We start from the raw sequence: 57,671 nt of genomic DNA, 5'->3' as shown, positions 1-57,671 counted from the left end.
TGTAGTAGTTCTTCTTTTAGTTCTAGTACTTCATTCATTCTATTCCCTGTCCCCTTTTTACGTTTTTTTATTGCCTTATCCCCCGTTTTTTACTTTCTAAAGTTAATTTAATTATACGAGAATTATAACTATAAATAAAAGGCTATACATATAATTTTGATTATGTATTACTTTCGCTCTTGAAATATAACTTCTGGATTTGCTAAATCACTATTCCGAAATACAACATCCGCATAACTTTTTGGGTTATGCTCATTTATATACATCTTACAAGCCGCGTGATACCTGTTTAAAAACATCTTCTCTGCTTCTTCATAACTGCCAAAAGCTTCAGTTTCCCGCTTAGCACCACGTTTTCTCGCAATCTCAAAATTTGTATCTACAAAGATTTTGTAATCAAATAAATGCGCAACGTCTTTTTTCAATAGAAACGTTCCATCTACTATTAATATCATATTTTGCGTGGCCAATAGCGGCTCATTATGTACAGGCATATCCGTTATTAAGTTATGAGAAATCGTTTCATACTGTAAATTTCCGTTAGGTCCTAAAGGCATTAATAATCTTTCTTTGAAAGCTATATAATCGTGTGCATCTTCATAATACCCTCTTGCAGATTCTTTTCCTTTTGCATAGCGAATCACTCTTGGATTATGAAAATCATCAATGCTGGCGCGTGTTACTGGTAATCCTCGTTTTTTTATTTCTTCCGCTAGTTCGTTTGCAAATGTTGTTTTTCCTGAGGCTGTAATACCGCTTACTCCAACTCTTATTGGATGGGTTAAATTTAGCTTTACAATATGATCTGCAATTTCTTTGATTCTTTGTTTTCGGTTCATGATATCTCCCTTTATAATTAGTTGACATAATATAATTATAGATAATAATTCATGTCACTATTTGTCAGTAAATTGATATCCTTTCTCGAATCGCTGATATCTCGAAAAAATCATTGATATATTTTAAGTTATGATAGATATATTTGAAAAATCGTTGATATATTATTAGCTTACTTTGCCTTAAACCCTCGATATAAAGCAGTCCGTAATTCTTGTTTGTATTCTTCAATTTCTGGCATTTCGAGTTCTTCTGCTAGTCTGATAGCTAATTCAATATCATACGGTACTCGTACAAGTTGAATAGAAAAGCTCGCTGCTTCTTTTTCATTGTAAGTCCCTTCAAATATTAAATAGGAAGCTTGCGTTATTTCAAGTGGGTTTCCTACGCTACCGGCATTACATAACGTTTTCCCTCTGAAATTTTGAACGAACGCTTGGTGAACGTCACCGTAACAAACGACATCTGGTTTTCTTTCCCCTTCTATATTTTCCGTCAGATCACTATTTTCGAACATACTAATACGTTCTTCTCTTGAAGCGTGTGGTTGAATTCTTTCATATAAACTTCTCGGTGAAGCGTGAAACATACGAATGAATTTCCCACTCATATAAAACTCGATTGAAAATGGTAAGTTTCTTAAATAGTCATTTTGTTCTTCCGATAATTGTTTTTGATGCCATTTCAATGCTTCAAATTCAGTCGGCTTTGTAATAAAATCATCCCAGTTTCCCATTACGACTACTTCACATTCTTTACGAATGATTTCAATTGCTTCACTGGAATGAGGTCCTTTTCCTACTAAATCTCCAAGGCAAATAATGCGCTCGATTCCTCTTAATTTAATATCATTCAACACGGATTCTAATGCTTGAATATTACCGTGAATATCTGAAATTACTGCTATTTTATCCATATAAATTACTCCTTTATTTATTAAATTCACTTGATTGATACCATTTTGGAATATAAGATGAAAAATGATTATGATCTTCTAAAATTCCATTTAATCTTTCCTTCATATCATCTAATAAATATGGTGTGCTTCGGTTTGTCCATACGATATCAGCCGGGAATATCATTGCTGCATATAATGAGTACAGTTTCCAAAAATGTAGATCAGGTTCTCCTCCGCAATAACCGTGAACTTGTCCAATCGCGAATGGTTTGCTTATATTCGTTGTAAATAGTGCTACTTTATGAAAATCATGAATAGGATCACCAATATCGAATCTAGCAAAATCAATGACAGCCCGAAACTCATTTTGGTCAATCATTATATTAGCCGGATGAAAATCGTCATGTAAAAATACGATGGGACGATTTTTTAATAAATCTTTATGATTTCCTACAAAATCTATCACTGTATTTAAATGAAAAAAGTCTACTTCATATTCTTTCAACGCTTCTAAGTATCTCTCATATTTACTCCATATAGACATTTCCCATGAATTACTTTTATCTTCTTTTTCAACTAAATGAATCTTTTTTAGTACTTCTCCAGCCTTTTTTCCAGCCCTATACTGCTCTTCTGTAGACAACGTTCTTAATATATCTTCACCATCTAATCCATCAATCCATTCAAAAACTTGTACACATTTATTGAATTTAGTAAGACTAATAAAATGAATTAATTTTGGCATAGGAATATGTAAAGAATCTAGCTGCTGCATATATTCATATTCTTCCTGCTTCCGTTCAAAATATGATGAATCGCATACTTTAATAAAATACGAGGCCCCACTCTCTAATTCAATTTTATATTTCTCATCGAATGAAAAGCCTTTTGAAATAACAGTCGCTTTTAACATGCGAGGCCATTCTAGTATTCTCTCTATCTCTCTAAGCATTTCTTCCACAACGTTCACCTCTATCAATATATGTACAAACTCCCTAACACTTCATGCTCTCGTTTATTTCCACCTTTAAACTCTACTGCAAATGGATATTCACCATTCTTATTCAAATGTTCTAACACTAGCCCTTCTCCAATCGGTTCACAAAACTGCACATGAATATCTCCAAATACTACACTTTGACACTCGGCATTCCATTTTTCATTTTTCACAACTGAGCTTGTAGATAGCTCCATTACTTCTTTCCATTTCCGTACTGTTTCTCGAACATTTTTTACTGCGTAATGAATCGTTTCAATTTGTTGCACTTTGTTTTTATGTTCAGTAATCGTCCCACTGTTACGTAAATCGTTTCTTCTTTCTTCGTCCGTTTCATTCCACTGTATAAAGAAAGGTAATTTCGGTCCGTTCTCTTCTTGCTTAACGAATAACATTTTCCATTCTAAAAGTCGGCCATCTTTTCTCATACGTTTCCCTTCAAATGGCCCTATCGTATGTAAGCCGTACTTATTAAAGTTAACTGCTAGCTCCTCAATTGCATCTGTTCGGATCGCGATTTGTAGCATTCCTTCTCCATTTTGTAGTTTCACCACTGTTTCTTGTACTAATGGATTTTCTGCTTCTTTCGCTTTTTCTTCATGTTGAACTGCTAAAAATTCTATATATGATAAATCAAAATAACTTAAACTATTCCAAGTACCCCAATTCGTATGCTCTCCGCCTAATACAGTATGAAATCCAAGTTCCTGCATTTGTTTTGCCGCTTCCTCCGGTGTACCATGAACTGTGTGAACGAGATGATCAAATCGTAACATGTCTTTCTCCCCTTTCTCTCCATCCTTTTATTGTATATTTTATTTTTCTTTCATTCAATTCAAAAACTTTAAAACCTAGTTGATTTATACGATTAATATGTATTATAATGAAACAAATTTAATTATTGCTGATTGGAAAAACCAAAGGCACTTTTCTCATACGGGAAAAGTGTCTTTTTCATTTATTATTACAGGGGGATTATTTATGCAGAAATTAATTGTCTTTGCTATTATTGGATTTTTCGCTCAATTGATCGATGGAGCACTCGGAATGGCGTATGGGGTAACGTCTACTTCACTATTATTAATGTTTGGTATTGCACCGGCTGTAGCTTCCGCATCGGTTCATTTAGCTGAAGTCGTTACAACTGCAGCTTCTGGCGCATCTCATATCAAATTTGGAAACGTTGATAAATATACAGTTTCCAGGCTTACATTACCTGGGGCAATCGGCGCATTTATTGGGGCATGTTTTTTAAGTAATTTGCCTGGAGATGTAATCAAACCGTACATTTCCGTATTTTTATTTACTTTAGGGGTTTATATTTTATTACGATTCATCATTCAAAAACAAATTGTCACTTCAAATAAGCGTATGTCTGCCAAACAACTTGTGCCGCTTGGTTTATTCGCTGGATTCGTTGATTCAACTGGTGGCGGTGGTTGGGGGCCGATTACGACACCCGTTCTTCTAGCAAGAGGAAATGAAGCTAGAAAAGTTATTGGATCTGTAGATACGAGTGAATTTCCTGTTTCACTCGCTGCAACAATTGGCTTCTTCATCTCACTTGGCTGGGAACAAGTAAGCTGGGTTTGGGTATTTGCCTTAATGCTCGGCGGTATTGTCGCAGCTCCAATTGCTGCATGGTTAGTCCGCATCGTTCCGCCCCATTTACTTGGCGTATTAGTTGGTGGTCTTATTATCTTCACAAATATTCGTACACTGCTTACTACATTTAAAGTGGATCCAACTATTATTTCACTTTCTTACGTTGCAGTTGGTCTTGTCGTTATTATTTCTATTTTCATTGCTGTTCGAAATCATTCCAATCGTCCTAACGCATCAACGGCTGAGTATCCAAATGATCAGAAGCAAATGCTACCATAACTATAAAAAAATACCGCTCAATTTAGAGCGGTATTTTTTATTTTTCTATTTTCCAATTAATCATCGTTTCTGTAGCATTTACTCTCTTCATATGTAACTTTTCTAAAACACGCATCGAACTATAGTTATCTAGGAGTGTCTCTGCAATTATTGTTTCTACCTCTCCTGTTTTGAAAGCCCAATCGATTAGTTCTTTTACAGCTTCTGTTGCATAGCCCTGATTCCAATATTTCTCAATAAATCCATAGCCAATTTCTACTGTTTGATCCTCGTTTGGTTTCCCTTTAAATCCAATATCACCTAAAACGCTATCATCTTCTTTCCGAAAAACATACCACGCCCCCCATGGTAATAAAGCCTCATCTTGTTTCACATTCTCTACATGCCCTACAATATGCGGACCGCTATTATATCCTTGCTCGTTAGCGACTTGAATCCTCTCTTCTGTACACGGCACTATATAGAGCCTTTTTGTTTCTAATTTCATTTTGATTTCCCCTTTTTGCTTAAACGTTACTCTAATTATAACAAATAATATGACTTTATTATGAATGTCGAATTATATTTTTCTGAATTTTCTTTTTATTTAGAGGGTTTTTCAATATTTTTTGCGAAACATTTGTATAACAATTTTTTCTTTGCTTATTGCTACATAATAGTAGGTTCGGGTGGAGTTTTGCAAGCGTTTCCTATACAATAACCGATATTTTTTGACTTTTCCTAACAAAATATCTTGCAATATATTCAGAAAGTCATTACAATTGCCATATATTAAAAATCTTAGCAATATATAAATCCTCATCAATCCGATGAGGTAGAGGTTGCGACTTTTAATAGTAAAACGGACGAGACACAGAGAATGTCACCGACTCCGTTTGAAAGGAAAAGTTGCCGAAGTTTATATTTCTTCTCTGGAAATATGAGCTGGGGCTGTCTCCGAAAGGAACAGAACTGTCACGTTTACAAAATTACCGTGTAAACGTGGGGTGCTATCTTAACGGAAGGGTATGATGGGGTGGTTATTTGTGAAACGTTCCGCCAAATTCCTTTGGCGGTTTTTTGTATTTTTCTCCCCCGCTCCTTCCTAACCTACAAGAAAAGGAGTGTTGAACATGAATAGCGCAACAAATCAATCTACCTCTAAAACGCAAACTACACAAGGACAAGGTGAATTAAAACGCGGATTAAAATCGCGTCACCTTACGATGATTTCTCTCGGCGGTACAATTGGTACCGGACTATTTCTTGCCAGCGGTGGTGTCATCCATTCAGCTGGTCCTGGCGGCGCATTAATTGCATACGCCGCAATTGGAATTATGGTTTACTTCTTAATGACAAGCTTAGCTGAACTCGCAGCTTACATGCCTGTTACTGGATCTTTTAGTACGTATGCAACAAAATTTGTTGATCCATCACTTGGCTTTGCACTTGGATGGAACTATTGGTATAACTGGGCCATTACAATCGCTGCTGAACTTGCAGCCGTAACATTAATTATGAAATTTTGGTTCCCAGATACCCCTTCTCTTATTTGGAGTGGATTATGTTTAGCTATTATTTTCCTTTTAAACTACTTATCTGTTAAAGGGTTTGGTGAATCTGAATATTGGTTCGCACTTATTAAAGTAGTTACTATTATTATCTTTTTAATTGTCGGCTTCATGATGATTTTCGGAATTATGGGCGGCGAAACTGTTGGCTTCAAAAACTTCACTGTTGCAGATGCTCCATTTAACGGCGGCATCATGGCAATTATCGGTGTGTTTATGGCAGCTGGTTTCTCCTTCCAAGGTACTGAATTGTTAGGAGTTGCTGCTGGTGAAACATCTGATCCAGAGCGTAATATTCCGAAAGCAATTCGTTCTATCTTTTGGCGTATTCTTTTATTCTATATCCTTGCGATTCTCGTTATCGGTTTATTAATTCCTTATACGACTGAAAGCCTTGCTGCAAGTGATGTAACAGTAAGTCCATTTACACTTATTTTCGAAAAAGCGGGCGTTGCCTTTGCTGCTTCTGTTATGAACGCTGTTATTTTAACTGCTGTACTATCTGCTGGTAACTCTGGTATGTATGCATCAACTCGTATGCTTTGGGATTTAGCTCGCCAAGGAAAAGCACCAAAGTTTCTTGGTAAATTAGATAGCCGCGGGGTACCTGTTAACGCATTAATCGTAACATCGATTGTCGGTAGTATCGCTTTCATTGCTTCTTTATTCGGTGACGGTGTTGTATACATTTGGTTATTAAACGCATCTGGAATGTCTGGCTTTATCGCATGGGTTGGAATAGCAATTAGTCATTACCGTTTCCGTAAAGCATATACCGTACAAGGCAAAGATTTAAAAGACTTACCATATAGAGCAAAATGGTTCCCATTCGGTCCAATCTTCGCATTTACACTTTGTATCATCGTAATTTTAGGACAAAACTACGGCGCATTTATGGGTGAATCAATCGATTGGAACGGCGTACTCGTTTCTTACATCGGTTTACCACTCTTCTTAGTACTATGGTTAGGATATAAATTTACGAAAAAAACAAAAGTGATTCCACTTGATAAATGTGAACTAAAATAAAGTGAAACGAGCAAACAAATTTGTTTGCTCGTTTTTTATTGCAAACCTCTTTGCTTCCCTATTACTCCTGTTTTTGCCATAATAGAAGAAATATAATTAAAGGTTGGGATACAATGAACATTCGCATTACTGATGAAGCAAAAGCAGCTATACATAGATTAGAACGTAAAGACAAAAAGATCATTCGCATTAGAGGGACAATGACAAACTCTTGTAGTATTTTCGTTGATGTCGATTTAATTTGGGATACATATAACGCAGATGATGTTGTATATGAAGATGCAGATCTTATCGTACAAATGGATTCATTCACGAAAGACTACACTGGTGATACGGTGAAACTTGATTATAAGACGACAGGTTTTAGTATTACGACTCCGAGTGAGACTTTAGTTTATGGATTGTCGATTAAAAAATAAAAATTGTTTTCATTTGACCACTGAGGTGAAAAAATGGGTAAATATGTTCCGTTAAAATTTTTATTTAACGAAGAATTAGCAGAAAAAATGGCTGATTCTATTTGTAAACACGATCCTACTTTCTCTAAAAGAAACTTTGTATCTTCTGTAACATGTAAAGTTGAAAATTTAGAGTTAAAGCATCGTATTGAAGTAATTGCAGATGAATTACACAATGCTTTACAAAAAGATTTTAATGCAGCCATACATATATTACTGAAAACATTAGGACCAGAAAATACAACAGAAGTAGGCACATTTACATGTATGAAATAACGAAAAGGAATACTGCTGAATATGCCATTCGGCCTTTTCTTCAAACATACCATGAAGACACACTAGACATATTGCAACAGTGGATTTATGACGAAAACAGCCACATTAGAAGATTAGTTTCTGAAGGTACAAGACCAAGGCTTCCTTGGGCTAAAAAAATTGGAGCTCTAAAAGGTGACTTTAAGAACAATTTACAGCTTCTTGAACCTTTAATGAATGACCCTTCTAAATATGTTCAAAAATCTGTAGCCAATCATATGAACGATATTACGAAAGAAGATAAAGAACTCGTTTTTCAGTGGTTACAGCAATTACGTGATAAACAGCATCCTATTAATCCTTGGATTATAAAACATGGACTAAGAACAGTAATAAAAAGTGGTACTTTACCAAAAAATTTTTCTTTTTAAGTATTTTAAACAAAACCGCTTATGCTTCAAAAATGAAGCATAAGCGGTTTTCCTTTTGAATATAGAAATAACAAACATAAAAAGTACTTTAAATTTCTTCTTTATATCATTATTTTACTAACTCTTCTATGTTATTACTTTCCTTAATTTTTTCGGATGATAGCCAGAGTGAATAACTTGTTCCATCCTTGTTCCTTAAATATATGTTAAATTCCTTATTATATAGTTCTTCTTTAAGAATAGTGACTACCTTTCTCAAATCATCTATTACATATGGATCATTTCTATATTTTATCTCACTGTCATTGAAAACTAATGTCAATTCATACTCTAGACAATTGCCGTCTTTCGGGTGTGGACAAGTAATATCCTCAATTTCAAAACGATCATTTTGAATTTCATTTAACCTTACGCCTACTTTTGTTTCAGTTTGAACCAAATATGTCCAATAACCGCTTACTGTGTTTTTCATTGTTAAAAGCAGTTCTTCTTTCGTTATAGCTTTTTGCACATTTTGAAAAGGCAAGCCTATAGATTCACCATTATAATCCTCAATTTCAAGTGTTGTTATCTTTCTATTACTCTTCTGAATGAATTGGATTAGAGCATATAAACGATCTAATTCTTTTGATTCAAATTGACTGTAATCAATCTTGTCACTCGTTTTTAAAGTTAATAATAACTTATCCGTTGGTTTCTCCTCTATATCATCATCCACTATATATTGAAAAACATTTTTATTTTCAGGTTCCACGTAACCTAATTTTTTAATTTCTTCTAGCATTGGTTTAAATTTCTTATATTCCTCATATGTTTTTTTTCCGTATTGATATTCATCACCTTTTATTCTTGAATATAAGAAGCCATCTACCTCTACTCTAAATTGAATATTTTTGTTATTTTTTGCTTGAACAGTATGATATGTATGCCCCATATTCCCTTCGTTTATAGCACCCCAATGTGTTACAATCACATCAATTCCGTGCTTTTTTTTCACATATTTTTTCACCTGATCGTCATCTTTATAATTACACCCACTTAAACATAAGAAACATAACAATAGTAACATTACATTTTTCATTCTTTTCATATAGCACCTTGCCCTCTTTTCGCATAAACAAAATATTCCATATATATAGAATACTAAATCGCTGAATGTTTTCAAAGAATTAAAATATTTTTACACTCGGTATATATATCTATTTCTTTTATTAATGGCTCTAATAAGTTTTAATATTGATAATCGAATATAATAAAAAGAAACCTAAATTTAAGGTTTCCCATTTTTACCAACAATTTAAATTTTAATAGATATTTTTTAGCCAAGTAATAATTCGTAGTACCTGAAACGACTCAAACCAAGTAATGAAAAACAGGACAACAAAGAAAGAGATAAGTGATATGAATTTTAATCTTCCATCTTCACGTCTAGCAATCGCTATAATACTCAGAACCAATCCAATTAAAAAAGAAATATACCCTAATAGGATAATAGGCTCAGAATAGCTATCTATTATCCTATTTAATCCAAATAATAACATTCCAAAAGTCATCAAGGTTATTGAAAATACACTAAATTTTTTCATAATTCAACCTCCAATATAATTTTACTATTTTATGGAGAGAATAATTTTTTTATGCGTATGAATGAACAATTACACTATAAAAGTAGATAACTCAATTTATTTTTTCATTAAACAACTGCCTTCTTTTATACCCTCAAAGGATTTTCACTCAATTAACCCGAATATATAAATAACAATTCTCACAAGGAGTAACTTTATATGAATCTATTCGAGCACGAAACGTAAAACCGTTCCCCTTTCATAAGAGGTCCTCCTTTTTTCTTTTCTCACCATATCATTTACTTACAAAATAGGAGGATACAATTATGAAACGTGATCCATTATTTGTAACTTTATTAGAAAGTGCAAATACACATTTTAGCGGCTGGGATTTTTCTTTCATTTCAGAAACAGGTCGAATGAAGAGCGAGCCTTTATCGTGGTCATACGGCAGTACTGCTTTTCAGCTTATGCAACGTGCAGAATCAATGCTCGATATGGGTACTGGCGGCGGAGAGTTTTTATCTATGTTACAACCGTTCCCGTCAACTATATTCGCTACTGAGGGCTACGCTCCAAATGTGCCAATTGCTCGAAAGAAATTAGAGCCTTTAGGGGTTACCGTTGTAGAAGTGACCGATGATACCGCTTTGCCATTTCAAGATGGTCAATTTAATTTAATTATAAATCAACATGAATCGTATGCTGCTTCTGAGGTAAACAGAATTCTTTCTCCAAGTGGCGTTTTTCTTACACAACAAGTTGGCGGTCTTGATTGCGCGGAACTTAATGAGCAGTTTGGCTCACCACTAAATAGCGAATTTGCAAGTTGGTCTCTCGAAACCGCATGCAGTGAGTTAAAGCAAAATGGATTTACTATCTTAGATGCAAAAGAGGAATTCCCTTTCCAACGCTTTTATGACATTGGCGCTATCGTCTATTATTTAAAAGCGATTCCGTGGCAAATTCCTGATTTTACTGTTGAAAGGTATTGTGAGGAATTATATCGTATACATGAAATCATCTTACAAAAAGGTTATTTTGATGTGAAGCAACATCGTTTTATGATTAAGGCGATTTGTAGCTAACAAAAAGAGGTGGCAAAGCCACCTCTTTTTTGCTCCGTTTACATATGTTCTCTACTCTTTCATAATAAGAAAAGTTATATCATGCATATTACAATTATGACCAATGAATTGTATTTCTGAAACATATAATCACCTCGCATATATGATGAGAGCAAAAACGTGATTTTTCACTTTCCTCTTCTATTGAGAAATGAGTTGTTTTTCATATCGCTTGTTCGCATCATCTTCTGTCAAACATGCAGTTGTGTAATGAATAATATTCCGGTTATCATACGTAAACATATGTTCTAACTTATTTTCTTCTGTTAATACTGTCGGTAAGTATTTTGGTAAATTGCTAACTACTCCTCTATTATCACCATCTAATATCCAATCAATTTCTTTCCATTCTAATAGACCTTCAGCCGTACGTAATGGTGTATTCATTTGCATTCCATCTGGCAAATCAGCAACGAACACATACATTCCTTCACTAGCCTGGGGCTCATCTTTACCTTTAAAACCAACAGTCCCTTTATACGTTACACTTGAAAGTTCTATGCCCGTTTCCTCAAATGTTTCTCTAATTATTCCTTCGTATGGCGTTTCATTATCTTCTATTTTTCCTCCAACACCATTCCACATCCCCATATTCGGCTTTTTATTTCTATTTAATAGCAGTATTTTATCGCTTTTTCTAATAAAGCAAATTGTGTATTTGTACATACGATCATTTCCTTTCATTTTCCACATGAGTTATTTGGCTTATTTTCAAGTATCGACGAGTCTAAACATAAATTTTTCATATCATTTAATCCAAAAGGTTTTTTAAAGAAAATAAAGTGAAACTTTAATAAGTGGGGTTTTGCTCCTCTCCCACTTATTCTATCATTTTCATTTTTGAAAAAGGATAATATACAAATTCCACCTTGCCAATTATGTTATCTTCTTCAATATATCCTAAGCCATTTCGACTATCTCTACTTACTTCGCGGTTATCTCCCATTACAAATAACTTATTTGGCGGAATTTTTGTCTTTTGAAAGTTATAAAACACTTGTGTGTTGTTAAATAAATCTTTGTTTGTATATGGTTCTTCTTGCTTTTTATCGTTCACATATACCTTTCCGTTCGTTATGTTAATTACATCACCAGGAAGCCCTATTACACGTTTCACATAATATTTCGATTCATCCGCTTCCTTTATAATGACAATTTCTCCGTGTTGTAAATTAGAAAGACGTACTACTGCTTTATTTACAAATACGTAGTCTTCTTCATATAAAGTCGGCTGCATCGATTCCCCTTCCACCTTACATAAAGTAAAAGAATGGTAGCCTATGACTATCACCAATATAAATAGTATGTACTTTCCCCAGCCTCTCTTAATCTCCTTTTTCATATCCATTCCCACCTTATAAAGCGCTTTTTAACTCAAAAAATATATCACTGCACAATATATTTCCATGCAGTGATACTATTTTTACTGTGCCTTGTTCGGTTGTTCTACTGGAATTGAATTTGCATTTGATCTATTTGTTTTTAACTCAAAATACGCATCCAAAATTTCTTTACCAATCGCAGAATTAATTCCTGATTTATCATCATTCACCCATGGTACAACAACTGAAAAAGCTACTTCCGGATCAGCATCATATGGTGCATAACCGACAAGAGTTAAATTATAACATTTTTTTCGGTTGTTGTTCTCATCTCTTCCAATATCACTTTCTCCACCATATACTGTCTCAGCTGTTCCTGTTTTTCCCGCTGGTTTATATGGTAGACCTTTAAACGTTCCGGTACCTGTTCCGTCAGCTTCTTGAAAAACTCTTCTAAATCCTTCTTTTACATGATTAATGTACGAAGTGTCCATATCCACTCTATTTAATACAACTGGTTCAATCGACCGAACGACTTTTCCTACATCCTCTGGTCTATTCGGTTGCTCTCTAACTTCTTGTACAATTTGTGGCTTCATTCGGTAACCGCCATTTGCAATGGTTGAAATATATTGTGCAAGCTGAAGCGGCGTATATGTATCATACTGTCCAATCGCGTAATCAAGTAAAAATCCGGGTATGTTATCAGTTCTACCTACTTGACCAATTGATTCATTTGGCAGGTCAATACCAGTCGACACACCTAGGCCAAATTGTCTAAAATAGTAGCGCATTTTATTAAATGTTTCTTGTTTAATATCTAATGGATTGTTTGGGACATAATTAATACCTGCCATTTTTAAAGCCGTATTAAACATATAAACGTTCGATGACACTTGCAAAGCTCTTAAATCATCAATATCCCCAAATTCTTTCCACGATTTCTTCGGCTTAGAACTTCCTTTAAAATACATTGGTGCATCAAAGAAATGTGTATACGGCTTAATCGCTTCTGTTTGATATCCAGTTAATAAAGTAGCACCTTTTACAGTTGACCCTAACTCATAAGAACTTGTCATCGTTCCTAATGCATAATCTTCTATTTGCATACCGCCATCTTTATTTACAATTTTCTTTCCTGCCATTGATAAAATTTGACCGTTTTTCGGATTCATCATTACTACGAACGCACGATCCATCATCGGCTCTGCAGCATGAAAGGCTCGTAAATTCTTTTCAAGGCTTCCCTCTACTCTTTTCTGTAAATCCATATCGACTGTTAACATCAAGTTATTTCCACTTTTTCCTTCAGTCACTTTTTCTGTTCGAACAATCTTCCCTGCTTTATCCATAATATTTTTAGACTGTTCTTTCGTTCCATGTAGTGCATCTTCGTATTGTTTTTCAATGTAACTTTTACCAATACGGTCGTTTCGATTATAATCACGAACTAAATAATAATCTAATTGTTCTCTTGGCAACCCTTCATTTTCATTAGAAACGCTACCTAGTATAGAGCGCAGTATTTTATCATTTGGGTATTCACGTTCCCAATCTACTGTCGTATCTACCCCCGGTAAACTTGCCAACCTTTCACTAACGACAGCATATTCATTTTTACTTACATCTTTTTTAACGATTTGCGGCGTCATTTTATATCCCGCATTCATTTTGCTTTTAATGGCTAGTACTTCTAGGTCTTCTTTTGAAAGTTCACTTAATTCTTCTTGTGTAATTCTTTCCCGGCGCAGTTCTTCTACTTTTTTATCTAACTCTTTTCCTTCTATTTCTTGCTTTCTAAATTTACTCTCATCTTCTTTCGTTACTTTCGCCGCTGCCCGCTTTTCATTTAACTGCATCCAAAAATCCTTTTTATCTGTTTCTGTTAACTTGTCTATGTCCTCTTGCGACATTTCAATTAGTTTGGCTAAATCTCTTGCTACTTGTAAAACTTCTTTCGAGTCTACTCCTCTCATTTTCGTATATGTAACGGTTCGCAATGGTTTATTATTTACAATAACGTGACCTTGCCGATCAAACATTTTCCCTCTAGGAACGGGAGTGCTTACCGTTACATCTTCCTTTTTATTTACTTCATTTCTATACGTTTCTCCATCAATGATTTGTACTTTACCTAATTGAATTATAATAGCTGAAAATAAAAGAAAGACAATAAAAAATAGTACATTTAACCGAAATGGAATATGAGTCTTTTTCTTTTTCGATAGTTTTTTCTGTTCCTTTTTCTGTCTCATTTCGCTCCCTCGCTTCATTCTATTAACATTTCTACGCAAAGTCATTATGTATCAAATTTATTTATATGATATATATAGAATTTTATATTAATTATAAAAGAAATAAAAGATTTAATTTTCAGTTTTCTATTTTTATATCCTATTTATTACCATTCCCTGAATGCAAAATAACATGAATATTATTCTAAAAGAAAAATGGGGCAAATTGATTTTTATACCATTAGTTTACATTTCTTTGTATACTAAAGAAATATATTCATAAAAGACATTACTTAAGGAGCGAACGAAAATGACAGATTCATTTACAATACATACTAATGCGTCCCATTGTTTAAACTTTATGATTTACATTCAAAATATGTATCTCAACCAAAAAGAGAAAAAAGGAAATTTACGTTTTCCTTACATAGCAAAAACATTACATTTCTCAAGTGACTTTGAAACAAATTTCAAAGAATTATGGCATTCACTTCGCAAACAAATTGCTAACAACCGATATGATTTACAAATTTTTCATGAAGAAAACCATATCTTCTATGAGAAGCTTTTTAACACCCAATTATGTAATGAAGACTCTTTTAAAGAATTAGTATGTAGTTTTCAAGTATGGTGGACTAGCATAGTAGGTCAACTTTCATTAGAACGTTCTGTAGATGAATATGGGCAACAACTTTTTAACGATTTAGTTTTATACTTAAAGCAAAACGAAATAGAACCTTTACAACAGCTACATATTAGCTTACTTTATGACGATTGTTTATTGGTTAAAGAAAACATTTCTTCCTATTCTGCTATTTTGCCGACTAAAACCTTTTTTATAAATTATAGAGATGTGGTTACTACATTATCGACCTGTTTTCATGTTGCTTAATACAGCGATTACCCAAATAAAAAACTGAGGTAGATACCTCAGTTTTTTCGTTAACTTATTTCATTGAAGATAACCCTTCAACAAACTCACCAATCTTATTTTGAAAAACAAAGTCAAAGTTATATTCTTGTCCTGTTAACTCTTCATTTACTAAAATAGTTGTTGCCCCTACTTCTCTCTTTGCGATTTCCGGGAATGAAGCGACAGGTTGTACTTTTAATGACGTTCCCATAACGAGAAGTACATCTGTTTCATATAAACGTTTCATCGCATTTTGATATTGAGGCAGTGTATCTCCGTATAAAACAACGTCTGGATTTAAAATGAAATTACACTTCTCACAGCGCGGCACTTCATGATCAATCATATACTGTAAATCATATCCCGCTTTACACTTCGGACAATGTGCTGTTTGAAGTGTTCCATGTAAATCAATGACATGTTTACTGCCACCTAATTGATGTAAACCGTCAATATTTTGCGTTAAAATCGTAATATCTTTCCCTTGTTCTTCTAGCTCAGCTAAAAAACGATGTCCACGATTTGGTTTATATTGATGGAACGTATTAATTTGAAAGATTTCTTTATAATGCTTCCAAAATTCTTTCGGACTTCGGTTATAGTACCCTCTTGATAAATACATCTCCACATTCGCATCAGCATACAATCCATTTGCTGAACGGAAATCTGGGATACCACTTTCCGTACTTGCACCAGCGCCTGTTAATACTGTAATTTTCTTCGCTTTTTCTAAAATTAAACGTACTTCTTCAAATTGTTGCACAAAAATCACCTCTATGTATTTTCCTATTCTTATTATACCAGTTGTTTACAGGAGGTGTTGTACAATTCATTTTACTTAATGCGTTGCGCCCCCAATCTCTACAATATCTACTTCAACTGTCATCGTTACTTCAATTGCCAATTCTATTCCCTTACTAATAGTAGAAAGTGACATACTCGGTTGCCCTGGATAGTTACTCGCTTGTTCTGGTAAAAACGGAATATGAATGAATCCGCCTTTTATTTTCTTATCATGTTTCTCTAGTTCATGCATAAGTCCATAGAATAAGTGATTACAAACGAATGTGCCTGCCGTCTGTGAAACAGATGACGGTATGCCCTCTTCGCGAAGTTTTTTTACGATTGCTTTCATCGGAAGTGTAGACCAATACGCAATCGCTCCTTCTTCTACAACCGGTACATCTACTGGCTGATTACCTTCATTGTCAGCAATTCTTGCATCATCAATATTAATTGCGACACGTTCTATCGTAATATCTGGTCTGCCCCCAGCTTGTCCGATACATATAGTAATTTCCGGCGCTAGTTCTTCTATATACTCTTTTAATACGCTTATTGATTTATGAAATACAGTTGGTATTTGTTTGCTTATTATCTTGTATTCCCCAATTGTTTTTTCATGCAAACCTTTTGCTACTTCCCAAGCTGGATTGATATTTTCTCCGCCAAACGGATCAAACCCTGTTAATAATACTGTTTTCATAGTTTTATCCTCCTAATTAAAAACGATATACAAGGCCGTACATAATAAACATATTTATGATAAAAATTGAAAGAGCAATTGGTACTTGCGCTTTAATAACCGCATTTTTATCCTTTAGCTCTAAAAGCATCGCAGGTACGATATTAAAGTTTGCTGCCATTGGCGTAAGCAGTGTTCCGCAATATCCAGCAAACATACCGAGTGCTGCCATAATTGCTGGGTTTCCGCCGTGCATTTGAACTATTAAAGGTAAGCCAATTCCGCCAGTAATAACAGCAAACGCTGCGAATGCATTTCCCATTACGACTGTAAATAGCATCATGCCTAAACAGTACGCCATAACAGCAACGAACGGATACTCTGTCGGTAATACTTGACCGACTAAATCAGAAACGACTTGTCCAACGCCAGATTTCGCGAAAATACCGCCAAGTGCTGCTAACATTTGTGGTAAAATGACAGCCCAGCCGACAGCTTGTAATAGTCTGCTTCCTTCTTGAACAGGCGTTGTTATTTTTGATTTTGTAATACGCATCGCCGCGACGAATGCGAGTAATGCACCAAGCGCTAATGCAACTAATGTTACTTTATCTGGATCAACAAGAGAGACATTTCCCCATTTAATTTTCCCTAACGTCAACGTACCGATAATTGTAAAAATAGGAATTAATAGTGCAGGCATAAAAATTTTATTTTTTAATTTCTCAGCATGTTTTACACGTTCTTGTACTGGAACTTCTTTTTCCTCTGATTTTGTCACTTTATTTAGCGAGGCTAAAACGACCATAGCGAGCACGATACAGCCAACGTAAAACGAAGGAATTACATTTCCAAATAAAAATGTAACTGCAAACAATGCCCAAAATAAACTAGAACCGAATCTGTTTGGATGTTCACGATCGAATGCGATACGAACAGCGATAAAAGCAACAATTATCCCTAATACATAATAGATTGTATCCATTGTGATGATGTTCATATTAGATTGCCTCCTTCTCTTCTTTTCCTTCTGCCTTCATTGTTTTCTCTATATATTTATCAAACCTTCTAAATCTAATCCAGCTTACAATAAGTGCAGATATTGCTGTCGGAATGCCCCAAAGTGCCATATCCCATACACCGACATGCATACCTACTGAATCGAAGAATCCTTTCATTAATAAAATAGCACCAGTTGCGATGAAAATATCTTCTCCGAAAAACCAAGCTGTATTTTCCGCAGCAGCTGCGTTTGCTTTAATCTTTTCTCTTAATTTTTCAGGAAGTTTACCGTATTTACCTTGCGCAGCCCCTTCTGCCATCGGTGCAACGAGCGGCCTTACTGTTTGCGCATGCCCACCAATATTAAGCCCTAGTGCTGCTGATGATTCTCTTATCGTAAAATATGACATTAATACTCTTCCAGTTGTTGCTCCTTTTGATTTCGTTATAAGTGCTTCGGCTCTTTCTTTTAAACCGTAACGTTCTAAAATTCCGATTACCGGTAAAGTTAATATAATTGGCATAGACATATATCTATTTTCTATGAAAAATTTACCGAACATGCTGATCACATCATAAAAACTTAATCCTGAAACCATACCAGTAACAATACCTGCAACCATAACTACTAAAAGTGTATTTAATCTAAATAAAAAGCCCACTGCCACTAATAATATCCCGATTAATTTCACCAATTCCAACACTTCCCCTCATTTTTTATTTCGGTGCACATATAGAAATACCATTATGCCCGAATGTTCTGTATATTCTTTCTGCAAATTGCACTGCTTTTTCCCCATCACCGTGTAAACAAATCGTTTGCGCCTGAACTGCTACTTTCTCTCCATTGATCGAATTTACATGGCCTTCTTTCACCATTTGAAGTACTTGCTTTATCGCTTCGTCTTCATCTTTTATAAGCGCATTTTCTTCTGTACGGCTCGTTAATGTACCATCTTGCTTATACGTACGATCCGCAAAAGCCTCTTGTACGAGAGTTACATTGTATTTTTCTGCAGCCTGTATAAACGCCTCGCTATTTGCTAATCCGTAAAGTAATAGACTTGGATTTATATGATAAATTGCCTTTGCGATTGCATCTGCAATTTCCGGATTAGACGCCGCCATATTATATAAGGCACCGTGCGGCTTTACATGATGCATCTTCCCGCCAGCCACTTTTACAAACCCGTCTAATGCGCCGATTTGATATAAAACATAATCGTATACTTCACTTGCTGAAACATTCATGTTTCTTCTACCAAATCCAATTAAATCAGGAAATCCAGGATGCGCCCCTATTGCTACGTTATGCTCCAAAGCTTTTTCAACAGTTTGACGCATAATAGACGGATCACCCGCATGAAAACCGCAAGCAACGTTTATAGAGGAAACGAACGGAAGAATTTCATCATCATTCCCCATTTTATAAGCTCCAAAACTTTCTCCTAAATCACAGTTTAAATCGATTGTAGTCACAATGTATTCCTCCTAATTCCAGCTTCGTAAAGCGATGAATTTCTTTAACAGATTCATATTTACTTCCTGTTCTATGTACAATTGTTCCGCTTCTTCAAGCGTAATTTTCTCAAAAGAAACATAGTCCCCCGGCTTTAGCTGGGCAAGAAGAGGTAAATCTACTGAAATGATATTTCCCATTCTCGGATAGCCACCTGTCGTTTGCCTATCTGCCATTAATATAATCGGCTGTCCGCCATTAGGAACTTGAATGGTTCCAAATGTAACAGGACTCGATAAAATCTCTTTTTCTTCAATCCTATTTAAAACTTCTCCCTCAACCCTATAGCCCATACGGTCAGCATAATTAGATACCTTATACTCTTTCGTAAAAAATGCCTTTCTACTTTCTTCTGTAAATTGATCGTATTCAAAGTCAGCTATGACACGAAGCTTAGGATGTTTCTTATACTTTGGTAGTACGCTGTTGCTAATTACCCATTTCGTTTTTATTCGCTCATCTTTTTGTAAGTCTTGAATGAAACGATTCGCCATTTCTGAGTACGTACCAATTTGAAAACAATCTCCTTTTTTCAGCATTCTTCCTTCTATACCACCAATCGCAGCACGTATGTACGTACTTTTGCTTCCCATTGTACCCTCAATATGTATACCACCCGCAAAAGTCACATACGCTCTACAACCATTTTTCACTTTTCCAAAACAAAGCATACTACCTTCTTCCGCTAAAATGGGACGCCATAATGGGATACGTTCTCCATTTAACAACGGTTCCATATCAACCCCACCAATTGCGAGTAAAGTCGTTTTCTTTATTAACAATTTAGGACCTAAAATCGTCATTTCTAATCCTGCTTCATTCTCTTCATTACCGACTAACATATTGATGAGCCTAAGCGCATTTTTATCCATAGCACCCCCAACAGGTACACCAAACTGTTGATAATAAGATCGCCCTAAATCTTGGACTGTTGTAAACATTCCTGCATGCAAAACTTCTACATCCATTCTTTAGCCCCCTCAAGCGATACGTACTCTTCCTTCGTTATCGGGATAAATCGTAAATACATACCACTTTGAATATATGTTGGTATTTCTTCTTTCGGATTAAATAGAGTAATAGGTGTTCGGCCGATAATATTCCATCCACCTGGTGTTTCAAGCGGATAAATACCTGTTTGATTTCCCCCAATACCTACTGAACCAGGAGAGATTTGTAATCGTGGTGTTTCTTTTCTAGGTGTTTCTAATTCTTTTGATAGTCCTCCTAAATACGGGAACCCTGGTGTAAAACCAAGCATATATACAAAATATGTAGTTTCACTATGTATTCGAATCACATCTTCTACTTGTAAACCGTGATAATGCGCGACCTCTTCTAAATCAGGTCCATATTCTCCCCCGTAGCACACTGGTATAGAAATATGTTTCACATCCTGTTTTACTTCTTCTTTATAAGAATCACACAGCTCCTTTATATACTGGCGAACGTAATCATATGACCTTTCACTTCTCTCATTTCTCTTCCATACTTCGTATACATTGTAGTAAACAGCTAATGAAGTAAACGACGGAACACACTCAATCATTCCTGCAAACGGATGTTGCTGCAGTGCTTTAAATAACCGCTGTACTTTCTCATATATACCCATCTTAATTTCTTCACCAAATGTAACAATAATTGCTTGATCCCCTAACGCAGAAAATTTCATCCTACTCCCTCTTTCTATGCCAAAAAGCCGAGTTCTTTCGAAATGCGATGCGCTGTTTCTTTCACCTTCGCAATAAAATATGAAATGTTACTTTCGCTGTACTCAATTGCTAATCCTGAAATACTAATGCCTGCTACAACCGTTCCATCGCTCGCGAAAATGGGTGCTGCTATCGCGGCTGTATGATTTTCTAACTCAGAATAACTAATTGTGTAGCCTTCCTTTTTTGCCATTTGCAACACTTCTAACAATTGTTCCTTATCCACGATTGTTCCATCTGCAAACTGTTTTAAATCCACTTCCTCTATGTATCTCCGTTTCTCTTCCTCAGAGAAATACGATAGTAAAATTCTTGGACATGCACCAGCATAAAGCGGTGCTCTTCTTCCAACCGCCGTATACACGCGTACCGGCTGAACACCCTCCATCTTTTCAACGTAAATTGCGTCATTATCATCTTGAATTATTAAATTAACTGCCTGTCCTAAACTATCTCTAAGTTCTTTCATATAAGGAATTGCTATATTTCTTACTGATAATCGTTGTGAAACAAGTTGACCGAACCGTAAAAATACGACCCCTAAACGATATTTCCCCTTTTCGTTTTTTTGTAAAAACGCCATCTCTTCTAACGAGCCAATTAAACGATAAACAGATGTTTTCGGCATATTTGTAAGCCGAACCATCTCAGTTAAACTTAGCTCTTCATGCTCATAAAACAACTCTAAAATATCCATTGTCTTAACTGCCGTTTTATTTATACTCATTCTATCTCCCTTTCGTTCCAAATTACGGAACTTAAATTCCATTTTTCGAAACAAATATATAATTTAAAATTATAAAATATTCTTTCAATTCAATCAATAGATTTTAAGCAAATAAAAAAGCATGGAAGAATATCTCTCCCATACTTCACTACACTTTATAACGCTCTTACTTGTTTCAACGGCCAGAAAACAGCTTGTCCTTTTCCAACAATTTCATCTTCTGAAATAAAGCCAAACATGCGACCATCCTTAGAAACTTCACGATTATCCCCTAAAACAAATACTTGGCCTTCTGGCACTTTCGTTTTCCCTGTGATTTGTTCTAACGTAAAGTCTGGAGTTAATACACGGCCTACTGCTTTTTCTTTAAACTGTTTTAAATATGGTTCTTCCATCGCTTTTCCGTTTACATATAAAACATCATTTTTATACTCAACTGTATCGCCTGGCAAACCAATTACTCGTTTTACTAAATCGTAACCTTCTTTTCCGTGGAAGACGATAATATCAAAGCGATCTAATCCACTTATACTATAACCAATCTTATTCACGAGAACTCGTTCGTTATTTTCTAAAGTGGGCATCATCGATTCACCTTGCACTAAAGAAGGTGTAAATAAAACACCGCGAATAATAGCAATTAATACAAGGGTAAACCCTATCGTTTTAGCCCATGAGAATAATTCTTTCTTCGTATTTTCCTTCATCGTTTCTCCTCTTTCTTAAGCACTTATTTTATTATTTCAACTAATTCTTGTACTAAATTAGGATCTATTTCAGAAAAACATGATTTTCCTTCTCTTACCGCTGTACCGACGTGAGCTTGCGAAATCCCAGTTTCATCTAGCAATCGCTTTATATTTTCTTTCGTCACGCCAGCTCCAGCTACAAGCTGAATTTGACCATCGCTTACCTTTTGCATTTCTGTAAGCACCGGAATATTCTCTACTATATTTCCTTGTCCACCTGAAGTTAAAACGTGAGTCACTTTATGAAACTTCTTTAAAGTTCTCATCGCTTCTACTGGATTTTCTATATCATCTATCGCACGGTGGTACGTTACATTTATTCCACCTACAACAGATAGTAAGTCCGCTAATTTCTCTTCATCCACTTCATTTCGTTCATTTAATACGCCTAATACTACACCAGCTGCTCCTAACTTCTGTGCAACTATAATATCTTCTTTCATCATTTCAATTTCTTCTTCCGTATATGTAAAAGACTTCGCATGCGGACGAATCATAACATGAATTGGTATACTTACCGCTTCTACCGCTTTTTTTATAAAAGCATAACTCGGTGTTAAACCACCTTCTGTATAAGATGAAATTAATTCAATCCGCTTCCCGCCAGCGCTTTCAATTCGTTTTACATCTTCTAAACATGTTGCAATAACCTCTAGCATGAGATGACCTCTTTTCGTGCTTTTTTCTTATTATAACATTAGTAAAAATAAGAAGCCTAGCTTTCTCCTTTAAAACTTAAAAAAGAAGAATGAAAAGAAAGATTTTTTTATTGGCAACAATTATTGGTAACATCCTATTATTCATGTACACTCCTACCATAATGAAAAAACCCGTCATTTTGACGGACTTTTCTAATTTCAAGCTTTTCTTTCCTCAGTTTTCATATCAATGCCTAATTGATCTTCCAATAACTTTACACCTTTCTTTGTAAGATGGACAGCCCGATTCTTATTCGTTTTTGTAATCCATTCCTGTTCAAAAAATAGTTTTGCTATTGCAGATCCTAACCAACCGGCAATATGGTAGCGTCGTTCACTCCAATCAAGGCAAGGTTTTGCAAATACCCTCCTTTTTGTATCTGCCTCATCAACATTTATTCCAAAATTCAGAAACCATTGCTTACCTTGTTCCGTTACAATGTATTCTCCATCCTCTAAAATTATAAATTGCCTATCTAGTAATTTTTCAGTTATCTCTACACCGAGTTTGCCTGCAAGATGATCATAACAAGTTCGAGCATAACGAATTTGTTTTAGTTGGCTTGATTGTTTTAAAGAGCGAACTTGAACTGTTGGTGCAATTGTCCCTAACTTTTCAAGCACTTCTGCAACTTCTTGATTAGCAAGTCGATAGTAACGATGTCTACCATGTTGTTCAACTGTAAGTAAATTCCCTTCTACTAATTTAGAAAGATGCGAACTAATTGTTGGATGTGACACTTTTGCCATATAAGCCAATTCACTAGCAGGTAGTGCCTGATTATTCATTAGACAATCTAATATGATTGCTCTTGTAGGTTCAGCAATTAGTTTAGCTATATATGAGATATTCGGATATACATTCATATTTCGATGATACCCTAACTATTAAATTGATACAATTATTTTAAGTTTAATAGTAAAGGAGAATGTATTATGAATGCAATTGATCTTAGTATATTAAATTTGAAAGAAACGAGAAGGCGCTCAGAAAAATTATGGAATTCTCTTCCTAATAATTTTCTTAATTGGAAGCCTGATCCTGAGGCTATGTCTTTTGGTGAGATGATTCGTCATGTATGGAGTTCAACTTTTTACTACCATATGATTATAAAAAACAACGGTTCAATAAACGACATACGTATCCCGTATGATGACGAGCCGATTACTTGTGTAAAAAAAGAAATTGAATTGGCACAATCATACTTTACTGACTTCATAGAATATGTTCAATCGATAAGCATAGCCGAGCTAGATTCAAGACTTATTGATAGAAGCGATGTTGGCTATCAACGATATTTAGGCGATATGCTATTACGAATTGCCTATCATGATGCGGTCCATGCAGGTCAATTTTTACAATATTTACGAACGGTAAACTTAGAAAGACCATTAATTTGGGATTAAATACGAAAAATGTTTATACAGCCTCCAAACTGGCATTACAATAAGAATTTTTCAACAAGAAACAATCACAAAACCATGATAATCATTTATATTAAAAACCTACATCTCAACTAAGTACTTCATACACATAAAAAGCACGGGTTTGATTACTAATCAAACCCGTGCTTTCAAAACAACTATAATATCCATAAACAATAAAATGTAAGCTTTAAAAACTACGACCGAAACGCCGCATCCGCCAGCATAGACAATGTTGCATCATCCATCGGTGGATTATGCAGTCCTGCTCTGACGTTTAAATAGTAACGATGGAGCGGATTTTTTTCTGATAAACTTTTTGCTCCTACGATGCGCATCGATTTATCCACTATAGATATCGCCGCATTTGTTACAGCATATTTCACGGCTGCTAATTCTACTTGCAGTGATAGTTTATCTTCTGCCTCATCGTACTTTTTCGCAATTTGATATAAAAAGACGCGAGCTTGCATAAGCTCGAGTTCTAATTCTCCAACTAATCTTCTAACATTCGGCAATAAACTAATAGAATGGTTTAAACTGTTTGGCTTGTATGATTCCGCAAATTGAACTGCATAATTTCTTGCTGATTGTGCAATTCCTAAATAACATGCTGGTATATGTAGCAACCAGCCAACACCCTTTTGTTTTACTTTCCCGCCTTTTATATCTGTAAAAAAGCGACTTTCTATCTCTACATTTTGTAAGACAAGGTCGTGGCTAGCAGTCCCTCGCATTGCAACGCTATCCCACGTTTCTTCAATAGATACACCGAGTGTATTTCTTGGAATAACAAACTCACCAACTTCTTCTTGGCCTTCCATACTTGCTGAAATAATAAAATAATCAAGTACTGGTGCCATCGTTGTAAAAGTTTTTCTTCCATTTATAACCCACTTCTCGCCTTGTTGAACCGCTATTGTTTCTGGTTTGCCACCACGCGTCGGACTCCCTGTTTTCGGTTCTGTTGCTGCCCTGTTAAAGAGCGCACCATTACGTACTTCTTCGCAAAACCATTTGAACATCTCATCATTCCAAGAGCGATTTTCCGCTAGCTCTTTCACAATGCCAAGATGCCAGCCAATCGATAATGCAGTAGCTCCGCAGCCTTCCGCGATTTTCTCTTGAAATAAAACAAAGTCATATAAAGAAATCGCACTACCACCAAATTCCTTCGGTAACGTTAATTTCGTATATCCGATATCTTTCAAATCATTTATATTTTCATACGGAAATGATCCTAATTCACTTAGCTGATGCTCCCTTTCCATGAACTTCGGAATCAATTTATTTATTTGTGCAATAATGAAAGATTGTTCTTCTGTTTCAACAAATGAGAGTGCCATACTATAATCTCCTTTATGTTCGATTCATCAACCGCTCACTTTTTCATTATGATTATATGAAGCTACCTCTCTATTGTTTCACTATTCCGATAAAAATACAATGTTTTTGACTAATAAGAAAAGTTCCTATTTAAGAATAGGTTCTTTTCTTATGTTAATCTCCCTTCAATGCCTTTAATGGCAAAGAGGTTACATATCCAATATACGAGAATAATTCTTTAAAGAAGAATGGAATTTCTGTGTCTAACGTTTTATATGCTGATGTCGGCGTTGGTGAAGCATACGCTTCAATATTAATATGTTTTGCAATTCTCATTGCGCGTTTCATATGAAGTGGATCACTTACAATCGTGTATGTGCGTATTCCGTTCTCTATTCCAACTTGCTTCGCATTTTTTAAATTTTCTTCAGTGAAAAGGGATTTAGTTTCAATTAAAATATCTTCCTCTTTTACACCTTGTTTCATTGCATATACTCTTGCAGTACGTGCTTCCTCAAGTTCTGCCTCGAACTTTGTACCACCTGTAAAAATAATCTTTTTAATATTTCCGTTCTTATATAAAGAAATCGCATGATTAATTCTTTCTTTAAATACAGGAGATGGTTTTCCGTTCCACGAAGCTGCTCCTAGTACGATACCAGCATCCGTTTTCACGTCATCATTTGCTTTAAAACGATAACTCCAAATATCGTAAGCTGCATAACTTACATATAAAATAGCAGAACAAATCATTAGTAAAAATACTTGAAAGATTCGTCTTTTCTTACTCTTCTTATTTTCTTTCATTTGTAATTGCCTCCGTACATCATCCATACTTCTATAAAAAACATTTATATCAAATCGTTTTGTTTGAGTTTATTTAAAAGAAGGAACTTTACTTGTTATTTATGTATAAAAGGGTTTTCATTTAAAATTGAGGATTATCAATTCATTTTCATTTGCGGTTTTCATTACATTTTTTAAATTCATAAGTTTATTACCATACAACTACATTGTAACGAATTTTTTCTCAGAAGGGAACGATGAAACAAAAGGAATTAAAATAAAGTAGCATTTTGTAAGAAAAAAGGTATATTTTTCATGTCTCACGAACAATATACCTTTCAAAACACGAATTATAACTTTTCTTTATATAACTCTAATTTTTCTAACAATTGTTCTTTTACGCCTGGCCATTCACTCGAGATAATACTGTACACCACCGCATCTCTCACATAACCATTCGGTAATTTTCTTTCATTTCTAAGCACACCTTCTTTTACTGCGCCTAATCTTTCAATTGCTCGTTGTGCTTTTTCATTTCTTGCATCCGTCTTAATTTGCACTCTCAGCATATGCAGTTTTTCAAAAGCATACTGGAGAAGCATATACTTACACTCTGTATTTATACTCGTACGTTGTACACTCGGATGATACCACGTTTGCCCTAACTCAACTGTCTTATCTTCTACTGAAATATTATATAAACGTGTACTTCCTACAATCTTATTCGACTGTTGATCTACGGTTACGAAAGGTATTTGATTACCTCTTCCGTAGCCCTTTATCGCTTTTTGAACGTATTGTTGCATATCTTGCACACTATCCATTTTAGAGATTAAATACGCCCAAATATCCCGATTTCCTTCTACAATCGAAAACAAAGTTTCGACATCAGTATTATCCATTAACCGCAACTTTGCTCTTTCGTGAATAATTTCCATTTTTAAGCCCCCTTTGCTGTTACTATATCATAAGAATCAAAAACGTATTATAAGAATAAAAAAATATAACGAAAAGAATTCTTTTCAAATATATTCTTCTCGTATAAGGTAGGAAGACCCATCAGTAACCCTTAAAAAAATAATTTTTTGATAATTTCCAATAAATTCTATATAATGATAAACGGGAGGGGATAAAAATGCTAGATCAAATTACTTGGGGAACGCCAGGCAGCTTATTATGCTTAGGGTTCTTTTTTGCGGGACTAGGAATCTTCTTAAGAAGCGTTACGTCGTATACGAAAAATAAATAAGAATATCCCGCTTTTAAACAAAAAAAGCCCTCTTTTTACAGACGGCTTCTTTTGTTTAACTTTATCTTATTAAAACTTCAAAGCAATAAATAAGCAATCGGCGTAATAATAAGTAACGTTAAAATCGTTCTCTGCACATATAAAATAATAAGTTCAGATACTTTTAATGGAATATCTGTTGATAATATACAAGGAATGGAAGCGGAGAAAAACAAAATAGATGATACGGAAACAACTGCAATAACAAACTTTGTCACAAGTGGTGCACTTACTACTAATAATGACGGTAAAAACATTTCTGCAATGCCAACTGATGCGGCTTTAGCAGCTAAGTCTGCTTCTGGTAATTGTAATAGCCATGTAAATGGATAGAAAATATAACTGATCCAATTAAATATTGGCGTAAACTTCGCTAAGACGATACCAATTAATCCTACTGACATAATGGATGGTAAAATTCCCATCGTCATAATAAATCCGTCTTTTAAATTTAATGCAATATTTTTCATAATGCTCGGTGCAGACTTTGATACTTCTAACGCATCTTCCCAAGCACGTCCTAACATTTTCTCTTTATAAACAGGCTCTGGGAACCCTTCTTCTGTTACATATGTATCTGGTTTTCTACTGAGGGGCGGGATTCTTACGGTGATAGCAGTCACGATGAATGTTACAACAAGTGTAGTCCAAAAATAAACATTCCATAAATGCATAATATCTAATGTTTTTGCGATGATGATCATAAATGTAGCGGATACTGTAGAAAATCCTGTAGCGATAATCGCCGCTTCTTTTGTCGTATACTTTCCTTCTTTATACACGCGATTCGTAATAAGGAGAGCAAGCGAATAACTTCCAACGAAGGACGCAACTGCGTCGATTGCCGATCTCCCTGGCGTATTCCATAATGGCCTCATAATCGGCCGACAAAATGTACCGATAAATTCAAGCAATCCATATCCGACTAATAACGCTAAAAACGCCGAGCCAATTGGAACGAGCAAACTTACTGATATGACTAGCTTCTCATACAAAAACGGTCCAACATCTGGCACAAAGAACCAAGCTGGTCCTACTTTTAAACAATATAATATGCCAAATACAACGCCAACTACTTTTAAAATAGAAAAACAAATGTCTACGATAGATGCATTCCATTTCTTCGTATAAAATGGATAAATCGCACCAATCGCCATAACGAACAATGCATAATAAGGTACTACGCCTGGAACCGAAGCCCTAATCCACGATACGATATGATCAATCATAATAGACGATGCACCGTTTATCGTAACAGGAACGAAAAACATAAACACTCCAACGAGACTAGCAAGTATAAACCGAAGAATAATCCCCTTCTCTCGCCCTGTCTTAATTACATTACTCTTTAATTCAATTTCACTCAAAATTCGACACCTCCTATTATCTAAATATTCTGTATAATAATGTTAGATTCCTTCTTTCCATTTCTAATATTTCATCATATAAAAAAAAGCCTATTTTAAAATAGGCTTTTTCTACTACCTCTCATAATCATCCACAATTACTTGAATCACACGATGCGATTCTTCTGCCACTATGTTATTACTAGTCTTATTCGCATCATATGTAATTAACGCCTTCCAAAGTGCCCATCCTCTCGCTCTATTCCACGTTTCTTCATCTATGCGCAATACTTCTTTAAATACGTTTCTGCTATTCTTATCAAAAAAAGTCCATGCCATCGCTGCATCACAAGCCGGATCCCCTACTCCTAAAATACCAAAATCAATTACGGCACAAAGCTTTCCCTCTTTAACGAGTAAATTCCCCGGTGCTACATCTCCATGAATCCAAACTGGCTTACGGTCCCATGTTGAACTAAGTGCTACATTCCAAAGGTGCTTTAATAATGCCTCGTCAAAAACATCCTTATTATTTTCAATAGCAACTCTCGCCTCTTCATCATATACAGATATAAGTCCGCCTCGGTAAAAATTATGTGTTCCAGCTAAAGGTCCGTTACTCGCATTGATAGATTGCAATTCTACTAAAAAAGATCCTAAGTCCGCCGCAAATTCATTTAAATCCCGAACGTTTTGTTTCGTAACTGTTTCTCCCTCTATCCACTTATTAATAGACCAAGGCAATGGATACGCTTCAGACGGATTTCCTTTCGCAAGTGGGGTAGAAATCGGTAAAGAAAGCCCCTTACTTAATATAGGAAGCCAACTATTTTCTTTCTCTACTTGCGGTGCATATGCCGCATCACTTGGCAATCTTACACTCATCTCATACCCTAAGTGAAACGTCCTATTATCATGCCCACTAAACTTTACAGGTTTCACTTCTAAATGGGCCCATTCGGGAAACTGTTCCTGTATTAACTTTTCAACTAAACTTACGTTAATTGGATGCATTCACATTCTCCTTTTCTTTTGAAACTTACTAAGCCCATCCGTACTTCCAACATATTCAAAACCATCTTTCTTATAAAAATCATTTAACGTACGATTATGCCCCACGCAATCTAACTTCAAATACTCTTTGTCATGTTGCACATTCTCTTCTATCCACTGTAAAATCCATTCTCCAATTCCGTTCCCCTTATACCTCCGTTTCACCGCAAATCTATGAATATATAATGAATTAGAAACTTCCTCTTTACCAAAAATATGTTCATCCCATTCATTTTGTTTAGGAGAAACTGTAACCGTACCAACTATTTCATCTTCTTTCAGAACAACATATGTATATTTCTCTCTTATACATTCTAGTATTTCAGCCGTAGCTTCCTCTCCTAAAAGATACTGCCACTGATCCACTTCTTTATATTGTAGCCATTGTGCTACCTCTTTTAATAAAAGGATAATACTATCACTTTCATTTTCAGTAGCAATTCGAATTGCATATTCTTTACGTATATTGCTCTCCATATTGCCTTTCCCCTTTCAAATTGCTACCATACTGACAAACGAGTCCTTCCATCATTTTCATCTGTAATATATTCTACATAAAATCCTTGATTCACTGCGTTTTCATACATCATTTCAATCTCTTCTTGGTTTTTCGCATAAATTTGCATATACTCACCATCCGCTACTAATACGACTACTTCACACTTACTCTCCTTAAATTCTTCAAATGTTGCAATTTCTCCTAGTACCTCTCCTTTTAGACATGCTTTTAGATCTAAAAATAAAAGATAATATATGTTATCTTTTATTAGCTTTTTTAATTCTGATCCTTCCATGATCTCGTTATCTTCTGAAAATAATTCTGGACCTAATTCATTCCCTATTATTATATAAGCTTCCTCCCTTCCCATGACTTGCCAATCAAATACAGTAATATCAATTGACTTTAATACTTTCCAAAGTAAATTATCATATCCATCTAGAATATCTACTGTAATCCCTCTTTTCATATGCTTGCTCCTAACTTATTCATTTTCATACATTATATATGAAATGTAATTACTATATTTTGTCGATACATATGTACATCATAAAAAACCGCTCCACTACTAGCGAAACGGTTTCCTTTTGCTTACATTTAAATATTTCATTCAATTGTTGCACTGCGTTTTAAAATAATTTTTAATATATGCACCACATCATTCGTTCATTCTTAATGCTCACTTCGACTTCACGAAGTAATATAAAAACCATACCGCATGGTTTTGTTCATCTGCAGCTATTCTCCGTAACAACTCTTTCAAATGTGCATCTGATGTCTCATCTGAAATTTCCAAATAAAAATCTACTGTTTTTTGTTCATCTTGTATAGCGAACTCTAATCCTTGTAAATACGTATTTGGGCAGTCTTCAGTAATTTGTGGTTTCGGCTGCCTACCAGTTAAGTTCGTATAAATTTGTACAAAGTTGTGGAAATGCTTTATTTCATCATTACGAATTTCAAGAATTTGTTTTTGTTCTACTTGATTTGGAGCCATATTCGCTAATTTTGCATAGCAGCTTATGGCGCTATACTCTCCATTTATAGCTTTTTCAATATCACTTATCAACTTATCATTTTGCCTATACCAATCATAATAATTTGAATTATACATCGTATCCCCCCATACTTTCGCTTAACATTTTATGCATTTAGAAATAGTAGGAGCCTGTGTATTTAACGGGACGGCTTTAGAATGAAAGAAAAGTTTGAGAAAAGGATCTATTTTGCAAAGGAATTGCTTATGCATAAAATAATACTATTGTATACTGTTGCTATAAACTCTCGCGGGAGTTAGGAAAATAAATTCGCGAATCAACGATTGGTTCAACATGATGCGGTGCGAAGCTATTATGAGTTAAGTGACATAATTAGGAGGTTCCACTATGCCATCTTTATTTAAAACTATGGAGTTCCAGCTAAAAACCGAACGACTTGACCTGAGTATGTGGGAGGAATCCGATTCAGTTTGGATGAGGAAATTAATTGGCGAACGTGGTGTGGACATGCCGACCCTCGACTCCGTTCGTAACCGGCTTATTGAGATGCGTAAGAAGGCAGATGAAAATGGCATTTCCCTTCTCACTATTCGAAGAAGAGACGAAGGCGATTTCATCGGATACTGCGGCTTGATTATCGGTCGTTCCACACTTGAAGAGCCGGAGATTGCATACGAGTTGTTCCGCAGCGCTCATGGTAAAGGTTATGCGACTGAGGCGGCATCTGTTGTACTGGACGCGGCGATTGCTACTGGGCGCCAAAGACTTTGGTCGACTGTAGGTGCTTGGAATATCGCTTCCCTCCGGGTACTAGAAAAGATAGGATTTAAGCGTCATCACAGTACGTGGGATGACGAACGTGGTGAGATTGTCTGGAACGTACGCGATCTTTAGAGATTCCGACTTAATTTTAAACACTACACTTTTCAACAATCAGGCATTTACATTGAGAAAAAATCAAAAACAAGCCGTTTCACTAATTAGTGAAACGGCTTGTTTTTAAGCGTTCAATTCTGTTTTATGCCCTTTTACTACACTACGTTTGAATGCAGTTGCTAATATAGTAACCATACTTACTATACCAATCCAAACGAGTACAGTAACAGGAGTATTCCAACTTAACCCTTTTCCGAAGAAGAAGATTTCTCTTAGGCCTTCAATCATAAATTTCATTGGTAACCATGAGTAAACCCAGTCTTGATAAAACGGAGACAACATCTCAGGTGCTAATGATAGTAACGGCGCCCCGAAGAATAGTAATAAAGCAAATAAACCGATTCCTTTTAGCCCAACCAATGAAAGTACCGCAGATATCATTAAGAAGAAACTAAAAGAAGTAATGGATAAGAATAGAGCTGTATCCGTGAAGTTCGAAATATTTAACCCTACCATCCCATCCGCAATCCATGTAAGACCAAATCCAATTACAAGTGTCGCAATAGCTCCTGTTACGATTTGGTTTACTTTTAACAGAAAGTTTTCTTTTCTTGAGCTTACTGGCATTTTACTAATCGCAATAAAAATAATCGCTGCACTAGCTAAACTTGCAATCCATAACGGCTGGAACAATGATATTGGTGAGTTACCGTTCGCACTATTTTTGCCGACCTCATTCATATTTTTCACGTTCTTTACAATAGGTGTTACTAATTTCGCAGCTTGATCTGTTGTTACAGTATCTCCTTTTGCTTTCAATCCTTCTAATAGTTGTGTACGAACAGTATTGTTCATATTATCAACAATCGCCTGTAATATTTGTCCTGCCATAGTTGATGCAGCCGTATTCATTCCTTGATTAATATATATTTCTATCTCAGGTGAAGATGGCTGTGGTGTTCGTAACGACGCTTGTTTTGCGCTAAATTCTTTCGGGATGACTAATGCCGCGTAATACTCTTTATTGTTTAATCCCTTTTGAACGGCTTCTTTATTTTTTACTTCTACCCACTTCACTGCGGGTTCTTCCTCTGATTTCGCTGTTTTTTTCATGTTATCAACGATCGTTTGCCCCATATTCATTTTCGGTTGATTTGGAATTTCTACACCTTGATCCTCATTTACAATTGCAATTGGCAAGTTTTTCGGCTTTGGTTGAACAGTTGGAAATAACGTTAATGAAAAAATAAAAACAACAAGTAGTGCAATAACTGGTGATAACAATAAAAGTTTATTTTTAAACATTTTCTTTTCTCCTCCCTTAATTCGATCTATAATAACCAACAACGTGTTGTTTATTTATATTTTGAATTATATGTTCGAGTTGAACCTTATACAATAATCAAAAATCGTGAATGTGTTGGTTATAAGACACATTTTCTAAATGTGTTGAGTAAAATTAAGGAGGGATATGCTTTGCGCGATAATAATTTAGATTTGCGTGTTGTTCGTACAAAAGCTGCCATACGAAATGCATTGGTGGAGCTAATTGAAGAAAAAGGTTTTGACGCCATTACAGTGAAAGATATTACAACGAAAGCAAACATTAATCGCGGTACTTTCTATGCGCACTATCAAGATAAATTTGATTTAATGACAAAATGCCAAGAAGACATTATGTACGAGTTTTCTAACATTGCTAAACAGAAATTCCCAGAAGTTATTGCTGACCTTGGATCAAATCCTTCTCCAACAATGCCATTTATACTTATCACTTCTATTCTTGCATTTCTAAATGAAAATAGTGATTTTATGAGAGCTGTACTAAGTCCGAAAGGAGATTTATCTTTCCAAACAAAACTGAAAGACTTTATGTGGAAAACATTATTTGAAGATACGAATGGTCCTCTCATTAATAAGGAGAATTTACTTGTTCCAAGCGAATACTTAACTTCTTATATGGCATCTGCGCATATAGGTGTCATCCAACAATGGTTAAATAATGGACAAAAAGAAACACCTGAGGAGATTGCTCGCTTTTTATCAACAATCGCAGTTCATGGACCTTTTTATGCGGCTGGCTTAAAGAAATAAGTCAGCTATATAATAAAAGAACATCCACTATAATAGCGGATGTTCTTTTATTTCATTACAACACTTCAATATACCCTTCTGTTCCATGTACCCGAATTCGTTGTCCGTCTTTTATTAATTTCGTAGCATTCTCTACTCCAACGACTGCTGGTAATCCATATTCACGTGCGATAACTGCTCCGTGCGTCATAAGTCCGCCAACTTCAGTGACTAACCCTTTTATAGACACAAACAATGGTGTCCAGCCAGGGTCAGTAAAAGCCGTAACTAATATATCTCCCTCTTCTAAATTCGCATCTTCCATGTTTAAAATAACGCGAGCTCTCCCCTCAACTACTCCAGACGAAACAGGCAGACCTGCAATGGCGTCAGCTGGGAGGTTTTCTCGTTTATATTTACCTGTAATGATTTCTCCATCAGACGTCATTATACGAGGAGGCGTTAGTTTTTCGTATAATTTATAATCATTTTTTTGTTTATGAATAAGCTCATAATTTAGTTTATTCGTGCGAATAACTTCGTGAAACTCTTCAAAAGTTAGATAGTATATATCATCAACTTCATGAATGACACCGCTCTGCACAAGTTGCTCAGCTTCTTTCAGTAACGCTTGCTTATATATGAAATAACGATTAATCATACCGTATTTTGGATATTCACGATAGCCGATAAAATTACGGATATTACGAATCATTCGCTTCGTTTCTTCTACTTTTTGTTTTCCACCCGATAAGTGCTGTAATCGATCTACTAACTCTTCTTCTTTTTTCAAAGCTTCTTGCAGTCCTTCTTCAAATTTCCGCTTACTCGCACCATATTCAAAATCTCTTATATTATTTAAAATCATCGGGATAATTGTAGTTGGCTTTTCACTCCAGCGCGTTTTCGTAATATCTATTTCGCCACTACATCTCATTCCGTATTTATTTAGAAAAGCATCGATTGCCTCTCGAGCTTTTTCCCCGCCTTTAAACTGAACTAATTCATCTAAAAAGCTTTCATTTTCTACATGTTGTAAATACGCAATAACTTCTTCGTACGGCCGAATCACATCAGCGACATCCATTAATGCTAAACCCATTTCAGATGTAATATTATTTTGTACGGATTGAGAAAGCGTGTCTGCTGCATTTTTTTCACCTAACCATTGCTCCATCTTTTCATTTATCCATGTTGAAGCATTCATACCAGCCATAATGACAGCGATACTTTGCGGGTTAAACAATACTTTCTTTAATTGCTGAATATCTTCCAAAATAAAATCAAGTACGTCCACTCCTGATTTCAGTTGCATATTTTGTTTTAACTCTTCAAGTGATGCTTCACTATTCTTTATTAATTCCGTAACGATTGCTGGATCATTTTCGATTTCTGGTTGCGTGCTTGCAGGTGGCACACCTTTACCAACACTCTTTTCTTTTTCATCATCCGGTAACAATGTAATAAAATTATCTCGCTCGACTACAGTCGTTAATGCATCTCTTATGAGCGGATCTGATTTTCCTAACGTATTTATTAGGTAATCTCTGCTAGCAGGTGATGCTAATCTTTGTGTAGCATCCACAAACAGCCTTCCGCCCGCTTTACGCATTGGGGCACTTGTCGTTAACAGGAAAAAAGATAAACCTAATGGTTTCATCGCATCGGTCATCATTTGTTGGTGACCAACTGATATATACACGTGATTTTCCCCATCATTTACTTCTGGAATTGGATATAAAGTCGTAATCGGTCTGCTTTGGACTATATAAATTGTATCATCAACTAAGCACCATTCAATATCTTGCGGACAACCAAAATAAGCTTCGATTTGTCTTCCGATGCGTGCTAGTTGTAAAATCTGTTGTTCAGTAAGTGTTTGAACTTTTTGCTTATTAGGAGCAATTTTCTTTCTCTCTGTTCCGCCTTCTTTTCGTCCATAGATGGCTAATTTTTTCGTTGCGATGACCTTTTCGACGATTTCATCTTCTTTTACCTTATAATTATCGGCAGAAACCAATCCAGATACTAGCGCCTCGCCAAGTCCAAAGCTGGCATCGATTGACAACACCTTCCTATTCGAAGTAATCGGATCCGCAGTAAATAAAATCCCTGAAGCCTCAGGGAAAACCATTTTTTGAATGACAACACATATAGAAACTTGATTATGTTCAAAACCATTTTGCATGCGGTACGTAACTGCTCGCTCTGTAAATAAAGACGCCCAGCACTTTCTTACATGCTGTAAAATCGCTTCTTCTCCGATAATATTTAAATACGTATCTTGTTGACCTGCAAATGAAGCATACGGTAAATCTTCAGCCGTAGCACTAGAGCGCACGGCATACGCATGTTCATTTCCAAAACGTGAGAGATAATGAGTTACCGCTTCCACTACATCAGAAGGGATTTCTACTGCCATAATAACTTCTCTAATCTTCTTACTTATTTCACCAATTTGAGCTCGCTCTTCCATTTTCAACTTTGTTAGCTGCTGCAACAAAGTTTGAAGATCCTCATTTTGCTCGATAGCCTTTTCATATCCTACCGTTGTAACACAAAATCCTTCGGGTACTTGTATACCTTGAACGCTTGATAACTCCCCTAAATTCAAACCTTTTCCACCAACGAGTGAAAGCTGCGTTTTTTCTATTTCTTGAAAATCGAGAACGAAAGAACTCATGTAACATCTCTCCTTACTATGCATGTGTTCTTGATTGTAGCAGGAGTAAATACGAAGAAACAGTCTATTTCGAACTTGATTTACATGATATAATTAAGTTAGGAAGAGATAACTATTTTTATTTCTCCCCCTCTAATCCACTTCAATTACATCTCCAAACTTAAACATTCTTTGATTATGAAAAGCATCCGTACAAGTAATCGTCTTATTTAATGGATTTATATTAGCTACTGTTATGTAATTTTTATATAGATAGCCATTCTCTAAAATTTTTATAGTGTAATCCACTTTCAATAAAAGTCAAAAAATATGTTCGTCAATTAAATCTTCACAAATATTTAATGCTTATAAATTAATATTCATCTCATATATAAGTTCTAAGAAATTTAGATAAAAAAGACATTATTTTTGATGATCTAAACTAATTGAAACTTTAATTAAATTATATATCTATAACAACATAGAGCAATGTCATAACGAATTGAAACCGAAAGTTTCTTAAAGTAGAAAATTCGGCTTCTTTTATATCGAAATTTGCTTAGCGTATATTTTCGTTAAAATGCGGGTAGTACCCCATCGCTATTGAGCTAAGCTCATACACCATCAATTATAGTAGAGGCTACGTGTAAAGAATTTAAAGACCCCTCAGGGATTAATGAATTCCTGAGGGGTTGCCTACGTGATATAACATATTTACAATTATGTTACGTTTAAAATACGTATCTTTTTCATTTACCTTATAACCACCCTATTTAAGTTTATAAGAACTATGCTTTTGAGATAAAAGTCATTACTTGTTTTATAAACTCATAACCAAAATAACCACTAAATCCGAATAGGACTATTGCGGCAAATATAGATACTCTTTTAATAAAGGTTGGATTTAGAAAACGTCTAGTAAAATGAACAAAGCTTAATAAGATCATATCATGCATAAAGATACCTAATAAAATACCTACAGCTATTAATATAAATGTAGATGTACTTGCATTACCTAATGAAGAAACGAGAACCGGGCCAAAGACCCCTATCCAAAATACAATATTAGCCGGTGATATAGCAATCATAAAACCAGATAAATAAGCTGATAATAAAGATTTATTAGGATCTTCTCCATCTATGTTAACTTCCGACTTTGCTTCTTTAATGCTTTCTATTCCAATAAACATTAAAAATATAAAACCTAGGAGCCACATAACTGTTTCTACCCATGGATTGGTTAATACACTAGAGAACCCTAGATAAATCAGGACTATTAAAGATAAATCTACAGTCATTCCTCCTATACCTACAAACCAACCATGTACGAAACCATTTCTCATTCCTTGTTTAGTCATTTGGACTGTCATAGCACCTGCGGGTATTGCTAAAGATAAACCTAACAAAATATATGTGAAAAGTGTTATAATCATAAAAATTCTCCTATTATAAGTATTGTAATAATCAAACCCTTTTTCTTTTTCCTCGGGTTCAGCAAATAGAACTAGAGCACGGCGACTTTTCACATTACTTCTAGCAAGCATCAAAAACTCATAAGAAGATAAATGCCTAAAATCCCATAAGATCCTTTACATGTTCAGCATTCTTTTTAGATGTTAATTTTTCAAGTAATAAAAACGCAACATCAAAAGCTGTGCCTGGATTTGATGATGTAATAATATTTCCATCTTGTACTATTAAATCATTTTGTACGATTGCACCGAAATTCTTTAACTGCTCTTTTCGTTTACTCGTTGGATGACTGTATGTGGTAGCTTTTTTACCTACAAGAATTCCACTTTTTCCAAGCGTTAATGATGCAACACAAATACTGGCAATAGGCTTCTGCTTGGCATAAAAATGTTGAATAACATGTAAGAATTCTCTACTGTATGCATCCCGATAAAAACCAGCCTCTTCAAATCCTCCTGGAATAGCTAGTGCATCAAATTCATCTAATTGAATATCATCAACCGTTTTTTCCGGTATGACAGTAAAATTCCAAGTACAAGTTAATTTATTCCGAAGACCAACTGTTACGACCTCGGTTGATCCATCTCCCTCCCATTTATTCCAGCCTAGTACATCTGTAAATACACTAGCTTCTACTGCTTCAAACCCGTCAGCTAATAATAATAAAATCTTTTTCATATCGTAAACCGCCTCCTTCTACCCTTATTTTATAGAAGTATAGAAGGCTGATAAATAAGTTCAATAAGGATATTTGATTGTTTTTCTTTATTTTATAAAGAATTTAGGTTATTCTATTTTATAAAAAAAGGTTGGATAATTTATGGATCAAATTGATAAAAAAATCGTGGGACTATTACAGTCAAATGCAAAAATTTCAATGAAGGATTTAGCGGAAGCGGTTCACTTATCTTCCCCGTCAGTAACTGAGCGAGTACGAAAGTTAGAGGAACAACAAATTATTGAAGGTTACCATGCACATGTTTCTCTAAAAAAAATAAATCGTCCAATTTCTGCACTTATACTGTTTAAATCAACAAATTGTAAATCATTATCTAACTTTTGCTACAATCATCCAGATGTACTTGAGTGTTACAGAGTAGCAGGAGAAATTAGCTATATTGTCAAAATAGCAACACATTCTGTAGAAAGTTTAGAACAATTTATTGATGATTCAATGCAATATGGTACGCCATCAACGAATATTGTGTTATCTTCTTATGAAAAAAAGATAATTACTCCTTTTATTAGTGAAGAATAAAAATACTGGCATAATCAATTAACTATTGCTTATGCAGAAGGATAATTTTTGTATGTTATATTAAAAAATAAAGACGTTATATTTTTTTAAAAGGAGTGTAATTACAATGGATTTTTCTAATAAATCAGTGATCATAACAGGGGCTGGAAATGGAATCGGGAGAGGAATTGCTTTACATTATGCAGAAAAAGGGGCCAATGTTATTTTAGCAGATATAGACGAAAAAGCAGGTGCAAAAACAGTTACTAAGATGAAAGAACAGGGTAAAGAAGCACTTTTCATACAAACAGATGTAAGGCTGGAAACAGATATTATTCGATTAATGGAAGTAGCTAATCAAACATACGGTCAGATAGATATTTTAATTAATAATGCAGGAAAAGAGTTATTCAAGTCTCCTTACGATATTTCGCTAGAAGAATGGGACGATGTAATAAGCACAAACCTAAGAAGCGTTTTCTTGGGTTCACGTGAAGCAGCAAAGTATATGCGTCATAACAAAGAAGGTGGATCTATCGTGAATATTGCCTCTACAAGGGCGATTATGTCTGAGCCAAATTCAGAATCTTATGCTGCCACAAAAGGTGGGATCGTTGCTATTACACATGCGCTCGCAGCCTCATTTAGCGAAGATAGGATTACCGTGAATGCTATTTCCCCAGGTTGGATTGAAACAGGAGATTATTCAAAATTAAGTAAAATTGATCATGAACAGCACCTATCAAAGCGTGTAGGAACACCAGATGATATTGCACGAGCCTGTCTGTATTTAACAGCCAACGAAAATGATTTTGTTACAGGTATAAACCTTGTCGTAGACGGTGGAATGACGAGGAAAATGATGTATGAGGAATAGGCGGTAAGAGGGATTTTTCAAGGTCTGTTAATAGACCTTGAAAAATCCCTACGGACCTTCCTATACAGCTGGCTCGAAAAAATAAGTCTGCTGCATAGAAAAGCATAATTTAATCAATCTCAATTACATCACAAAACTTAAATATCCTTTGATTATGAAAAGCATCGGTACAAGTAATCGCCTCATTTAATGGATTTCTATTAGCTACTGTTCTGTATTCTTTATAAACCTACATTAAAATATTCAGATGAACCTTTTATTAACTCATAACCCCTCCTCAAAAAATAGTAAAAACTACACTTGTGAAATCAATATTTTCTGTTTGCACTTTATATAAATCGATATGTCTCCACCTTAATTTTTGTTTTTTGTAATCCCCACTAATTCTTTTCTCAAATCCCCCAAAATGGATTTGAGAAATTAGGGAACTATAATGTCGTATTAAAACATATTAAGGGGGACAAAAGGTGAACAAGGAAATGAATTATGGAAGTGATTACAAGTTTATTCCAGCAACTTCAATTGAAAGTGGTCATGGCCTCGAAGTATTACCTGATTTATTTTGTTACACGATTCAAATCGTCAATATATGCTTTGTTGGAAATCCTAAGACCAATGATTTTGTTTTAGTTGATGCTGGAATGCCTAAATGTGCAAATGAAATTATCTCTGTTACTGAGGAGCGATTTGGTACAAATAGCCGTCCAAAAGCAATTATTTTAACTCATGGGCATTTTGATCATGTTGGAGGAATAATTGAACTCATTAAATATTGGGATGTTCCAGTCTATGCCCATCAAATGGAGATACCGTTTTTGACTGGACAACAAAGCTATCCAGAACCAGACCCTACAGTTGAAGGTGGTATGGTAGCGAAAATGTCTCCCCTGTTCCCTAATGAACCGATTGATTTAGGAAATAGCGTAAAAGCACTACCTACCGATGGAACTGTTCCCCATATGCCAGAGTTTAGATGGATTCATACATCAGGGCATACTCCTGGGCATATTTCATTATTCAGAGAGAAAGACCGAACTTTAATTGCTGGGGACGCTTTTGTTACAGTGAAACAGGAGTATCTGTATAAAGTAATAACTCAAGAACAGGAAATAAGCGGACCCCCTCGTTATTTAACAACAGACTGGAAAGCAGCTAAAGAATCAGTCATTAAATTAGAAGAATTAAAGCCTCTAGTCGCTATTACTGGACATGGGATACCAATGTCAGGTGAATTGCTATCAACAAGCCTCAAAACACTCGTTCAAGAATTTGATAAAATTGCTGTACCTGATTACGGAAAATATATAAATAAAAAGATGCATTAAATGCGGAAATATTTTGTTTATTTTTATATTAATGAATCAAAACACCAACAAATATTAAGTTTAATATGAAAAAACACTGTACTTAGGCAACATCTCTATTATAAGAATGGAACTACCCTTTATGAATAAAGCTCAATATTCCGCAAATACTATCCATAGTATAAGCCTGCTTCTTACCCAGGTTGTACTTCTTACCATTAAGGGGTGATTAAAACGGTTACGCTATATAAAAGCATAATCCGTTTTTAATGAAATATTGTATTCCATATACGTTTAAACAATGGAGGAAAATGATGAAACATATTGTTGCCTTATTAATTAAATACACAGCGATAACTGCAGTATTGCTAATCATGCTCAGTATCTTTCAAGGCATTTCAATTCCTAGAGTATTACTAATTTCTCTTTTTCTTACGGGAGCTGCCTATTTAATCGGAGACCTCTTCATTTTACCTAAATACGGAAATATGATTGCTACAATGGCAGATTTCGGCTTAAGCTTTTTCGGAACTTGGTTACTAACATCCTTGTTTACTAATTTAGATGCTACTCGTAACATTGGACTTTCTTCATTTATAGCCGCTTTAATTATTGGTGGAACAGAAGTTTTCTTCCATATTTATATGAAGAGGCTAGTGCTACGTAACGACGATGAATTAAAAAATCGCAATCATATTCATCATGATAAATATGCTATGGAAATATCAGATGAATATATAGATTCTTCCACAATAAATAAATCCAAGCTTGAGGATACATCTAAAAAATAAAAAAGTGGCCAATGCCACTTTTTTATTTTTGTTTATTAAGCTTGATCAGAATTTCTTACATGTAACGGAGGTGGAACTACCCACCCTTTTTTCTTACTTAAACGTAGCAGAGTTACACCGGCCTGCGCTTTTTTCATATGAAATTGGCCAAATAGCATCCCTACATCTTCTCGAAGACATTTTCCCATCACTTGACTACATGTCACAAGTCCAGCTGCTAATCCTGCAGAAACAGCAGCAGCAATTTCAACATCATTAATACGTGCTCCCGGAGGAATGTCTTCGATAGATGCAACTGGTCGTTCTGGAGGAGCAGGCGGTAAAGCGACCCCATTAATCTTTAAAAGAGCTTTTAATTCTTCTATTTCCGAATTCATATCATTTTCAATTAAGCCTTCTAAAAACTTCTTCAAGTCTTCATCACCTGTATGATTCATAAATACTTGATGGCTTGCAATCGCACCCTGTGCAGCAAGAAGATAGCTCCAAATGTCAAATACTTCACCGTAATGTAACGGTTCATTTTGAGGATTTCCACTTAATATACCCATTTTTAAATTCCTACCTTTCGAAAATATCATACTAAATATTGATTTCAATATTGAAATCAAATTTTTAAGTATGCTTTTTCCTGCAAAAGATTTTCTACTATGCATGGAAAACACCTTTCCAACACCGCGTGTTTATTGTTTAGGAAAGTAGTTTACAAATTAAATACTCAAAGATTATGAAAGAAGATTATCAATAATCTTTGAGTGAGTATCTGTTTAATATAAGTTTTTTTATTTTTATGAATACACAAAAGAAATTGATTTACATATTTGCTATATTTTAAGCCAATTTACTTAGCGGTTAGCTCTACCACCAAGTTGTTGTTCTGCCATTGCTACTAAACGTTTTGTAATTTCGCCACCAACAGATCCGTTTGCACGAGCTGTTGTATCTGCACCAAGTTGTACACCAAACTCTTGTGCAATTTCATATTTCATTTGATCAAGAGCTTGTTCAGCACCTCGAACTAACAATTCATTACGACTTCCACTATTATTGTTTGCCATCTTATTTCACCTCCGATGTTTTTAATATGCTACAAATTATGAAATAATAATTATCCTTTTTATGGAAATTAGATTATGAATAAAAATTGATTTTTTTCTTAAAGTAGGGCAAAACATATAAGAAAGAATAACTGATATAACATACTTTCATAACAACACTATGTATACTTCCTAATTCCCTTCAGTAAATAAAAGAAAGATTTCTATTTCACCAAGAGATTAAATAAAATTATGTTTTGAGACATAATCCAAAAGGAGATATGAGATGAAAGCTGTAACCTATCAAGGACCAAATCAAGTACAAGTTAAACAAGTTGATGATGCAAAGTTAGAGAAAAAAGATGATATTATTGTAAGAATTACTTCAACCGCTATTTGCGGTTCTGATTTACATTTATATCAAGGTAACATGCCCTTACCTCAAGGATACATTATCGGCCATGAACCAATGGGAATCGTTGAAGAAGTCGGGCCAGATGTCACTAAAGTGAAAAAAGGCGATCGTGTTGTCATCCCCTTCAACGTTTCTTGTGGACATTGTTTCTATTGCCAACATGAAATGGAAAGTCAATGTGATAACTCAAATCCTCATTACGATTCTGGTGGATACTTTGGTTATACGGAGAAATTTGGTAATCATCCAGGCGGACAAGCAGAATATTTAAAAGTTCCATTTGGCAATTTTACTCCATTTGTTATACCGGAATCATGCGAGCTTGAAGATGAATCCCTACTATTTTTATCAGATGTTTTACCTACAGCCTATTGGAGTGTAATAAACGCAGGCGTTAAGCCAGGTGATACTGTTATCGTCCTTGGTTGTGGACCTGTTGGATTAATGACACAAAAATTTGCTTGGATGCAAGGTGCTAAACGTGTAATTGCAGTGGATTACTTAGATTATCGGATGAATTATGCAAAAAAGATTAACAATGTTGAGGTATTTGAGTTTACAAAATTCCCCGATATGGGAGAACATTTAAAGGAAATTACACATGGTGGTGCCGATGTAGTTATTGATTGTGTGGGGATGGATGGAAAAAAATCGCCACTAGAATTTCTGGAACAAAAATTGAAATTACAAGGCGGAACTCTCGGCCCTATTCAAATAGCTACGAAAGCCGTAAGAAAATATGGAACGGTTCAAATGACTGGCGTTTATGGTGGCAATTATAATGCATTTCCACTCGGAGCATTTTGGGTTAGAAATATTAATCTTAAAATGGGACAAGCACCTGTCATTCATTTTATGCCAGAACTATTTAAAAAAATAACAAATAAAGAATTTGATCCAAAAGAGATTATTACACACAAAATCCCCCTTGAAGAAGCGAGCTACGGTTATCAAATTTTTAATAATCGTGAAGATGATTGTATAAAAGTCATTCTGAAGCCTTGAAGCTACAATTCATTATTCTTAATGAAAAGATAAGATTACATTTCGTAATCTTATCTTTTTTTATTAAATGCTAAGTATCTATCCCCTATTTTCATCTCACATCTAAAATAGTTATTTTCAAAAATTTTGCATTTTGAGATAATAATTAATTGGTAAAAACATGAATTAAAGTATTAAGTAACCAAACAGCGGACACGATAACAATGTTAACTAACTTAAAAGAGGTGTACTTTAAAAAACTAGAATTTATGAAATGAGTTCCAATCAAACTTTTAGAGAAACACTTGCATTTTTAATTGTACGTGATAATGCACATCAAAATGCTTTCGCAAAAGCTTTAGAGACATTGGGTGTTGAATGGGGGAAACTCTTCCCTGTGCCCAACTATGATATTAATAAATACCCAGAGTGCAGAAAGTATGTAGACATGGGATTCCATAACGCACAATTTAATTTTAGTTTAGATCCAACAAGAATGGGAGAAATATTCCAAGGTGAATCACCAAGTAGAAACAAAGGAACATTAGCAGTAACTGACCCGCCAAAAGGTTTTCCTGTACCAGAACTTCCTGAGATACCAAATGAGCATAGTCCTGGATTAAAAGATATGGGTCTTTAAGATCATTATGGCCAACTATTGATTCATGGTTGGTCATAGTTATTTATAAAGATTCATGTAAACTTGTTGTTAACATGATAGGATATTTTAATAAATCCTCTTTATTTAAAAGTGGTGTTGATCATATTTCTGCTCCTCTTAATGTTGTTTCTATGAACCATTAAACGCCACTGTATACTTACTTATAATCTCCCTACCTCTATTCACGTATAACATCCCTATATTGTAAACAAAGAGGAGGGACTTGTCCCCCCTCTTCTTTTAATTTTTCTTTAAAAGAATTGCTCCTGCAATCCCTGGGTGTGTCATTTCGAATGGATCTAGAATTAATTCTAAGTCCTCTTGTGACAATACACCATTTTTCACACAAAGTTCTCGAACGGATTGCCCTGTCGCGATTGCTTCTTTCGCAACGCGAGCTGCTGCTTCATAACCAATATGAGGGTTCACAGCTGTAATAATTCCTACACTTTTCTCAACATACTCTTTTAAGCGCTCTTCATTCGCTTCAATTCCTTTTAAGCAATTATCTGTAAAGGCACGGAAACCGTTATTCATAATGCTAATCGATTGCAGTAAGTTGAAAACAAGTACTGGTTCCATCACGTTTAATTCTAATTGTCCTGCTTCTGAAGCAAGGCAAATTGTATGATCATTACCTATTACTTGGAACGCAATTTGATTAATAACTTCTGGCATAACAGGGTTTACTTTCCCTGGCATAATAGATGAACCTGGTTGACGAGCTGGTAACATAATTTCCGCTAAGCCAACACGTGGACCTGATGCCATTAAGCGAAGGTCATTCGCGATTTTAGACATATTCATCATACATACTTTAAGTGCTGCAGATACTTCAGTATAAGCATCCGTATTTTGCGTCGCATCTACTAAATCTTCTGCACCAACAAGCGGTAGTTCACTAATTGCAGCTAAATGTTTTACAACTGCTTCAATATATTCTGGATTTGCATTTAAGCCTGTACCAACTGCAGTTGCCCCCATATTTACTTCATATAAATGTTGACGCGATTGTTGAATTCGTTTCATATCACGTTCAAGTACACGAGAGTACGCTTTAAACTCTTGTCCAAGGCGAATTGGCACCGCATCTTGTAAATGTGTACGACCCATTTTAATAACATGGTCAAACTGTTCGGCTTTTAATTCAAATACATCATGCATATAACCCATCGTTTGTAATAAGCCTTCTAATGCATTTAACGTCGCGATATGAATCGCCGTTGGGAATGCATCATTTGTTGATTGGGCCATATTTACATGGCTATTTGGACTAATATAATGATAGTCTCCCTTTTCCATTCCTAATAATTCAAGAGCACGATTGGCAATGACTTCATTTGCATTCATGTTCATTGAAGTACCTGCTCCGCCTTGGATTGGATCGACGATGAAATGATCGTGCCATTTTCCATCAAAAATTTCTTGAGCAGCTTCTGCGATCGCGCCACCCTTGTTCAATTCCAATCTTCCTACATCTGTATTCGCAAGCGCTGCTGCTTTTTTTACAATTGCGAACGCTCTAATTAAACTTTCATGAATTTTATACCCTGTAATCGGGAAATTTTCAACAGCGCGTAAAGTCTGAATTCCGTAATATGCCTCAATAGGTAATTCCTTTCCTCCCAAAAAATCATTCTCTACTCGCATATTCTTGTTTGTCATTGCCATTTTAATTTCTCCCCCATATTAAATGTAAAACCTAAATAAATCATATGAAGTCATTACCAATCCTTATCAGATTTTATTGTTAAATCGTAGACTAAAGGCTCTTCAATAATTTTTTTAATCTCTTCTAATTTATTAGTTTTCCCAAGCGCCCACATCAATTTTGCTATGATGGCTTCCGTATTCATATCTCCAGACAATATTACTTGATGTTGTGCCACTTTCCGTCCTACTTCATAGAGAAGTATGTCTTCTCCTTCTTCCAGGCATTGAGTAGTAATCACTACAGCAATCCCCATTTCAGTCAACTCTTGAATTTTCGAAAGCAAGTTCCTTCCTTCAAAAGGTAATCCACCGTTTCCAAAACTTTCAATAATAATTCCTTTATACAAATCTTTTAAACAATCAAATATCTCTGGTTTTGTACCTGGATACAATTTCATAAGAAAAACATCCGTACATAAATTAGTATTTATTGAAAGTTCATTATGGGGGGACGTTGGCTTCCAATGATATTTCACTTCATCTTCATTTACCTCAGCAACATATGGATAATTCACACTTTCAAATGCATCATAACTTTTTGTTCGCATTTTAACTGCTCTCGTCCCAATAATCACCCTACTATCAAAAACAATAAACACACCGCCAACATCCTCACAGGCAAATCTAAGAGCATCAGCTACATTTTTCTTTGCATCTGTCTTTTTAAAACTAATAGGTACTTGTGAGCCTGTTAAAACAACTGGTTTTCTTAAACCTTGCAGCATATAAGATAACGCGGAAGATGTATAAGCTAACGTATCCGTTCCATGTGTAATCACAAACCCGTCATAGTCATCATAGTGATTAAAAACAGCATTAGCTATTTCTTTCCAGTGCTCAGGTTGCATATTGGTACTATCAATATTCATTAAGATTTTGCAATCTATTTCTAAGTTTCGAGAAGACTTCGAAAAATAATTCAATAATTCCTCAGCAGACAATCCTGGAACAAGCCCCTCATTCCCCTCCACAGATGCAATTGTCCCACCAGTTGCAAGTAATAAAATTTTCTTCATACACAACCCCTCCATAAAATAAACAACGATATATCGTTCGCGTAATGCGTATTTATATTTATCATTATAGAACTTAATTTGAATTAATCAAGATTTTGTATTCAATACGCGTACTTTTTTCTATTCTTGATTCTTTTTCTATGCTATAATTAATTTAATAAAATTAGATGGGGTATGAGACGAATGCTGGAACGTTTATCTAAATTAAGAAAAAATCAAAAATGGTCCTTACAAGAGACAGCAGATCGACTTGGGATTGCGAAAAGCACCTATGCTGGTTATGAAAATGGTTATAGATTACCTTCATTACAATCTTTATCTAAAATAGCCGATTTATTTGATACATCTGTAGATTATATATTAGGTCGAATTGAACATTCACATCAAAACAAAGATGTAATTGATATTACAAGACTCCTAAACGATCCAGATGCAACACTTTTAGTAGATGGAGAAGCACTGTCAACAGAAGAGATAATAGATTTTATTGCTTTTGTGAGAAGTAAACGAGAACTAAGTTCCAAGAGAATAGAAAATATTGAACCAACATGTAAAAGTTAATTCAATAAAAAACGAAGACACTGCACTCTTTAAACTTAGAAATACTTAGACAATTAATTTGTAAACGGTTTATATAATAGATTCTTAGCAGCTGGCCTCATTTGGGGACTTATACTTGGAAACAATCCCATTGGTTATATGATTCAATTATTTTTCATCATTTGTGTGGGGTAGCAGCTATTTTCGGAGGTCTCACATCCAATAAATCAATTATCATGAAACAAGGACTTCTCGCTATTTTAGCGTTGCTTGCCCTTTTATCTGTCATATAGAACTAAAGCTTTTCAATAAAGGAACTCACTTTTGAAGAATACGCCATTCTTTCTGTAGATTTATAAGAAAGAATGGCGTTTTTGTATGTCTATTTCTGTATCGAGAGAATTTGAAAGTATAACAGAATTCAAACAAGAATTAGCAAAGTATATAAAGTACTATAATCATGAAAGAATCAAGGAAAAATAAAAGGGAATGAATCCGGTATTGTACTAGGCTCATTCCCTAGAGGCTACTTAACAAACCGACCTTTCTAACTTTCGGGGACACAGTCTAGTTGAAGTGCTACAAGCAACGAATTTACTATTTTAAAGTTAAGTGTTTAACCTTGAAGTATTTAATTCTTTTTTCCAGACAAAGCATACATTATATCTTGATACTTTATTGTCCTCTTATAATTATGTGGTATCGGGAATTTGTTTCGTTGTTCTTTTATTATAATTATGATTACTATAAGTGATAAAGTTACAGGTATAAAAACGATTAACAAAGCATCTTAATGTTTATGAAATTCTTTGTTAATCGTTTCTCTTCTCCCTAATCTCCTGCGAGACTATATTTTTTATTAAAATTTCCCATATCTTATTTGATTTATTCTGTGACACCAGATTGGGTTACTTTTACATCAGCTGTTACACGAAAACGTAAATCTTTATAGGATTCTTCCCATTCTTGACTGTTCCATTTTCTTACGTGAGTTCTACCAAGCTTTCTAAGTCCTATAGGATCTGTGTCTTTTTTAATAAATCTCTTTATCAATGTAGTTGCTTTTTTTTCTATTTCTTTTTCCATAATTTTTTCTAATTTTTTTATTTCTTTAGGATTATCTAGATTTTTTGTTTTTGTAAATTCTTGAATTTCAGCTTTAACTTGAATATGAGCATTTACGAATGGATGCTTACTATTCCCCTCCATCTTATATTTTGTTCTAGCTTTTATATTCTCTATCGTAGCGTAAGTATTTGAAGAACCAGGTAGTTTGAATTGGTATGTACCTTGTTTAAAATTATCTGTCAACAATTTAAATACAAATAAATCTTTAGGGTTCACTTTATCAACCATTTTACATCTTTTAAAAAGTGCTATTCCATCTAACTCCAGCACGTTACCTTTTTTAGATATTATCGGTAAATAGGAATCTCTCGCATCATCATTAAGTTGGTTTAAAAACATAAAAAAATTTGTTTTGGGCTGCGTTCCATTGTCCATATTTTGCTCCAGTAAAGAGGATAGATAGGAAGCAATTTCTTTTTCTTTAGAATAGTTCCCCTTTAATAGTGATTCCCCTTTTACATTTGTAATTGCTAAATAAATTGCATTTCCTACACTAGGATTTCGGTTCAAAGTCTCTAAAATTTCCTGCATTCCCTTTTCAATTATTTTTTCATTAAATATAATAACACGCAATTGCCCCAACTCTAGAGGTCCAGAAGATTTTTCGGATGCTCTTGCAAGAACTTCTCTACCAGTCTGGCCTGATGCTGAATAGATTTTTGTTTCACCTTCCCCGCCTCCTTTATAAGCTGAAATCGCAAAGGTTCCTTTTAGCTTACCTTCTGCTTCGGTATCATATGCCGCAACTTGAACTAAGTCAATGTCATCCACAATTTTCGTTTTAGCACAACCTATTAAGAAGACACTTAATATAAGGAAAAGTATCCATCGCTTCATGTTTATCTCCTTAACTTTATTTTGGCCGTTTGAATTAGCCATAGTACAGGTAGGTATACATATATATATACAAAGCCCATTTGACCTGTCCAAGTATTTAATAAGTTAATTTTATTACGATTATTCAAGAAAAATGATAAAACAAAGATGAATAGGATGATAACTGGCAAAACATATTTTTGCTTTATTCCCAGTGCCTCTTTTATACCACGACTTACTCCCCATAATGTAAAGGAAACATTGGGTAATATAAAAAAAGCCCAAACAGAAACAATAATGTATTCAAACCGCTCTATAAAGGGAAATTGTATAATTTTAATCATGCTTAAATATGCCCATATCGCACTCGCTAGTTGTTTTTCACTAAAAAATGCAAGAGTTAAAATCATAAGGTATGTGTAGACAATAGTCGTTACTAAATTTGCATAGTGCGCATATTTTTGAGACGTTTTTGCCTTTTTAATAAATGGGTAGTACAGCAATAACATTTCAAATCCAAAAAAACTAAACATATTTCCTTTCATTCCTTTCATAATTTCTAGGAATGAATGCTGTGCAATTGGAAATAAATTCTGGAAATCTGCATACTGCAAAGGATAAAAAAATGTGAAGATTAGAATGCTTGGGATAACGATTCCAAAGAAGCCGATTCCGGCAACTACACGAAATCCTCCAGTAACAATGTAATAACATAGACCCAAAAAAGCCCCTGCTATAACCCAAGATGAAATTGAAGGAAACATCCAAACATGTACTACTTCGATATAAGTATGTAGTGTTGTTGCACCTAACAATACAATATAGGATAAAAAAATGAAGTTGAGCAATCCACCAATCCATTTTCCAAGTACGTTTTGATTGATTGCAATGATGTCTCCATTACCCTGATTTAAAATCTGATATATGATCCAAATCATAACATTAACAGATATTCCAAAAAGTAGCGTGCTAATCCACGCATCATTTCCAACTAATTTTGCACTAATCCTTTCAAAACCAAGCATACCAACTCCCAACTGTATAGTAATAATTAAAAAAAATACCATATATGGCGAGACTTGATACTCAATTGGGATCTGTTTCATAATGCTCCTCCCTGTTAAATTCAATCATCAAAATCATTTCGTGATATGATTTTATTTTTCTCTACCTCTTCTGGATTAAAGCGAAAACGCTGTTTAGACCTTGAAAAAATAGGACGTCGAAACATCGCTGAGATTGGCATACGTATAATGCTGTCTTTCCAATCTGTAGGACGTGTAGGATAAAAAGGGAACAAATAAGGACGTCTTAATGATTCTGTACGTAATAAGCGTACTAAAAGGAAAGAACTTGTTAAAACAATTCCTAATAAGCCCAATAGGTGTGCAGATATTATAAAAGGAAAACGAATTACTCGAATTGTATTACCAATTCGATATATTGGTGCTGTAAATGAACTAAGAGCTGAAAGTGCAACAATGATAATAAGTACGTTACTTGTAAGACTTGCTTCTACCGATGCTTGTCCAATTACAATACCACCTACGATACCGACAGTTAAACCCACTTTAGTTGGTAAACGTGCCCCTGCTTCTCTCAGTAATTCAATCGTTATTTCTAAAAAAAGTGCTTCAATTAATGGAGGAAAAGGTACTTTACTTCTCGATATGATTAACGTTTCAAGAAGTTCTTTTGGGATAAGCTCGTAATGATATGTTAAGATCGAGACATATAATGGCGTCGTTAAGACAGAAAATATAAAAGCAAAAAGCCTTAATAGACGAAAAAAAGAGGCTATAATCCAAGGCATGGTGTAATCTTCTGTCGTAGAAAAAAAATCAATTAATGTTGTTGGAAGAGTGATGGCATAAGGCGAGCCATCTACAAAAAGTGCAATTTTCCCTTCTGCTAATACAGCTGCCACACGGTCCGGACGTTCTGTATTCAAAAATTGAGGGAATATAGAATTTGGGTTGTCTGCAATTAACTGCATCAAATAAGTACTATCCAAAACATGGTCTGTTTTTATTTGACTTACCCTTTTTATAATTTCTTGTAGATTTTGATCATTTACAATTCCCTCTATAAATACAATCGCAACAGTTGTGTTAGAGAGAGAGCCTACTTTCAATTCCTTCATTTGTAAATAAGGTGTTGGGAGCTTTCTACGTACTAAATTTAAATTTACATCTAAATCTTCGACAAATGCGATTTGCGGACCCACAATATTGTATTCAATTTCAGCTTTTGTAATATCCCTTTTTTCTTTCTTTGACACATTTACTAACAAACAATTTAGTTTATCTGTATCGAACTGAATAAGTATATAGCCATTTAAAATACTATCCTGAATATCTTCAATTTGATTTGTTATTTTTGAATTTTCAAAGGGTAAGACAGACCGAATATCTTGTAATGAATCGTAGCTCTTCTCTTTTATATAAGTTAAAACCTCTTCATGAAATATATTTACATCGATTAAGGTTCTAAAATATGAAATGACTATAGAGGATTTGTTTGAAGCGATCTCCAACGTTATAAAATCTTTAGATTTTTTTAGTAATTGCATTAATTCCTGCAAAGATTTTATAGCGTGAACAGGTACTTTTTCATGTGGTTTCAATTGATAATACCCTTCCTTTCAAAAAGAACCTATATATAGTTTTTAGAAATTTCTATTTTAAAAATGAGGGATATTTATATGTCAATATGCTCATTAAAAATAATGCCTTTTAACTAACTTAACCAAAATTAGTTAAAAAATGTATTACAAGTAAAAATTTGAAATATTCCCAAGAAAAATTACAATATTAAAAACATCCTTTCTTTTGGTTCTAAAGAAAGGATGTTTTTATAACAGGCTTTTTCAAGTGTCTATTCTATAGGGTACATTTACCAGTGTTCTTCTCTTTATTATTTCATTAAGTAACATTAGCATTACATTTTGTATGGTTTCTTAAAAAATTTCAGTAAAAGAACATATTAATTTTGAAGTGTACAAATAGGGAGAGTGACTTCAACTGTAGTTCCCTTATTCACTTCACTCTCAATAAATACATTTCCCTGATGTGTTTCAATGATTTTATAACAGATCATTAACCCTAAGCCAATCCCCTCTTCTTTAATACTATAAAAAGGTTCTCCGAGGTATGGTATACGTTCTTTTGGAATGCCACACCCTTGATCGATAAAACGAATACTTAATTGATTATTATCAAGTATATTTAATTGAATGAGAATTTCTCCTCCCATCGGCATAGATTCAATTGCATTTTTTAATATATTAACAAATACTTGCTTTAATTGATTTCCTTCACATGAAATCAATGGAATACCAGGGTTAAGATCGATTCTAATTTTTATATTATTCATCATTGCTTGAGGTTGTAGTAGCATTAAAACTTGATCCATTAGCACACTAATATCATTAGGTTTTATTTTTACCACCTGTGGTTTGGCTACCGCCATAAATTCAGTTGTAATACTCTCTATACGCTCAATCTCTGATGATACTATATTTATATAACCTTGATTATTTTCATTTTCCGTTGATTTTAGTAATTGCATGAACCCTTTCATTGCAGTTAATGGATTATTAATCTCATGAGCCATTACAGTCGCTAATTGTCCTACAACAGCAAGTTTTTCAGATTTTCGTAATAATTCTTCTGTTTTTAGCCGTTCAGTGATATCACGAGAAATACTTAGGAAAACTTTTTTACCATTTAAGTTAAAAACACGAACACTAAACTCAGTTGTTATTACTTTTCCTGTTGGAAAAACATATTCATCTTGCAAAGTGAAGGAAGTTTGTCCCTTTTTAATTTTTTCTAATAACCTTACGATTATTTGAGAATCTTGTGGTACTATATTTGAAAATGATAATGAGAGCAACTCTTCTCTACTATATCCAAATCTTCTACACCCAACAGGGTTTACCTCAATAAATCGACTTGGAGCATTATCTTCATTCAGCTCTACTACATATACCGCATCAGTTGCTTGTTCAATTAGTGCACGGTACTTCATTTCACTATCTCTTAATTGCTGGTGTAATCGATGTCGTTCTCTTTCTGCTTGTTTTCTTTCAGAGATGTCTCTACATATTGCTGATAAAGCTATCACATTTCCTCTTACATCTAGTATAGGAGAAACTGTCAGACTGACATCAAGAAGACTCCCATCGCTCCTTTGTCTAACAGTTTCTAATCTAGTAACCACAGATTCACCTGTTAGAATTTTCTGAATATTTTTAAGCGATTCTTCCATTAAAAAATCTGGTACACAAGGTAATCTCTTACCTATGATTTCTTGTGATGACCACCCAAATATCTTTTCATAAGCTTTATTCGCTTGTAAAATATGCCCTTCTCGATCAGAAATGGTAATAGCATCTAGATTGTGCTTTATAAATGATTCCAATAATTCTTTGGTAGCGCTTAATTCTGATTCTACCTTTTTCCTTTCGGTTATATCAACTGTAGAACCAACAACTTCAATAACTTGTCCATTTCGTTTAATCGGCCTAAGCGCAATAAGAATAATAGTTTTATCATTTGGCCAAGGTAATTCAAATATAATTTCTTTTCCTTCCCATGCCTGAAGATAGTACTTCATCAATTGTGGAACTAAATGTGGAGGAACAATAGAAGCATCAATAGTACGTAAGCTTTTTCCTACCACCTGTTCAGAAAAAAATCCGTTTTGATAATAAAACTGTCCATCACATAAAGTGTGTATAAAGTGCTTACCCACTTTTTTAAATTTAAAAATTCCTCCTTGAAGCTCATGTACGGTATCTGCAAGTTCTTGCTTCGATTTTTTTAATTCTCGATTCATTTTAGATAAGTCCTGTGTTAAATAATACAATCTCTGGTAGGCTTCCATAAGAAATAGCCCAATTAAAAGTCCTAACGCTATATATAATAAGCCTCCTGTGTAAAGTAATGTAGTATTAAATAATACGCCAACTAACCACTTTATTCCAATAAAAACAGAAAAATATAACGATGCACTTTTAAAAGGATGTAGTTTTTTAAAATAAGTTTTAAAGGTAGAAAATAGAATCCCCATACCTAAATAAGCAATCACAGGAGGTTCCCAGTACCCTCCTGTGTAAAAGATACGCATTACAATTATGCTAATTAACGTAATCCAACCAGCAATACGACCAAAGTAAATAAAAGATAGAATAAGAGGAACAACTCGAAGATCGTAGGAAAATCCCATGTATGGAAAAGAAAAGAACATTAACGTAACTGCAATAATCCCTCCATAGAGCTTTTCAAAATATCGACTAGAATTAATTGTAAACACTTGAATAAATATTGCTGCGCTAACTAATAAAGAAAAAATAGAAAGGTTGATGAAATAATCTTTAATAATCATGTAATGTCCCTCCTTGCATTAAGTGTATTCGACAAAAAAGCTAAAAATCCTACAAATTGTATAAACAGTTCAAATGCATAAATTTTAAACTAGGATAAAATCTAGAAAAGTAAATAAGGGGCACAGCAGATGAGATATTTTAATGAAAAATAGTTCAAAAAAGATAATAGTAACCGTTGACTACTATTATCTTTTTTCTTTAATTTATCGTAATATGTCTGAAACTCTAAGGGACGTGGTATGTCATTTCATCAAACAATGATTATATGCTGAGTGATGAATATAGAAATTTCAGCAGTAATTTTTGAAAAATAACATAAAAAACAAAACTATCTTTAAAAATGGAAAAAAACTATATAAATGTCAACTAATCTATGTACAAAAACGTTTACTTAATTTTGCATAAAATCACTCAACTTAGGAAGCTAAGTAGTTCTTCAAGGTCGATAAGAACACCTGTAGATGCTTCAGGATAACTACATAATTGTATGAGTAATGTACTTGAAACCTTTCGGTAAAACCATACACATAAGACAACTAACTCCTTTGTTCAATATTTACTTTTTCGCTGAACAAATTCTTTT

At 34.6% G+C, this 57,671-nt stretch carries 57 protein-coding genes, 7 pseudogenes and 1 riboswitch (2 of these 65 running past the window's edge); of the genes and pseudogenes, 19 read left to right on the top strand and 45 right to left on the bottom strand.

Translation table 11 applies throughout. The features are described from left to right. The 5 genes from ES895_RS17455 to ES895_RS17435 form a co-directional block, all read right to left on the bottom strand. On the bottom strand, positions 1 to 38 hold the beginning of the coding sequence (locus ES895_RS17455; protein ID WP_001006688.1) for a DUF2785 domain-containing protein. Its footprint begins 787 nt before the window's first position; only the first 38 of its 825 coding nucleotides appear in the window; its start codon is at positions 36 to 38; its stop codon lies beyond the left edge, outside the window. A gap of 129 nt (positions 39 to 167) precedes the next feature. Further along, positions 168 to 839, bottom strand: a complete 672-nt coding sequence (locus tag ES895_RS17450) for a nucleoside/nucleotide kinase family protein (RefSeq protein ID WP_001080549.1) — start codon at positions 837 to 839, stop codon at positions 168 to 170. Between the two features lie 170 nt (positions 840 to 1,009). Beyond that, positions 1,010 to 1,753, bottom strand: a complete 744-nt coding sequence (locus tag ES895_RS17445; RefSeq protein ID WP_000357652.1) for a metallophosphoesterase family protein — start codon at positions 1,751 to 1,753, stop codon at positions 1,010 to 1,012. Positions 1,754 to 1,766: 13 nt separating this feature from the next. After that, positions 1,767 to 2,696: an aminoglycoside phosphotransferase family protein gene (locus ES895_RS17440; protein WP_016110239.1), complete on the bottom strand. Its 930-nt coding sequence runs from the start codon at positions 2,694 to 2,696 to the stop codon at positions 1,767 to 1,769. Positions 2,697 to 2,710: 14 nt separating this feature from the next. Continuing rightward, positions 2,711 to 3,508: a VOC family protein gene (locus ES895_RS17435; RefSeq protein WP_000943369.1), complete on the bottom strand. Its 798-nt coding sequence runs from the start codon at positions 3,506 to 3,508 to the stop codon at positions 2,711 to 2,713. 205 nt (positions 3,509 to 3,713) lie between these two features. Between ES895_RS17435 and ES895_RS17430 the strand changes: the two genes are divergently transcribed. Further along, entirely contained in the window at positions 3,714 to 4,616 is a 903-nt protein-coding gene (locus ES895_RS17430; RefSeq protein ID WP_001170728.1) for a sulfite exporter TauE/SafE family protein, read from the top strand. A gap of 37 nt (positions 4,617 to 4,653) precedes the next feature. On the opposite strand, the gene ES895_RS17425 is transcribed toward ES895_RS17430, so the two are convergent. Next, positions 4,654 to 5,103, bottom strand: coding sequence for a GNAT family N-acetyltransferase (locus tag ES895_RS17425; protein ID WP_000764643.1), 450 nt, complete (start codon positions 5,101 to 5,103; stop codon positions 4,654 to 4,656). A gap of 320 nt (positions 5,104 to 5,423) precedes the next feature. Further along, a riboswitch (Lysine riboswitch) is annotated at positions 5,424 to 5,616 on the top strand. Positions 5,617 to 5,728: 112 nt separating this feature from the next. Between ES895_RS17425 and ES895_RS17420 the strand changes: the two genes are divergently transcribed. The 3 genes and pseudogenes from ES895_RS17420 (at position 5,729) to ES895_RS17410 (ending at position 8,339) form a co-directional block, all read left to right on the top strand. Beyond that, positions 5,729 to 7,195, top strand: a complete 1,467-nt coding sequence (locus ES895_RS17420) for an amino acid permease (RefSeq protein ID WP_001083389.1) — start codon at positions 5,729 to 5,731, stop codon at positions 7,193 to 7,195. A gap of 113 nt (positions 7,196 to 7,308) precedes the next feature. Beyond that, complete coding sequence (locus ES895_RS17415) at positions 7,309 to 7,614, top strand: iron-sulfur cluster biosynthesis family protein (RefSeq protein WP_001026196.1); 306 nt, start codon at positions 7,309 to 7,311, stop codon at positions 7,612 to 7,614. A gap of 33 nt (positions 7,615 to 7,647) precedes the next feature. Beyond that, positions 7,648 to 8,339 (top strand): annotated as a pseudogene (locus ES895_RS17410) (DNA alkylation repair protein). Between the two features lie 109 nt (positions 8,340 to 8,448). Here the strand turns inward: ES895_RS17410 and ES895_RS17405 are convergent. Together ES895_RS17405 and ES895_RS17400 are read right to left on the bottom strand one after the other, a co-directional pair. Then, positions 8,449 to 9,429: a hypothetical protein gene (locus ES895_RS17405; protein ID WP_000827147.1), complete on the bottom strand. Its 981-nt coding sequence runs from the start codon at positions 9,427 to 9,429 to the stop codon at positions 8,449 to 8,451. Between the two features lie 214 nt (positions 9,430 to 9,643). After that, entirely contained in the window at positions 9,644 to 9,925 is a 282-nt protein-coding gene (locus ES895_RS17400) for a hypothetical protein (protein ID WP_000714728.1), read from the bottom strand. A gap of 305 nt (positions 9,926 to 10,230) precedes the next feature. Between ES895_RS17400 and ES895_RS17395 the strand changes: the two genes are divergently transcribed. Continuing rightward, complete coding sequence (locus ES895_RS17395) at positions 10,231 to 10,992, top strand: class I SAM-dependent methyltransferase (RefSeq protein WP_097813999.1); 762 nt, start codon at positions 10,231 to 10,233, stop codon at positions 10,990 to 10,992. 180 nt (positions 10,993 to 11,172) lie between these two features. Here the strand turns inward: ES895_RS17395 and ES895_RS17390 are convergent, their stop codons facing one another. Then, on the bottom strand, positions 11,173 to 11,697 hold the full coding sequence (locus tag ES895_RS17390) for an NUDIX hydrolase (RefSeq protein ID WP_000280182.1): 525 nt from the start codon (positions 11,695 to 11,697) through the stop codon (positions 11,173 to 11,175). Between the two features lie 51 nt (positions 11,698 to 11,748). Between ES895_RS17390 and ES895_RS17385 the strand changes: the two are divergent. Next, a pseudogene (locus ES895_RS17385) lies at positions 11,749 to 11,817 on the top strand (cephalosporin hydroxylase); the annotation flags it as partial. A 34-nt stretch (positions 11,818 to 11,851) separates the two neighbouring features. On the opposite strand, the gene lepB (ES895_RS17380) reads toward ES895_RS17385, so the two are convergent. Continuing rightward, positions 11,852 to 12,373, bottom strand: coding sequence for a signal peptidase I (gene lepB, locus ES895_RS17380; RefSeq protein ID WP_033667999.1), 522 nt, complete (start codon positions 12,371 to 12,373; stop codon positions 11,852 to 11,854). An 81-nt stretch (positions 12,374 to 12,454) separates the two neighbouring features. Continuing rightward, the gene (locus ES895_RS17375; protein WP_001249179.1) at positions 12,455 to 14,608 is read right to left on the bottom strand and encodes a peptidoglycan D,D-transpeptidase FtsI family protein; all 2,154 of its coding nucleotides are present in this window, start codon (positions 14,606 to 14,608) and stop codon (positions 12,455 to 12,457) included. Between the two features lie 289 nt (positions 14,609 to 14,897). Between ES895_RS17375 and ES895_RS17370 the strand changes: the two genes are divergently transcribed. Beyond that, positions 14,898 to 15,479, top strand: a complete 582-nt coding sequence (locus ES895_RS17370; protein ID WP_000132284.1) for a hypothetical protein — start codon at positions 14,898 to 14,900, stop codon at positions 15,477 to 15,479. A 55-nt stretch (positions 15,480 to 15,534) separates the two neighbouring features. Here the strand turns inward: ES895_RS17370 and ES895_RS17365 are convergent, their stop codons facing one another. The 11 genes from ES895_RS17365 to ES895_RS17315 form a co-directional block, all read right to left on the bottom strand. Next, positions 15,535 to 16,263 carry an NAD-dependent protein deacylase gene (locus ES895_RS17365; protein WP_001183779.1) on the bottom strand — a complete coding sequence of 243 codons (729 nt, stop codon included), beginning with the start codon at positions 16,261 to 16,263 and terminating at the stop codon, positions 15,535 to 15,537. A 75-nt stretch (positions 16,264 to 16,338) separates the two neighbouring features. Beyond that, positions 16,339 to 16,986: a pyroglutamyl-peptidase I gene (pcp, locus tag ES895_RS17360; RefSeq protein WP_000859706.1), complete on the bottom strand. Its 648-nt coding sequence runs from the start codon at positions 16,984 to 16,986 to the stop codon at positions 16,339 to 16,341. A 16-nt stretch (positions 16,987 to 17,002) separates the two neighbouring features. Then, a complete protein-coding gene (locus ES895_RS17355; RefSeq protein ID WP_001021658.1) occupies positions 17,003 to 17,965 on the bottom strand; it encodes a DUF979 domain-containing protein in 963 nt (320 codons plus the stop codon). A gap of 1 nt (position 17,966) precedes the next feature. Further along, positions 17,967 to 18,662, bottom strand: coding sequence for a DUF969 domain-containing protein (locus ES895_RS17350; RefSeq protein WP_000239809.1), 696 nt, complete (start codon positions 18,660 to 18,662; stop codon positions 17,967 to 17,969). A gap of 22 nt (positions 18,663 to 18,684) precedes the next feature. Further along, positions 18,685 to 19,446, bottom strand: coding sequence for a 5-oxoprolinase subunit PxpA (pxpA, locus tag ES895_RS17345; RefSeq protein ID WP_000207311.1), 762 nt, complete (start codon positions 19,444 to 19,446; stop codon positions 18,685 to 18,687). Positions 19,447 to 19,458: 12 nt separating this feature from the next. After that, positions 19,459 to 20,454: a 5-oxoprolinase subunit C family protein gene (locus tag ES895_RS17340; RefSeq protein ID WP_135238519.1), complete on the bottom strand. Its 996-nt coding sequence runs from the start codon at positions 20,452 to 20,454 to the stop codon at positions 19,459 to 19,461. Continuing rightward, positions 20,445 to 21,158 carry a 5-oxoprolinase subunit PxpB gene (pxpB, locus tag ES895_RS17335; protein WP_000672276.1) on the bottom strand — a complete coding sequence of 238 codons (714 nt, stop codon included), beginning with the start codon at positions 21,156 to 21,158 and terminating at the stop codon, positions 20,445 to 20,447. The genes ES895_RS17340 and pxpB overlap by 10 nt, the downstream gene beginning before the upstream one ends. Positions 21,159 to 21,172: 14 nt before the next feature. Further along, a complete protein-coding gene (locus tag ES895_RS17330; RefSeq protein ID WP_000026390.1) occupies positions 21,173 to 21,925 on the bottom strand; it encodes an IclR family transcriptional regulator in 753 nt (250 codons plus the stop codon). A 155-nt stretch (positions 21,926 to 22,080) separates the two neighbouring features. Then, complete coding sequence (gene lepB, locus ES895_RS17325; protein WP_000662490.1) at positions 22,081 to 22,632, bottom strand: signal peptidase I; 552 nt, start codon at positions 22,630 to 22,632, stop codon at positions 22,081 to 22,083. 23 nt (positions 22,633 to 22,655) lie between these two features. Then, a complete protein-coding gene (locus ES895_RS17320) occupies positions 22,656 to 23,333 on the bottom strand; it encodes a copper homeostasis protein CutC (protein ID WP_097842512.1) in 678 nt (225 codons plus the stop codon). A 198-nt stretch (positions 23,334 to 23,531) separates the two neighbouring features. Beyond that, a complete protein-coding gene (locus ES895_RS17315) occupies positions 23,532 to 24,239 on the bottom strand; it encodes an ArsR/SmtB family transcription factor (protein WP_098364421.1) in 708 nt (235 codons plus the stop codon). 69 nt (positions 24,240 to 24,308) lie between these two features. Here ES895_RS17315 and ES895_RS17310 point away from each other — a divergent pair, with 69 nt between their 5' ends. Further along, positions 24,309 to 24,779, top strand: a complete 471-nt coding sequence (locus ES895_RS17310; protein WP_000991284.1) for a DinB family protein — start codon at positions 24,309 to 24,311, stop codon at positions 24,777 to 24,779. A gap of 215 nt (positions 24,780 to 24,994) precedes the next feature. Here ES895_RS17310 and ES895_RS17305 read toward each other — a convergent pair whose 3' ends face one another. The 8 genes from ES895_RS17305 to ES895_RS17270 all read right to left on the bottom strand — a co-directional run bounded on the left by ES895_RS17305 (position 24,995) and on the right by ES895_RS17270 (position 32,209). Beyond that, positions 24,995 to 26,143, bottom strand: a complete 1,149-nt coding sequence (locus tag ES895_RS17305; protein ID WP_030026310.1) for an acyl-CoA dehydrogenase family protein — start codon at positions 26,141 to 26,143, stop codon at positions 24,995 to 24,997. Between the two features lie 154 nt (positions 26,144 to 26,297). Continuing rightward, positions 26,298 to 26,930 (bottom strand): YdcF family protein, encoded by a 633-nt coding sequence (locus ES895_RS17300; RefSeq protein ID WP_000662216.1) that lies wholly within the window; start codon positions 26,928 to 26,930, stop codon positions 26,298 to 26,300. 329 nt (positions 26,931 to 27,259) lie between these two features. Then, complete coding sequence (locus tag ES895_RS17295; RefSeq protein WP_000402584.1) at positions 27,260 to 27,847, bottom strand: GNAT family N-acetyltransferase; 588 nt, start codon at positions 27,845 to 27,847, stop codon at positions 27,260 to 27,262. Between the two features lie 388 nt (positions 27,848 to 28,235). Continuing rightward, entirely contained in the window at positions 28,236 to 29,564 is a 1,329-nt protein-coding gene (locus ES895_RS17290) for a YjiH family protein (protein WP_135238518.1), read from the bottom strand. Between the two features lie 114 nt (positions 29,565 to 29,678). Then, positions 29,679 to 30,557: an aminoglycoside phosphotransferase family protein gene (locus ES895_RS17285; RefSeq protein ID WP_098208478.1), complete on the bottom strand. Its 879-nt coding sequence runs from the start codon at positions 30,555 to 30,557 to the stop codon at positions 29,679 to 29,681. Continuing rightward, complete coding sequence (locus ES895_RS17280) at positions 30,558 to 31,073, bottom strand: GNAT family N-acetyltransferase (protein WP_098208479.1); 516 nt, start codon at positions 31,071 to 31,073, stop codon at positions 30,558 to 30,560. A 23-nt stretch (positions 31,074 to 31,096) separates the two neighbouring features. Beyond that, positions 31,097 to 31,564 (bottom strand): DUF2691 family protein, encoded by a 468-nt coding sequence (locus tag ES895_RS17275; protein WP_000820204.1) that lies wholly within the window; start codon positions 31,562 to 31,564, stop codon positions 31,097 to 31,099. A gap of 210 nt (positions 31,565 to 31,774) precedes the next feature. After that, positions 31,775 to 32,209 carry a ferritin-like domain-containing protein gene (locus tag ES895_RS17270; RefSeq protein ID WP_000282830.1) on the bottom strand — a complete coding sequence of 145 codons (435 nt, stop codon included), beginning with the start codon at positions 32,207 to 32,209 and terminating at the stop codon, positions 31,775 to 31,777. 271 nt (positions 32,210 to 32,480) lie between these two features. On the opposite strand from ES895_RS17270, the gene ES895_RS17265 reads away from it, so the two are divergent. After that, positions 32,481 to 32,987 carry a GNAT family N-acetyltransferase gene (locus ES895_RS17265; RefSeq protein WP_001139531.1) on the top strand — a complete coding sequence of 169 codons (507 nt, stop codon included), beginning with the start codon at positions 32,481 to 32,483 and terminating at the stop codon, positions 32,985 to 32,987. A gap of 105 nt (positions 32,988 to 33,092) precedes the next feature. Here the strand turns inward: ES895_RS17265 and ES895_RS17260 are convergent, their stop codons facing one another. Continuing rightward, complete coding sequence (locus ES895_RS17260; protein ID WP_098204858.1) at positions 33,093 to 34,274, bottom strand: YhgE/Pip domain-containing protein; 1,182 nt, start codon at positions 34,272 to 34,274, stop codon at positions 33,093 to 33,095. Between the two features lie 171 nt (positions 34,275 to 34,445). Between ES895_RS17260 and ES895_RS17255 the strand changes: the two genes are divergently transcribed. After that, complete coding sequence (locus ES895_RS17255; protein ID WP_048568571.1) at positions 34,446 to 35,063, top strand: TetR/AcrR family transcriptional regulator; 618 nt, start codon at positions 34,446 to 34,448, stop codon at positions 35,061 to 35,063. A gap of 55 nt (positions 35,064 to 35,118) precedes the next feature. On the opposite strand, the gene ppsA is transcribed toward ES895_RS17255, so the two are convergent. The 4 genes from ppsA to ES895_RS17235 all read right to left on the bottom strand — a co-directional run bounded on the left by ppsA (position 35,119) and on the right by ES895_RS17235 (position 39,855). Further along, positions 35,119 to 37,725 (bottom strand): phosphoenolpyruvate synthase, encoded by a 2,607-nt coding sequence (gene ppsA / locus ES895_RS17250; protein ID WP_087875528.1) that lies wholly within the window; start codon positions 37,723 to 37,725, stop codon positions 35,119 to 35,121. 132 nt (positions 37,726 to 37,857) lie between these two features. Further along, complete coding sequence (locus tag ES895_RS17245; RefSeq protein ID WP_015382330.1) at positions 37,858 to 38,019, bottom strand: YolD-like family protein; 162 nt, start codon at positions 38,017 to 38,019, stop codon at positions 37,858 to 37,860. 473 nt (positions 38,020 to 38,492) lie between these two features. Continuing rightward, positions 38,493 to 39,137 (bottom strand): LysE family translocator, encoded by a 645-nt coding sequence (locus ES895_RS17240; RefSeq protein ID WP_000587494.1) that lies wholly within the window; start codon positions 39,135 to 39,137, stop codon positions 38,493 to 38,495. A gap of 136 nt (positions 39,138 to 39,273) precedes the next feature. Next, positions 39,274 to 39,855, bottom strand: a complete 582-nt coding sequence (locus ES895_RS17235; protein WP_000722336.1) for a DJ-1/PfpI family protein — start codon at positions 39,853 to 39,855, stop codon at positions 39,274 to 39,276. A gap of 142 nt (positions 39,856 to 39,997) precedes the next feature. Here ES895_RS17235 and ES895_RS17230 point away from each other — a divergent pair, with 142 nt between their 5' ends. The 4 genes from ES895_RS17230 (at position 39,998) to ES895_RS17215 (ending at position 43,386) form a co-directional block, all read left to right on the top strand. Beyond that, entirely contained in the window at positions 39,998 to 40,435 is a 438-nt protein-coding gene (locus ES895_RS17230) for an Lrp/AsnC family transcriptional regulator (protein ID WP_000372089.1), read from the top strand. A gap of 106 nt (positions 40,436 to 40,541) precedes the next feature. Next, the gene (locus ES895_RS17225) at positions 40,542 to 41,291 is read left to right on the top strand and encodes a glucose 1-dehydrogenase (RefSeq protein WP_135238517.1); all 750 of its coding nucleotides are present in this window, start codon (positions 40,542 to 40,544) and stop codon (positions 41,289 to 41,291) included. Positions 41,292 to 41,758: 467 nt separating this feature from the next. Further along, a complete protein-coding gene (locus ES895_RS17220) occupies positions 41,759 to 42,616 on the top strand; it encodes an MBL fold metallo-hydrolase (RefSeq protein WP_048568566.1) in 858 nt (285 codons plus the stop codon). A 293-nt stretch (positions 42,617 to 42,909) separates the two neighbouring features. Next, positions 42,910 to 43,386 (top strand): YndM family protein, encoded by a 477-nt coding sequence (locus ES895_RS17215; RefSeq protein WP_000680670.1) that lies wholly within the window; start codon positions 42,910 to 42,912, stop codon positions 43,384 to 43,386. Between the two features lie 35 nt (positions 43,387 to 43,421). Here ES895_RS17215 and ES895_RS17210 read toward each other — a convergent pair whose 3' ends face one another. Both ES895_RS17210 and sasP read right to left on the bottom strand, forming a co-directional pair. Further along, on the bottom strand, positions 43,422 to 43,937 hold the full coding sequence (locus ES895_RS17210) for a DUF3231 family protein (protein WP_002101091.1): 516 nt from the start codon (positions 43,935 to 43,937) through the stop codon (positions 43,422 to 43,424). Between the two features lie 294 nt (positions 43,938 to 44,231). Continuing rightward, on the bottom strand, positions 44,232 to 44,444 hold the full coding sequence (gene sasP, locus ES895_RS17205) for a small acid-soluble spore protein, SasP family (protein ID WP_000002840.1): 213 nt from the start codon (positions 44,442 to 44,444) through the stop codon (positions 44,232 to 44,234). 265 nt (positions 44,445 to 44,709) lie between these two features. Here sasP and ES895_RS17200 point away from each other — a divergent pair, with 265 nt between their 5' ends. Next, the gene (locus tag ES895_RS17200; RefSeq protein ID WP_000649093.1) at positions 44,710 to 45,843 is read left to right on the top strand and encodes a zinc-dependent alcohol dehydrogenase; all 1,134 of its coding nucleotides are present in this window, start codon (positions 44,710 to 44,712) and stop codon (positions 45,841 to 45,843) included. A 235-nt stretch (positions 45,844 to 46,078) separates the two neighbouring features. Next, positions 46,079 to 46,462, top strand: a pseudogene (locus tag ES895_RS17195) (manganese catalase family protein); the annotation flags it as partial. 261 nt (positions 46,463 to 46,723) lie between these two features. On the opposite strand, the gene aspA reads toward ES895_RS17195, so the two are convergent. Further along, on the bottom strand, positions 46,724 to 48,154 hold the full coding sequence (gene aspA / locus ES895_RS17190; RefSeq protein ID WP_098330330.1) for an aspartate ammonia-lyase: 1,431 nt from the start codon (positions 48,152 to 48,154) through the stop codon (positions 46,724 to 46,726). A gap of 53 nt (positions 48,155 to 48,207) precedes the next feature. After that, on the bottom strand, positions 48,208 to 49,212 hold the full coding sequence (gene ansA / locus ES895_RS17185) for an asparaginase (RefSeq protein ID WP_000722296.1): 1,005 nt from the start codon (positions 49,210 to 49,212) through the stop codon (positions 48,208 to 48,210). A 183-nt stretch (positions 49,213 to 49,395) separates the two neighbouring features. Between ansA and ansR the strand changes: the two genes are divergently transcribed. The 3 genes and pseudogenes from ansR to ES895_RS17170 all read left to right on the top strand — a co-directional run. Continuing rightward, positions 49,396 to 49,773, top strand: coding sequence for an HTH-type transcriptional regulator AnsR (ansR, locus tag ES895_RS17180; RefSeq protein ID WP_000893567.1), 378 nt, complete (start codon positions 49,396 to 49,398; stop codon positions 49,771 to 49,773). Between the two features lie 66 nt (positions 49,774 to 49,839). Further along, positions 49,840 to 50,045: pseudogene (locus ES895_RS29800) on the top strand (DUF1304 domain-containing protein); the annotation flags it as partial. 103 nt (positions 50,046 to 50,148) lie between these two features. After that, positions 50,149 to 50,235 (top strand): annotated as a pseudogene (locus ES895_RS17170) (IS3 family transposase); the annotation flags it as partial. Between the two features lie 125 nt (positions 50,236 to 50,360). On the opposite strand, the pseudogene ES895_RS17165 reads toward ES895_RS17170, so the two are convergent. The 6 genes and pseudogenes from ES895_RS17165 to ES895_RS29795 form a co-directional block, all read right to left on the bottom strand. Continuing rightward, positions 50,361 to 50,491, bottom strand: a pseudogene (locus ES895_RS17165) (excinuclease ABC subunit C); the annotation flags it as partial. Between the two features lie 146 nt (positions 50,492 to 50,637). Continuing rightward, entirely contained in the window at positions 50,638 to 51,717 is a 1,080-nt protein-coding gene (locus ES895_RS17160; RefSeq protein WP_000832860.1) for a Ger(x)C family spore germination protein, read from the bottom strand. Between the two features lie 2 nt (positions 51,718 to 51,719). Then, positions 51,720 to 52,802, bottom strand: a complete 1,083-nt coding sequence (locus ES895_RS17155; RefSeq protein WP_000809694.1) for a GerAB/ArcD/ProY family transporter — start codon at positions 52,800 to 52,802, stop codon at positions 51,720 to 51,722. A 20-nt stretch (positions 52,803 to 52,822) separates the two neighbouring features. Continuing rightward, entirely contained in the window at positions 52,823 to 54,322 is a 1,500-nt protein-coding gene (locus ES895_RS17150; RefSeq protein WP_048568449.1) for a spore germination protein, read from the bottom strand. A gap of 359 nt (positions 54,323 to 54,681) precedes the next feature. Next, positions 54,682 to 57,087: a PAS domain S-box protein gene (locus ES895_RS17145; protein ID WP_098326976.1), complete on the bottom strand. Its 2,406-nt coding sequence runs from the start codon at positions 57,085 to 57,087 to the stop codon at positions 54,682 to 54,684. A gap of 430 nt (positions 57,088 to 57,517) precedes the next feature. After that, positions 57,518 to 57,671 (bottom strand): annotated as a pseudogene (locus tag ES895_RS29795) (hypothetical protein) (its annotated part continues 74 nt past the right edge of the window); the annotation flags it as partial.

The sequence above is a fragment of the Bacillus sp. 007/AIA-02/001 genome (assembly GCF_004634455.1).
Lineage (GTDB): Bacteria > Bacillota > Bacilli > Bacillales > Bacillaceae_G > Bacillus_A > Bacillus_A cereus.
This window is presented reverse-complemented; position numbering and strand designations above follow the sequence as displayed.

Excerpts from the sequence above, each read along its gene's own strand:
- ES895_RS17155 (WP_000809694.1), bottom strand. The coding sequence starts at position 52,802 with ATGAAACAGATCCCAATTGAGTATCAAGTCTCGCCATATATGGTATTT.
- ES895_RS17275 (WP_000820204.1), bottom strand. The coding sequence starts at position 31,564 with ATGAAAAGAGGGATTACAGTAGATATTCTAGATGGATATGATAATTTA.
- ES895_RS17445 (WP_000357652.1), bottom strand. The coding sequence starts at position 1,753 with ATGGATAAAATAGCAGTAATTTCAGATATTCACGGTAATATTCAAGCA.
- lepB (WP_000662490.1), bottom strand. The coding sequence starts at position 22,632 with ATGAAGGAAAATACGAAGAAAGAATTATTCTCATGGGCTAAAACGATA.
- ES895_RS17210 (WP_002101091.1), bottom strand. The coding sequence starts at position 43,937 with ATGGGTATATTAAGTGGAAATCCTCAAAATGAACCGTTACATTACGGT.
- ES895_RS17215 (WP_000680670.1), top strand. The coding sequence starts at position 42,910 with ATGAAACATATTGTTGCCTTATTAATTAAATACACAGCGATAACTGCA.
- ES895_RS17300 (WP_000662216.1), bottom strand. The coding sequence starts at position 26,930 with ATGAAAGAAAATAAGAAGAGTAAGAAAAGACGAATCTTTCAAGTATTT.
- pcp (WP_000859706.1), bottom strand. The coding sequence starts at position 16,986 with ATGAAAACAGTATTATTAACAGGGTTTGATCCGTTTGGCGGAGAAAAT.
- ansA (WP_000722296.1), bottom strand. The coding sequence starts at position 49,212 with ATGAAGAAAATTTTATTACTTGCAACTGGTGGGACAATTGCATCTGTG.
- ppsA (WP_087875528.1), bottom strand. The coding sequence starts at position 37,725 with ATGAGTTCTTTCGTTCTCGATTTTCAAGAAATAGAAAAAACGCAGCTT.
- ES895_RS17315 (WP_098364421.1), bottom strand. The coding sequence starts at position 24,239 with ATGAATGTATATCCGAATATCTCATATATAGCTAAACTAATTGCTGAA.
- ES895_RS17415 (WP_001026196.1), top strand. The coding sequence starts at position 7,309 with ATGAACATTCGCATTACTGATGAAGCAAAAGCAGCTATACATAGATTA.
- ES895_RS17200 (WP_000649093.1), top strand. The coding sequence starts at position 44,710 with ATGAAAGCTGTAACCTATCAAGGACCAAATCAAGTACAAGTTAAACAA.
- ES895_RS17450 (WP_001080549.1), bottom strand. The coding sequence starts at position 839 with ATGAACCGAAAACAAAGAATCAAAGAAATTGCAGATCATATTGTAAAG.
- ES895_RS17375 (WP_001249179.1), bottom strand. The coding sequence starts at position 14,608 with ATGAGACAGAAAAAGGAACAGAAAAAACTATCGAAAAAGAAAAAGACT.
- ES895_RS17240 (WP_000587494.1), bottom strand. The coding sequence starts at position 39,137 with ATGATTATAACACTTTTCACATATATTTTGTTAGGTTTATCTTTAGCA.
- sasP (WP_000002840.1), bottom strand. The coding sequence starts at position 44,444 with ATGGCAAACAATAATAGTGGAAGTCGTAATGAATTGTTAGTTCGAGGT.
- ES895_RS17430 (WP_001170728.1), top strand. The coding sequence starts at position 3,714 with ATGCAGAAATTAATTGTCTTTGCTATTATTGGATTTTTCGCTCAATTG.
- ES895_RS17160 (WP_000832860.1), bottom strand. The coding sequence starts at position 51,717 with ATGAAGCGATGGATACTTTTCCTTATATTAAGTGTCTTCTTAATAGGT.
- ES895_RS17310 (WP_000991284.1), top strand. The coding sequence starts at position 24,309 with ATGAATGCAATTGATCTTAGTATATTAAATTTGAAAGAAACGAGAAGG.
- ES895_RS17435 (WP_000943369.1), bottom strand. The coding sequence starts at position 3,508 with ATGTTACGATTTGATCATCTCGTTCACACAGTTCATGGTACACCGGAG.
- ES895_RS17280 (WP_098208479.1), bottom strand. The coding sequence starts at position 31,073 with ATGGAGAGCAATATACGTAAAGAATATGCAATTCGAATTGCTACTGAA.
- aspA (WP_098330330.1), bottom strand. The coding sequence starts at position 48,154 with ATGGCAATGACAAACAAGAATATGCGAGTAGAGAATGATTTTTTGGGA.
- ES895_RS17225 (WP_135238517.1), top strand. The coding sequence starts at position 40,542 with ATGGATTTTTCTAATAAATCAGTGATCATAACAGGGGCTGGAAATGGA.
- ES895_RS17395 (WP_097813999.1), top strand. The coding sequence starts at position 10,231 with ATGAAACGTGATCCATTATTTGTAACTTTATTAGAAAGTGCAAATACA.
- ES895_RS17355 (WP_001021658.1), bottom strand. The coding sequence starts at position 17,965 with ATGAACATCATCACAATGGATACAATCTATTATGTATTAGGGATAATT.
- ES895_RS17285 (WP_098208478.1), bottom strand. The coding sequence starts at position 30,557 with ATGCATCCAATTAACGTAAGTTTAGTTGAAAAGTTAATACAGGAACAG.
- ES895_RS17330 (WP_000026390.1), bottom strand. The coding sequence starts at position 21,925 with ATGAGTATAAATAAAACGGCAGTTAAGACAATGGATATTTTAGAGTTG.
- ES895_RS17400 (WP_000714728.1), bottom strand. The coding sequence starts at position 9,925 with ATGAAAAAATTTAGTGTATTTTCAATAACCTTGATGACTTTTGGAATG.
- pxpB (WP_000672276.1), bottom strand. The coding sequence starts at position 21,158 with ATGAAATTTTCTGCGTTAGGGGATCAAGCAATTATTGTTACATTTGGT.
- ES895_RS17145 (WP_098326976.1), bottom strand. The coding sequence starts at position 57,087 with ATGATTATTAAAGATTATTTCATCAACCTTTCTATTTTTTCTTTATTA.
- ES895_RS17320 (WP_097842512.1), bottom strand. The coding sequence starts at position 23,333 with ATGCTAGAGGTTATTGCAACATGTTTAGAAGATGTAAAACGAATTGAA.
- ES895_RS17390 (WP_000280182.1), bottom strand. The coding sequence starts at position 11,697 with ATGTACAAATACACAATTTGCTTTATTAGAAAAAGCGATAAAATACTG.
- ansR (WP_000893567.1), top strand. The coding sequence starts at position 49,396 with ATGCTGGAACGTTTATCTAAATTAAGAAAAAATCAAAAATGGTCCTTA.
- ES895_RS17295 (WP_000402584.1), bottom strand. The coding sequence starts at position 27,847 with ATGGAAATTATTCACGAAAGAGCAAAGTTGCGGTTAATGGATAATACT.
- ES895_RS17235 (WP_000722336.1), bottom strand. The coding sequence starts at position 39,855 with ATGAAAAAGATTTTATTATTATTAGCTGACGGGTTTGAAGCAGTAGAA.
- ES895_RS17405 (WP_000827147.1), bottom strand. The coding sequence starts at position 9,429 with ATGAAAAGAATGAAAAATGTAATGTTACTATTGTTATGTTTCTTATGT.
- ES895_RS17265 (WP_001139531.1), top strand. The coding sequence starts at position 32,481 with ATGCCATCTTTATTTAAAACTATGGAGTTCCAGCTAAAAACCGAACGA.
- ES895_RS17305 (WP_030026310.1), bottom strand. The coding sequence starts at position 26,143 with ATGGCACTCTCATTTGTTGAAACAGAAGAACAATCTTTCATTATTGCA.
- ES895_RS17425 (WP_000764643.1), bottom strand. The coding sequence starts at position 5,103 with ATGAAATTAGAAACAAAAAGGCTCTATATAGTGCCGTGTACAGAAGAG.
- ES895_RS17370 (WP_000132284.1), top strand. The coding sequence starts at position 14,898 with ATGACAGATTCATTTACAATACATACTAATGCGTCCCATTGTTTAAAC.
- lepB (WP_033667999.1), bottom strand. The coding sequence starts at position 12,373 with ATGAAAAAGGAGATTAAGAGAGGCTGGGGAAAGTACATACTATTTATA.
- ES895_RS17260 (WP_098204858.1), bottom strand. The coding sequence starts at position 34,274 with ATGTTTAAAAATAAACTTTTATTGTTATCACCAGTTATTGCACTACTT.
- ES895_RS17270 (WP_000282830.1), bottom strand. The coding sequence starts at position 32,209 with ATGTATAATTCAAATTATTATGATTGGTATAGGCAAAATGATAAGTTG.
- ES895_RS17340 (WP_135238519.1), bottom strand. The coding sequence starts at position 20,454 with ATGGATGTAGAAGTTTTGCATGCAGGAATGTTTACAACAGTCCAAGAT.
- ES895_RS17230 (WP_000372089.1), top strand. The coding sequence starts at position 39,998 with ATGGATCAAATTGATAAAAAAATCGTGGGACTATTACAGTCAAATGCA.
- ES895_RS17420 (WP_001083389.1), top strand. The coding sequence starts at position 5,729 with ATGAATAGCGCAACAAATCAATCTACCTCTAAAACGCAAACTACACAA.